The sequence below is a fragment of the Cellulomonas sp. EB106-03-03-XG116 genome (assembly GCF_058792015.1).
Genome location: NZ_JBYTEP010000020.1, coordinates 1 through 55,405 on the forward strand (window position 1 = coordinate 1; position 55,405 = coordinate 55,405).

A 55,405-nucleotide genomic window follows, 5' to 3' on the forward strand; every position below is an offset into this window, starting at 1 on the left:
CCGCCGCGCCCGCCCGCCCGCCGCGCCCGCCCGCCGCGGCCGCCCGCCGCGCCCGAGGTCGAGGGCTTGCCCCGCCGACCCCCCCCCGGAAGCCCTCGACCTCGCCGAAAACGCTCGACCTCGCGGAGATCGCTCGACCTCGCGGGCCGAGCCTCCCCGCGGACAGCAGAAAGGCCGGCCGCCTGCTGGCGACCGGCCTTTCCTGATGTACCCCCAAGGGGATTCGAACCCCTGTTACCGCCGTGAGAGGGCGGCGTCCTAGGCCACTAGACGATGGGGGCCTAGTTGATCTCACCGCCGGGGCGGCTTGACCGGGTCTTACTGTACTGCATCCTGCTCGGCCTCTTCAAATCGGCCTTTCCGGGCCGTTCTGCGAAACCTTGCTGGGGTACCAGGACTCGAACCTAGACTAAGTGAACCAGAATCACTCGTGCTGCCAATTACACCATACCCCAATGGCACTTCCGGCCATTCCTCCGGCCTCGCAGCCAGCGCCGACCGGCGCACGGGGCGCCTGAGGGAGCGGGTTGGAGGACCGGCGTTCTGGACGCCGTGCCGACCGAGAACATTACCGGAGGAACGGGCCTGCTCCAAACCGGCCGCTCGCGACGCGCGTCACAGGCGTCGCGAGCGGGTCCGGTCAGAGCCCCAGGACCCCCGGCAGCTCCGCGAGCGACGTGATCACGACGTCCGTCGGCAGCGCCTCGGTGTCGTTGGCGTGCTTCGCCCCGAGCTGCGGCCGCGCGAGCCACACGCCGCGCAGCCCGGCCGCCACCGCGGCGCGCGCGTCGACGTCGAGCTCGTCCCCGACGTAGGCCGTCCGCCCCGGCGAGGTCCCCAGCCGGCGGCACGCCTCGGCGAACACCCGCGGGTCGGGCTTGCCGAACCCGAGGGTGTCGACGCCGACCAGCAGCGGCACGTCGTCGGCGAGGCCCGCGCGGGTGAGCTTGCGCACCTGGTACTCGGTCGCGGCGTTGGTCAGCGCGCCGACCTTGATCCCCGCGTCGAGCAGCCCGCGCACCACGTCGGCGGCGTCGTCGTGCGCGGCCCACGAGCCGGTGAACCGGTCCTCGAACAGCGTGTTCCACCGGTCGTACGCGGCGTCGTCCAGGACGGGCCCGCCGAAGGCCGCGTGCAGGTCGTTGGCCCGGCCCATCCGCTGCTCGCGGTAGGACACCTCGCCGCGGGTGTACCGGCGGTACCGGCCGTGCGCGTCGGCCCGCCAGTGGTCGAGCACCTCTGCGTCCCGCGCCGGGTCGAGCCCCGGCAGCCACTCCCGGGACACGGCGGCCAGGGCCGCGGCGAACGCCCCGTGCGTGTCGACCAGCGTGTCGTCGACGTCGAACAGCACCCCGTCGACGGCGCGCTCCCCCGCCGGCCCCGCAGCCGCGGCCGTCACAGCGACGCGCGCAGCGCGGCGATCCGGGCGAGCGTCGAGTCCCGCCCCAGGATCTCCAGCGACTCGAACAGCGGCGGCGACACCCGGCGCCCGGACACGGCCACGCGCAGCGGCGTGAACGCGAACCGCGGCTTGATCCCGAGCCCGTCGACCAGCGCGGCCTGCAGGGCGTCCTGGACGGCGTCGGTGGTGAACCCGTCCTCGGGCAGCGCCGACAGCGCCTCGGTGGCCGCGTCGAGCACCTGGGCGGCGGTGTCCTTGAGCGCGCCGCGGGCGTCGTCCTCGACCACGAGCGCGTCGTCGGCCGTGAACAGGAACCCGAGCATCCCGACGGCCTCGCCGAGCAGGGTGACGCGCGTCTGGATCAGCGGAGCCCCCGCGTCGAGCAGCGCACGGTGCTCCGGCGACAGATCCGCGTAGGAGTCGGCGGGCACCAGGCCGGCGCGGTGCAGGTACGGCACCAGGCGGTCGCGGAAGTCGTCGGGGGCGAGCAGCCGGACGTGCTCGGCGTTGATGGCCTCGGCCTTCTTGAGGTCGAACCGCGCGGGGTTCGGGTTCACGTCGGCGACGTCGAACGCCTCGACCAGCTCGGCGACCGAGAAGATGTCCCGGTCCGGGCCGATCGACCAGCCGAGCAGCGACAGGTAGTTCAGCAGCCCCTCGGGCGTGAAGCCGCGCTCCCGGTGCAGGAACAGGTTCGACTCGGGGTCGCGCTTGGAGAGCTTCTTGTTGCCCTCGCCCATGACGTACGGCAGGTGGCCGAACGCCGGCAGGACGGTGGCGACGCCGATCTCGAGCAGCGCGCGGTACAGCACCACCTGGCGCGGGGTGGACGACAGCAGGTCCTCGCCGCGCAGGACGTGCGTGATGCCCATGAGCGCGTCGTCGACCGGGTTCACCAGCGTGTAGAGCGGGTGCCCGTTGCCGCGGACGATCACGAAGTCCGGGACCGAGCCGGCCTTGAACGTGACGTCGCCGCGGACGAGGTCGGTGAACGTGACGTCCTCGTCCGGCATCCGCAGGCGCAGCACGGGCTCGCGGCCCTCGGCGCGGTACGCGGCCTTCTGCTGGTCGGTGAGGTCCCGGTCGAAGCCGTCGTAGCCGAGCTTGGGGTCGCGGCCGGCGGCGCGGTGCCGGGCCTCGACCTCCTCCGGCGTCGTGAACGACTCGTAGGCGTAGCCGCCCTCGACGAGCCGGCGCGCGACGTCGGCGTACAGGTCCATGCGCTGCGACTGCCGGTACGGCTCGTGCGGGCCGCCGACCTCGACGCCCTCGTCCCAGTCCAGGCCGAGCCAGCGCAGCGCGTCGAGCAGCTGCTGGTACGACTCCTCGGAGTCGCGCGCCGGGTCGGTGTCCTCGATCCGGAACACGAACGTGCCGCCGACGTGCCGCGCGTACGCCCAGTTGAACAGGGCGGTGCGGATCAGGCCGACGTGCGGCGTACCGGTCGGGGACGGGCAGAAGCGGACGCGCACCGGCGTCGCGGGGGCAGCAGCACTCACGCGCTCCACCCTAGCGAGCGCGGCGGGCCTCCCCCGCCGCGCTCGGGCCCCGCGACGTCAGGACCGACGCAGCACCGGGTTGCGCAGGGTGCCGATCTCCTCGACCTCGACCTCGACGACGTCCCGCTCGGCCAGCAGGCCGACGCCCGCCGGGGTGCCGGTGAGGATGATGTCGCCCGGCAGCAGCGTGAACACCTCGGAGATGTACGAGATCAGGTACGCGACGTCGAACACCATCTGCGACGTCCGGCCGTCCTGCTTCGCCTCGCCGTTGACCCGGGACCGCACGGCCAGGTCGTCGACCTCCAGCCCCGGCACGACCCAGGGGCCGATCGGGCAGGACGAGTCGAACCCCTTGGCGCGGGTCCACTGCGAGTCGGACCGCTGGGCGTCGCGGGCGGTGACGTCGTTGGCGACGGTGTAGCCGAACACCTTGCTCAGGGCGTGCTCGGGCGAGACGTCCTTGGTGACCTTGCCGATGACCACGGCGAGCTCGGCCTCGTAGGAGACCTCCTCGGTCCAGTCCGGCAGCACGATCGGGTCGTCCGGGCCGACCACGGCGGTGTTGGGCTTGAGGAACAGCAGCGGCGACGCCGGGACCTCGTTGCCCATCTCGGCGGCGTGGTCGACGTAGTTCCGGCCGACGCCGATGATCTTGGACCGCGGGATCACCGGGGCGAGCAGCCGGACGCCGTCGCCGAGCGGGATCCGCTCGCCGGTGGGCTGCACCGGGGTGTAGATCGGGTCGCCGCTGATGACGACGAGCTGCTCCTGACCCGGCTCCCCCTCCACGAGGGCGTAGCGGGGGTCGTCTCCGGTGGTGAACCTGGCGATGCGCACGGCCCCACCCTAGGTCAGACCCGGGCGAGCACCTCGCCGTGCAGCACCGCGAACCAGCCGTCCGGGTGGGTACCCCACTCGCGCCAGCCGGCGGCGAGCTGCTCGAGCCCCACCTCGTCGGCGAGCCCGTGCTCGACGGCCTGCCGGGCGAAGTCCGACGCGACGCAGCGCTCGGCCCACAGGTCGGCCCACCAGGTGCGGTCCTCGTCCGAGGCGTAGCTCCACACCCCGGCGGTCGGGACGAGGCCGTCCGGGTCGAACCCGGCCGCGAGCGCCCAGGAGTGCAGCCGGCGGCCGGCGTCGGCCTCGGCGCCGTTGGCCTGGGTGACCTCGTGGTAGAGCGCGGACCACTCGTCGAGCACCGGCGACGCGGGGAACCAGGTCATCCCGGCGTAGTCCGCGTCCCGCACGGCGACGACGCCGCCGGGCCGGGTCACGCGGCGCAGCTCGCGCAGCGCGGCGACCGGGTCGGTGAGGTGCTGCAGCACCTGGTGCGCGTGCACGACGTCGAAGGACGCGTCCGGGAACGGCAGCGCGTAGGCGTCGCCGACCTGGAAGGTCACGTTGTCCGCGCCGGCCTTCGCCGCCTCCTCGCGGGCGATCTCGAGCACCCGCTCCGAGCGGTCGAGGCCGACGACGGCGCCGGGCGCGACCCGCGACGCGAGGTCGACGGTCACCGTGCCGGGGCCGCAGCCCACGTCGAGCAGGGACTGGCCGGGCTGCAGGGCCGGCAGCAGGTAGGCCGCCGAGTTCTCCGCGGTGCGCCACCGGTGGGAGCGCAGCACGCTGTCGTGGTGGCCGTGGGTGTAGACGTCGGCCTGGTGCGTGTCGGTCACGCTCCGACGGTAGCCCGGTCACCGGACTGCGTTCCAGTGGGCGGTACGCGGCATCCCGGTGGGCGAGACGATGCGGCGGAGGTCACGCCCCGGCGGCGCCCGGCGCCCCGCTAGCGTGACGCCATGCAGCGGATCACCGGGGTGGACGTCGCCCGCGGCCTGGCGGTGCTGGGCATGCTCACCGCGCACGTCGGCCCCGGCGGGCCCGGCGACCCGTGGCCGTGGTCGCTCGCGCAGGTCGTCGACGGCCGGTCCGCCGCGCTGTTCGTGCTGCTGTCCGGGATCTCCGTCGCGCTGATCTCCGGCGGTTCGTCGCCCGTGTCCGGCGTCCGGCGGGTCCAGGCGCGCGCGAAGATCCTGGTCCGGGCGTTCGCGGTGCTCGGCATCGGGGTGGCGGTGATCCTGCTCGGCACGCCGATCGCGGTGATCCTGCCGACGTACGCCGTGCTGTTCGCGTGCGCGACGCCGCTGCTGGGCGCGTCCCCGCGGCGGCTGCTCGGCGGGGCGGTCGCCGTGGCGGCGTTCGGGCCGCTGCTGCACCTCGCCCTCCAGCCCGTGTTCCTGCGGCTCCCGGGGCGCGAGCTCACCGACCTGCTGGTCGGCGACTACTACCCGGCGGTCGTGTGGTTCGCGTACGTCCTGGTGGGGCTGGCCGTCGGGCGGATGGACCTCCGGGACCGCGGCGTGCGGCTCCGGCTGCTGGGCGCCGGGGTGGCGCTCGCCGTCGTGGCGCACGCGGCGTCGGCGCTGCTGACCCGGGTGGTCGCGGCGGACGAGACCCTGGTCGCGCTCGTCACCACCGAGCCGCACTCCTCCTCCGGCCTCGAGGTCGTCGCGAACACCGGGGTCGGCCTCGCGGTGCTCGCGCTGTGCCTGATCGTGGCCGACGCGGTCCCGGCGCTGGTGGCCCCGCTGGCCGCGACCGGTGCGCTCGCGCTGACGGCCTACACGGCGCAGCTGGTGGCGATCGCCGCGCTCGGCGACGCCGTGGTGTGGGAGCCGGACGCCGGGACCTGGGTCGCGTTCCTCGTCGTGACGGTGCTGGCGTGCTGGCTCTGGCGCGCGGCGCTGGGCCGGGGCCCGCTGGAGCGGCTGCTGCACACGCTGGCGGCGCGCGCGGCGGACGTGTCCCCGGACGTCCTCCCGCCCCGGGACGCGGTGCCGGCCGCGCGGGACTGAGGCTCGCGCGCGGCGGGGCCGCTCACGGCCAGTCGAGGTGCCGGTCCCACCGGTCCTCGGCGCGGGTGTACCGGACCCGCAGGTGCGCCCGGTCCGAGTCGCCCTGCCACAGCTCGACCTCGTCGGGCTCGACCGCCCACAGCTGCCAGGTCGGCAGCACCAGCCCCGGCTCCCGGTCGACCCGCGCGCGGGCCTGCTGCACAGCGGCGTGCAGCTCCCCCGCGGACAGCAGCCGCTCCCCCGGCCGGGACGCGAGCGCCGCGGCGCGGCTGCTCGGCGAGCGGCGCAGGAAGTCGGCCGCGCACGTGGCCGCGTCCAGCGCCCGGGCCCGCCCGACGACCCGCACCTGCCGGCCCAGCGGCTGCCAGTAGAACGTCAGCGCCGCCCGCGGCTCGGCCGCGAGGTCCTGCGCCTTGCCGGCCCGGGCGTCGCTCGCGAACACCCACGCCCCGTCCGCGACGTCGGCGAGCAGCACGACGCGCGCGTGCGGCGCTCCGTCGGGCCCGACCGTCGACAGGCACAGCGCGTGCGGCTCGGGCACGCCGGCGGCGACGGCGGCGGCGAACCAGTCCTGGAACGCGTCGACCGGGTCCGCCGGGAGGGCGTACGGGTCGACCTCGGGCAGGTCGCCGGTGAGCGCGGGCAGCGACCGGAGCAGGTCGCGGGTGCTCGGGCGGGGCAGCATGCCGTTCAGTATCCGGCCGGGTCTCGCGCCGCGTCCGGGACACCGGCCGGGACCTCGGCGGGTCCCGGCCGGCGCCTCAGCCCAGCGCGAGCAGCGGGTCGCCCGCCGCGACGCGGGTGCCCGGCTCCGCGAGCCGGGTGAGCGAGTCCGGCTGCGCCTCGAGCCCGACGACGGGGCAGATCGCCGACCGCCCGCCGGCCTCGACCGCGGCCGGGTCCCACTCGACCAGCAGCTGGCCCTGCTCGACCGCGTCGCCCTCGGCGACGTGCAGCGTGAAGCCCTCGCCGCCGAGCTGGACGGTGTTGATGCCGAGGTGCACCAGCACGCCGCGGCCGCCCTCGGCGAGCAGCACGAACGCGTGCGGGTGCAGCTTGGCGACCGTGCCGGCGACCGGGGCGACGACCGAGCGGCCGGCGCCGGACTCGGCGTCCGGCTGCACGGCCAGGCCCGGGCCGACGATCTCCTGGGCGAACACCGGGTCGTCCACGTCCGCGAGCGCGTGCACGACTCCGGCGACCGGCGCGAGGACGGTCAGCGCCATCAGCGCAGGTCCTCGATGTCCGAGGCCAGCGTGTCCGCCTCGGGCCCGACGATGACCTGCACGACCGTGCCGGACTGCATCACCGCGATGGCCCCGGCGGCCTTGAGGACGGACTCGGTCACCTTCGACGGGTCCTCGACCTCGACGCGCAGCCGGGTGATGCAGGGCTCGAGGTCGACGATGTTCGCGTCGCCGCCGAGTCCGGCCAGGATCTGCTCTGCCTTGCTCATGGTTCTTCTCCTTCGTGGCTCCCGCCGGTGCGGTGCGGCGGGTCGGTGGTGGCGGGCGGCGGCCCGGGCGGGCCGCCGCTGTCACATGAGGTCCTCCAGGTCGGAGGCGAGGGTGTCGACGCTCGGGCCGATCACGACCTGCACCACCCGCCCGGACACCATCACGCCGAACGCGCCGGCGGCGCGCAGGGCAGCGGCGTCCACCCGGGACGGCTCCTTCACGAGCGACCGCAGCCGCGTCGTGCACGGCTCGATCTCGTCGATGTTCCCCACCCCGCCCAGGCCGGCGAGGATCGCCTCGGCCTGGCCGGTGCCCCGCGCGCTCATCCGGTCCTCCCGTCCTCGAGGGTCGCGCCCACGGCCGCCCGCTCGTCGAGCCGCTCGTCGCCGTCACGCAGCCGCGGCACCAGGGCCGGCGCCGGTGCGCTGAGCGGCACCCACACGCTGTACCGGTCGCCGCGGTAGCAGGCGTTCGAGTACATCGCGGGCGTGTCCGCGCTGAACGTGCGCCGGGTCGCGCGCAGCACCGCCCGCGTCCCGCGCAGGTCGAGCAGCGCCGCCTCCTCGTCGGTCGCCTCCGCGGCGGTCAGCGTCTCCTCGCCCCAGGACGGGTCGAGGCCGACGGCGCGCAGGGCGTCGTGCATGCTCGGCGGCGGGCCGTCGGCCAGCAGCCCGGGGACCAGGCCGACCGACACCCAGTGCTGCTCGATGCTCATCGGCGACCCGTCCGCGTACCGGACGCGGCGCAGGTGGTGCAGCGGGGCGCCCGGCTCGGTGCCGAGCGCGTCGGCGGCGTCCGCGGTGGCGGGCACCGTCCCCATGCCGAGCACCCGCGTCTCGGGCCGCATCCCGCGGCGGCGCATCTCCTCGCCGAACGTGGTCAGCCGCATCTCGAAGTCCATGCGCTGCGGCGCGACGAACGTGCCGCGGCCCTGCTCGCGCACCAGCACGCCCTCGCCGACGAGCGCGTCGACGGCCTGGCGCACGGTCATCCGGGAGACGCCGAACCGCTCGCACAGCGCCCGCTCGGACGGGATCGCGTCGCCGACGTGCAGCTCGCGCTCGACCAGGCCGACCAGGTAGGCGCGGACCGCCTGGTACTTGTGGGCGCCGGGCGCGGCGGACTGCTTCGCGTGCACGCGCTCACCCTCCCACCTCGGTCGCCCTCGTCCGCACCACCGGGTGGCCGTCCGGGCGGTGCACGGGCGGTCGTGTGGTCCTTGACACATACTCCGGTCTAGACCACTCTGACCGCAACTGGTCCAGACAACTTGCCGAACTCGACGGCGACCACGCAAGTTCCGCACCAAGCGCACCGCGTGCCCACACCTCCCCCCGACCCGTGGGCGCCCCCGTCCGGCGGCGCCCACGACCCGAACTCACGAGGAGTGACCATGACCGCCACCACGGTCGATACCCCCAAGCGGGGCATCCCCGGACTCGCGCAGCTGCAGCGCGTGGGTCGATCCCTCATGCTCCCGATCGCCTCCCTGCCCGCCGCCGCGCTGCTCCTGCGGCTCGGCCAGGCGGACATGCTCGGCGCCGACGGCCTGGGCGCCCGCGCCGACTGGCTGCTGCCGGTGGCCGACGTGCTCGCCGCCGCGGGCAACGCGCTGCTCGGCAACCTGCCGCTGCTGTTCGCGCTCGGCGTCGCCATCGGGTACGCCCGCAAGGCCGACGGGTCGACGGGCCTCGCGGCCCTCGTGGGCTACCTCGTGTTCAAGGGCGTCACGGACGCGCTCTCCCCGTACATCCTGGGCGAGGCGGCCGAGGGCGAGACGCAGGAGCTCATCAACTACGGCGTGCTGGGCGGCATCGTCATCGGCCTGACCGCCGCGCTGCTCTACCAGCGGTTCTACCGGATCAAGCTGCCCCCGTACCTGGCGTTCTTCGGCGGCCGCCGGTTCGTGCCGATCGTCACCGCGGGCGCCGCGGTCCTGATCGCCGTCGTCGCGGCCCTCATCTACCCGGCGTTCGACGCGGGCTTCACCGCGGTGGGCGAGTGGGTCACCGGCTCGACCATCATCGGCGGCTTCGTCTTCGGCACCCTGAACCGGCTGCTGCTGCCGTTCGGCCTGCACCACCTGCTGAACTCGCTGCCGTGGTTCCAGTTCGGCTCCTACGAGGCCGACGGCCAGGTGTGGAACGGCGACATCGCCCGGTTCCTGCACGGCGACCCGACCGCCGGCACCTTCATGACCGGCTTCTTCCCGATCATGATGTTCGCGCTGCCCGCCGCCGCCCTGGCCATCGTGCACACCGCGAAGAAGAAGAACCGCAAGGTCATCGCGGGCATCATGGGCTCGGCCGCGCTGGTCGCGTTCGTCACCGGCGTCACCGAGCCGCTCGAGTTCGCGTTCGTGTACGTGGCGTACCCGCTGTACGCGATCCACGCCGTGCTCACCGGCACCTCGCTCGCGCTGGTCAACGCCCTCGACATCCGCAGCGGGTTCGGGTTCTCCGCGGGCGGCATCGACTACCTGCTGAACTTCCGGATCGCCGAGCAGCCGCTGCTGCTCATCGTGATCGGCCTGGTCTACGCGGTCATCTACTACTTCCTGTTCCGGTTCATGATCCTGAAGTTCAACTTCAAGACCCCGGGCCGGGAGGACGACCCCGTCGCCGAGGGCGCGGGCGACGAGGCCACCCGTGCCGCGGACACCGCCCCGGCCGAGGCCCCGCGGGCGACGGTCCCCGCCGCGGCGGTCGAGTCCCGCGCGGACGACCCGGGCCGTCGCCGCGAGTAGTCCGACCGGAAACGAGTGGAGCGTTCTGCCCGACACGCGCGGCGTGTCTCGGCAGAACGCTCCACTCGTGCGTTCCGGGGGTACGTCAGGCGATCTCCACCTGGCTCAGGAACTTCTCCAGCGCGTCGAGGCTGGCCTCGGCGTCCGGGCCGTCGGCCTCGGTCGTGAGCACGAGCGTCTCGCCCGCGGCCGCGCCGAGGGTCATGATCCCGAGGATGCTCGCGGCCTGGACCGGGGCGGCGTCGCCCTTGCGGACAGTGACCGGCACCGGCTGCTTGCCGGCCTCCGCGACGAACAGGGCGGCGGGGCGGGCGTGCAGACCCTCCGCGATGGCGACGACGACGGACCGTTCCATGCCTGACCTCCGGTGCGAGCGGGAGCGTGCCCGGCGGTGGGCACGATCCCGACTGTAACTGGTCTGGACCAGCCGCGGGGAGCCGCGCGCCGCGCGGGTCCGCTCCGCGCGCCCGCCGCGCGGGTCAGCCCGCGCGCACTTCGTCGACGCCCTTGTTCGCCAGCTGGTCGGCGCGCTCGTTGCCCGGGTCGCCGGCGTGGCCCTTGACCCAGTGCCAGGAGATCGCGTGCCGGGCGACCTGCTCGTCGAGCGCCTGCCACAGGTCCTGGTTCTTCACCGGCTTCTTGTCGGCCGTCCGCCAGCCGTTGCGCTTCCAGCCGGCGATCCACTTGGTCACGCCCTGCATCACGTACTGCGAGTCGACGTGCAGGTCGACCCGGCACGGCTGGTTGAGCGCCTTCAGCCCCTCGATGACGGCCCTGAGCTCCATGCGGTTGTTCGTCGTCACGGCCTCGCCGCCGAACAGCTCGCGCTCGTGCCCGTTCGAGCGCAGCAGCGCGCCCCAGCCGCCGACGCCGGGGTTGCCCTTGCAGGCGCCGTCCGTCCACATCTCGACGGCGGGCGGGGTCGTGCCGGGGGCGTCGCTCATGGTCGCCCACTGTAGGGCCGCCGAACCGTGGAAGGATCGGCCGGTGCCCCTCACCGACCGCCGGACCCTCGCCGACCGCGTCCCCGCGAACCCCCAGGACGCCGACGCGCTCTACGAGGCGTTCACCGGCTGGGCGGCCGACCAGGGCCTCGCGCTCTACCCGCACCAGGACGAGGCGCTGCTGGAGCTGGTGACCGGCTCGCACGTCATCCTGTCGACGCCCACGGGCTCCGGGAAGTCGCTGGTCGCCACCGCCGCGCACTTCGTCGCGCTCGCGCAGGGCCGGCGCACGTACTACACCGCCCCGCTCAAGGCGCTGGTGAGCGAGAAGTTCTTCGCCCTGGTCGAGGCGTTCGGGTCGGCCAACGTCGGCATGATGACTGGCGACTCCGCCGTGAACCCGGACGCCCCGATCATCTGCTGCACCGCGGAGATCCTGGCCAACCAGGCGCTCCGCCAGGGCCCGGGCGCGGACATCGGCCAGGTCGTCATGGACGAGTTCCACTTCTACGCCGACCCGCAGCGCGGCTGGGCGTGGCAGGTGCCGCTGCTGGAGCTGCCGCGCGCCCAGTTCCTGCTCATGTCGGCGACGCTCGGCGACGTGTCGTTCTTCGTCGACGACCTCGAGCGGCGCACCGACGTCCCCGTGGCCGTCGTCGCGGGCGCCGAGCGGCCGGTGCCGCTGACGTTCTCCTACGAGATCGAGCCGCTGCACGAGCTGCTGGAGATGCTCGTGCAGACCGGCCGCTCCCCCGTGTACGTCGTGCACTTCACGCAGAAGGAGGCCGTCGAGCGGGCGCAGGCGCTGCTGTCGATGACCCTCGCCTCCCGGGAGCAGCGCGACCGGATCGCCGACGAGCTGGGCGACTTCCGGTTCGGCCCGGGCTTCGGCAAGACGCTGTCCCGGCTGCTGCGGCACGGCGTCGGCGTGCACCACGCGGGCATGCTGCCCAAGTACCGTCGGGTCGTCGAGCGGCTGACCCAGAAGGGCCTGCTCCGGGTCGTCTGCGGCACCGACACCCTCGGCGTCGGCATCAACGTGCCGATCCGCACGGTGCTGCTCACCTCGCTGGTGAAGTACGACGGCACCCGGATGCGGCACCTGTCCGCCCGCGAGTTCCACCAGATCGCCGGGCGCGCCGGCCGGGCCGGGTTCGACACCACGGGCGAGGTGTACGTGCTCGCACCCGAGCACGTGATCGAGAACCGCAAGGCGCTGCAGAAGGCCGGCGACGACCCGAAGAAGCTCAAGAAGATCGTCCGCAAGCAGGCGCCGTCCGGGATGGTGAACTGGACGGACAAGACGTTCGAGCGCCTGCGGGACGCCGAGCCCGAGCCCCTGACCTCGTCGTTCGGCGTGTCGCACGCGATGGTGCTCAACGTGCTGGCCCGCCCGACCGGCGACCCGGTCGAGACCATGAAGCACCTGCTGCTCGACAACCACGAGCCCGAGGCGTCGCGGGGCCGGCTGGTCCGGCAGGCGATCGCGATCTACCGGTCGCTGCGCACGGCCGGCGTGGTCGAGCGGGTCGTCGAGGACGGCCCCGGCCCGGAGCGGCTGCGCCGCACGGTGCGGCTGACGCTCGACGTACCCCCGACGTTCGCGCTGAACCAGCCGCTGTCCCCGTTCGCGTACGCCGCGCTCGACCTGCTCGACCTCGAGGACCCCGGCTACGCGCACGACGTGGTGTCGGTCATCGAGGCGACGCTGGACGACCCGCGCCAGGTGCTCGCGGCGCAGGAGAACCGTGCCCGCGGCGAGGCCGTCGCGGCGATGAAGGCCGACGGCATCGAGTACGAGGAGCGGATGGCGCTGCTCGAGGACGTGTCGTACCCGAAGCCGCTCGCCGAGCTGCTGGGCGCGTCGTTCCAGATCTACAAGCAGACCAACCCGTGGGTCGCCGACCACGAGCTGTCCCCGAAGTCGGTCGTCCGCGACATGCACGAGCGAGCCGCGACGTTCGCCGAGCACGTGTCGCTCTACCAGCTCGACCGCACCGAGGGCGTACTGCTGCGCTACCTCGCGGACGCGTTCCGGGCGCTGCGGCAGACCGTCCCCGACGACCTGCGGACCGAGGAGCTGCACGAGATCGTCGAGTGGCTGGGCGACCTGGTGCGGCGCACCGACTCCAGCCTGCTCGACGAGTGGGAGCGGCTCGCGCACCCGGAGGACCTGGACGACGCCACGGTCACCGAGTCCCGGCCGGAGGACGACGCTCCCCCGCCGATCACCGTCAACAAGCGGGTGTTCCGGGCGCTGGTGCGGGGCGCGCTGTTCCGCCGGGTCGACCTGGCCGCGCGCGAGGCGTACCCGGCGCTGGCGGCGCTCGGCGACCAGGACGCCGCGGACCAGCCGTGGACCGCCGACCGGTGGGGCGACGCGCTCGACCCGTTCTACGACGACCACGACGAGATCCTGACGGGCCCGGCGGCCCGCGGACCTGCGCTGTTCCAGGTCGACGAGCGGCCGGCCGGGCACGGCGAGGCGGGCGCGCGCGGCGACCTGTGGTTCGTGCGCCAGCTGCTCGACGACCCGGCCGGCGACCACGACTGGCGCATCGACGCCCTGGTCGACCTGCCCGCCTCGGACGCCGCCGGCGAGGTCGTGCTGCGGGTGCTCGCGGTGGGGCCGCTCTGACCTGCGGGAACGGCTTGATCGATTCCAGATGAGGACAGGCAAACCTGCGTTTCCGCAGGTCAGGGCAGCCTTTCCTGTGATGACAGGACGTCATCTCCGGCCTACCGTGGCTGCCATGAGCGCCCTGTCGACCCACTTCCTGGACCGTGACCGCACCGCCGACCAGGCGCCCCGGCGCGCCCCCGAGCCGGGCGCTCCGGGCTCCGTCGACGCCGGCCCCGGCGCGCCGTCCGCGGTCGTCCTGCCGACCGCGGAGCGGCTGAACTGGCTGCGCGCCGGCGTGCTCGGCGCGAACGACGGCATCGTCTCCGTCGCCGCCACCGTGGTGGGCGTCGCGGGCGCGGCGACCGGGCTCGCGACCCTCGCGGTCGCCGGCGTCGCCGCCCTCGTCGCGGGCGCGCTGTCGATGGCGGCCGGCGAGTACGTCTCGGTCAGCAGCCAGCGCGACGCCGAGAAGGTCCTCCGCGCGCACGGCGTCCGGGACGCCGAGGAGTCGTTGACCAACCCGTGGCACGCGGCGCTGGCGTCGCTCGTGGCGTTCGTGGTCGGCGGCGTCGTGCCGCTGCTCGCGATGCTCGGCCCCTGGGGCGGCGAGGCGCGCGTGGTGGCGACGTTCGCGGCGGTCGTGGTCGCGCTGGTCGTGACCGGCACGGTGAGCGCCCGCCTCGGCGGCGCCCCGGCCGGCCGCGCGGTGCTGCGCAACGTCGTGGGCGGCAGCCTCGCGATGGCGATCACGTACGGCGTCGGCTCCCTGGTCGGCCTGGCGCTCTGACCCGCCGGGCCCCCGCCCCCGAGGTCGACGGTTCCGCCCCAGGTCGTCGGTTGCGCCCGGGCCTCGGTGGCCGGAACCGGCGACCTCGGCCGCGGGCGGGCGCCGTCAGAGGCGGGCGGCCAGCAGGAGGACGAGCGCCAGGGCGCCGAGCACGCCGGACGCGAGGGCGGCGTCTCCCGCGCCCAGCGGGACCGGGCGCCAGATCGTGCGCGGGCCGGCGGCCAGGCCGCGCGACTCCAGCGCCAGCGCGACCCGCTCGGACGCGCGGATCGACGCGACCAGCAGCGCGAACGCCGACCGGGCGAGCCCGCGCCACCCCTCGCGCGGCCGGCCGTCCCGGCCGAGCGGGGCGCGGACCAGCTGCGCCGCCCGGATCGTCGCCCACTGCCGCGGCAGCCCCGCGAGCATCCGGTGGCCCGCCAGCAGCGCGTACGCGTACCGCGGGCTCAGCCGCGCGTGCCGGACGAGGCTCACCATCAGGTCCCGCGGCGGCGTGCTCGCGAGGAACGCGACGGTCGCGACCCCGATCACGCACCCGCGCAGGGCGAGCGCCGCGCCGACCACCAGGCCCTCGTGCGTCACCCGGAACGGCCCGCCGGCGACCAGGACGGCGCCGGGCCGGCTCATCGCGTTGACCAGCAGCACCCCGACGCCGAACGTCCAGAACGGCACCTGGGCGAGCAGCAGCCGCCGGCCGCCCACGCCGGCGCCCCACCGGGCCGACATGAGCCCGAGCAGGTACAGCGCCGCGAGCGCGGCCGGCTCCAGCAGGGCGAGGGTCGCGAGCGACACCGTGACGACCAGCAGCAGCTTGACGGTCGGGTTCCGGGCACCGAGCGCCGTCACCGGACCGGCACCCCCGCCGGGTCGGGCGCGCCGGCCGGGTCGGGCGCGCCGGTCGCGCGCAGGGCGCGGGCGTCCAGCGCGGCGAGCGCGCCGCGCAGCCGGCCCGCGTCGCCGACCAGGTCCGCAAGCCGGCGCAGGAGCCGCGACGGCCGCAGCCGGGCGGCGGCGAGGAGGCGCGGCTCGCGCAGCAGCGCGAGCGGGTCGACGTCCGCGACCAGCCCGCCGTCGGCGACGACCAGCACCCGGTCCGCGACCGACGCCACCGCCCGCAGGTCGTGGCAGGTGAGCAGCACGGCCCGACCCGCGCGGGCCGAGTCCGCGAGCGCCCGCAGCACGTCCGCGGTCCCGTGCCGGTCGAGCCCGAACGTCGGTTCGTCCGCCAGCAGGACCGGGCGGTCGTGGACGAGCATCGCGGCCAGGCTCAGCCGGCGCTGCTCGCCGCCGGACAGCCGGTGCGGGTCCCGGTCGGCGAGCGCGGCGAGGCCGAAGCGCGCGAGCGCCGCGGTCACCCGGTCGTCCGTCGCGGGGCCGGGCGGCAGCCCGACGGCGACCTCCGCCGCCACCGTGCGCCCCGCGAGCTGGTGCTCGGGGTTCTGCACGACCAGCGCGGGGCGCGCGCCCTCGACGACGCCCGCGAGCGGGGGCAGCACGCCCGCGAGGGTGGCGACGAGCGTGGACTTGCCCGAGCCGTTGGCCCCGACGACCGCCACGACCTCGCCGGCCCGCAGCCGCAGGTCGACGTCGCGGAGCACGGGCTGCGCGGCGGGCCGGCGGCGGGCCGCTCGACCCGCGGGCCGCCGTCCGACCGCGAGCCCCCGGGCGGAGAGCAGCACCTCCCCCCGCCCGGCGGCCGCCGGGGCGCGCGACGGCGGCGCCCCCGCGACCAGCGCCGGCAGCAGGTCGAACACCCCCGGCTCCCCGCCCGCGTCCCCGAGCGCCACCGCGAGCTCGACGTCCTCGGGCAGCCAGCAGCCGCGGGCGAGCAGCTCGCGCCCCGCGTCCCGGGCCACCTCGGCCGCGGGACCGTCGTGGGTGACCCGGCCGTCGGCGGACAGCACCAGCCACCGGCCCGGCAGCCCGGCCACGCCCGCGTCCCCGGCGAGCGCGTCCAGCCGGTGCTCGACCAGCACGCACGCCGCGCCCGTCGACGCCCGCGCCGCTGCCAGCGCCCCCCGCACCGCCGCGACGCCGTCGGCGTCCAGCATCGACGTCGGCTCGTCGAGCAGCAGGAGCCGCGGCCGGGTCACCGCCGCGGCCGCGAGCGCGACCCGCTGCAGCTCGCCGCCGGACAGCGCGTCCGTGCGCCGGCCGGCCAGGTGCGCGGCGCCCGCGGCACCGAGCGCGGCCGCCACCGCCGGCCCGATCGCGGCGGGCGGCGTCCCGAGGTTCTCCAGCGGGAAGGCGACCTCGTCCGCGACGTCCGCCAGGCAGACCCCGGTCTCGGGGTCCTGCGCGAGCACCCCGACCACGTCCGCGAGCGCCGCGACGCCGTGCTCCGCGACGGACCGGCCCGCGACCGCGACCCGCCCCGAGACCCGCGCGGGCACCGCGTGCGGGACGGCGCCGTGCAGGCAGCGCAGCAGCGTCGACTTGCCCGCGCCGGACGGGCCGAGCACGAGCACCTGCTCCCCCGGCGCGAGCCGCAGGTCGAGCGGGCCGACGCCCGCGCCGCCGTCCAGCACCGCCTCGAGCCCGGCGACGTCGAGGACGGCCGCCGGGTCGGCCGCCGGGTCGGCGCCCGGGTGCGCCGCCGGCTCAGGCACGGCGCGCCACGGGCTCACGCGCCGCGGCCGCCGCGCGCCCGATCGCGAACCCGTCCAGCACCCCGGTGCGGTGCAGGGCGTCCACGATCACCTTCGCCAGCAGCCCGCCGAGGACGACGCCCGACGCGGCCTGGAGCACGAGCCGCAGGACGAGCACGTCCTGCCCGTACCAGCCGAACCGGAACGCCGACCACCCGAACACCAGGGTCGCGCCGAGCAGCCCCGAGGCGGCGAACCGGGCCCAGCCGAACCGCCGGTACCGCCCGAGCGCGAACGGGATCTCGCTGCCGAGGCCCTGGAGCAGCGCGGCGACGACCAGCAGCGGCCCGACCGGCGACCCGAGGAACACCACCTCGACCACGGAGGCCAGCACCTCGGCGAGCACCCCGACGCCGGGCCGCCGGATGATCGCGACCGCGATCGGCGCCACGAGCAGCCAGCCGCCGAGCAGCACGTGCTGCGCGAGGTCGCCCGCCGGCCCCATCAGCACCGCGAGGCCGTTCCACGCCTGGACCAGCGCCCAGTAGAGGAACCCGAACACCACCCCGAGGACGACCATGAGCACGATGTCCTTCATCGCGAGCGGCCGCCGCCCGCCCGGGAGGCGCTCAGCCACGGGACCGGGTCGGGCTGTTGAGCGAGAAGGTCACGTGGCTGGTCACGTGCTGGACACCGCGGCCGACCCGCGCCCACGCGCCGACGACGGTCTCCACGAGCGCCCCCACGTCGCCCTCCAGCCGCGTGACGAAGTGCTCGGAGCCCCGGAACGTCCCGTTGTCCCGCGCCAGGGCGATCGCCGCCTCGATGTCCCGCATGTGGTCGGGCTCCACCCCGGCCCGGACGTCGTCGGCGAGGGGGTACAGCGCCCACTCGGCCGCGCCGGACCGGCCGGTGCGCCGGCCCGGCGGCAGCGCGACCGCGCGCGGGCCCGCGCCCCCGGGCAGGTCGCACCGCACCTCACCCGGGCAGCCGCGGGACAGGTGCAGCGTGACCGCCGCGTGCTCCCCGGTGGCGGCCACCGCGTCGACCAGGTCCGTGAGGTACCGCTGCAGGTCCGCCTCGTCGCCGCCGACGTAGGTGCTCACGTCGCCGGTCTGCACGACCAGGCCGTCCGTGGCCACGGAGCCGAGCACGCCGAGGATCGTCTCGGCGTACCGGTCGGACATCACCGCGACGGTGACGCGGGCGCCGACCCCGAACCGGAGCGGGTCGGCCACCAGGTCGGCGGCCTCCGCGGGCCGGGCGGGCGTCGACGGCGGTGTCGGGATCATGCGTCCTCCTGTGCTGGTCGGATCAGCACGGGAGGACGGCGGACGGGTGCCCGGCATCCTGCGAGATGTCGCTCCCTGCGCTGGCATGATCCAGATCAGGTTCTACGGTCGGAGTTCGAGTACTCCCTCTCAGCCCGGCTCACCGGACTCCCGTGCTCACCCGCACGCTAGCAGCACCGCACCGCGGGGGTCGCGCCCTAGGCTGGCCCCGTGAGCAGGTCCAAGAACGCGCGGTCCGGGACGCCCGCGCTGGTCGCGCTGGCCGCCGCCGGGGTCCCGCACACCGCGCACGCGTACGACCACGACCCCCGGAGCACGGTCGGCTACGGCCTGGAGGCCGCCGAGGTGCTGGGCATCGACCCCGAGCAGGTCTACAAGACCCTCATGGCGTCGGTCGACGGGACGCTCACGGTCGCGGTGGTGCCCGTCGCGGGGAAGCTCGACCTCAAGGCGCTGGCCCACGCGGTCGGCGGCAAGAAGGCCGTGATGGCCGACCCCGCCGCGGCGGAGCGCGCCACGGGGTACGTGGTCGGCGGCATCTCCCCGCTCGGCCAGAAGACCGCGCACCCGACCGTCGTCGACGAGACCGTGCAGCTGTTCGACACGGTGTTCGTGTCCGGCGGCCGCCGGGGCCTCGACGTCGAGCTGGCCCCGGACGACCTGATCCGGCTCACCTCCGCGACGGTGGCGGACATCGCGCGCGGCTGACCGCCCGCGCCGTCCGCCACCGCGCCGTCGCTACCGCGCGCTCCGCGCCAGCGTCCGCACCCCGACCAGCAGCCCGAGGCCCGCGGTCAGCACCGCCGCCACCGCGCCCCACGCCACCGTCGAGGACGCCAGGTCACCGGCGAACAGCGCGCGCTCGGCGTCCACCACGTACCGCAGCGGGTTCACGTCCGCCGCGACCTGCATCCACCGCGGCCCGGTCTCCAGCGGCAGCAGCATCCCGGACAGGATGAGCAGCGGGAACAGCAGCGTCTGCTGCACGGCCCAGAACATCCAGTCCTGCTTCCGGACGGCGATCGCGAGCGCGTAGGACAGCGACCCGATCCCGACGCCGAACACCGCGAGCAGCACCAGCCCCAGCAGCGCGCCGGCCGGGCTGAACGAGAACCCGAACGGCAGCATCACCGCCACGACGACCACCGACTGCGCGACGATCGGCACCATCTCCTTCCACGACCGGCCGACCAGCTGAGCCGACCGGGCCAGCGGGGTGACGAGCAGCCGCTCGTGCGCGCCGGTCTGCATCTCGAACAGCAGGTTCGCGCCGGTCGTCGACGTGCCGAACAGGGTCGTCATCACGAGGATCCCGGGCACGAACCAGGCCCAGACGTCCCCGCCGGGCAGCCCGTCCCCGACGGACCCGGCCAGCAGCGGCCCGAACAGCGCGAGGAACACCACCGGCTGGATCAGCCCGAACACGACGGAGAACGGGTCGCGCAGGGTCGGCAGGAGCTCGCGGGTCATCACGAGCCAGGCGTCGCCCCACCACGAGCGGGTCGCGTCGCGCGCGGGCAGGGTCTCGGCGGTCGGGGCCGGGGTCGTCGTCGCGGTCATGCCGCCACCTCCACGGGGTCGGTCGAGCGCGCGGCCCCCTCCTCGCGGAGGCTGCGGCCGGTGAGGGTCAGGAAGACGTCGTCGAGCGTGGGCTGCTGGCCCTCGGCCCGGGCGACGGCGAGCCCGCGGGCGCCCGCGGCGGCGAGCACGGCGGGCAGCGCGGTGGGGGCGTCGGCGACGCGGGCGCGGACCTCGGCCCCGTCGACCTCGACGTCGCGGGCGCCGGGCGCCCGGGCGGCGACCTCCGCGAGCGCCGGCGCGTCCGCGGGGTCGGCGGCCGCGAGCACCAGCCGGTCCCCCGCGAGCGTGTGCTTGAGCGCCGCGGCGGTGTCGTCCGCGATCACCCGGCCCTCGTCCACGACCACCACCCGCTCGGCCATCTGGTCGGCCTCGTCCAGGTAGTGCGTGGTGAGCACGACGGTCATCGCGTGCCGCTCCCGCAGCCGGAGGATGTGCTCCCACAGGTTCGCGCGGTTGTGCGGGTCGAGCCCGGTCGACGGCTCGTCCAGGAACAGCAGCCGCGGGGCGTGCACCAGCCCGAGCGCGACGTCGAGCCGGCGGCGCTGCCCGCCGGACAGGTCGGACACCTTGCGGCGGGCGAGCGGCTCGAGGTCCAGCTGGTCCATGAGCTCGGCGGCCCGGAGCCGCGCGTCCCGGCGGTCGAGGCCGTAGATCGTGCCCTGCACGACGAGCTCGTCGGCGGCGCGCTGCGCGTGCCCCGCGCCGTTGCCCTGGCCGACGTAGCCGATCCGGCGGCGCACGGTGCCCGGCTCGCGGGCGACGTCCGCCCCGGCGACCTCGGCGGTCCCGGCAGTCGGCGCGATCAGCGTGGTGAGCATCCGGATCGTGGTGGTCTTGCCGGCGCCGTTCGGGCCGAGCACGGCCACGAGCTCGCCCGGCGCGATGTCGAGGTCCAGGCCGCGCACGGCGTGCACCGTCGGCCCCTTGCCCCCGGCGAAGTCCTTGGTCAGTCCCCTGGTGCGGATCATGGCGGGTTCCCCTCTGCTGGTCATGCCCCCACGGTGGCGGGGGTAGCGGTCAGTTCCTGTCCGCTACCGGGAGCAGACTGGCCCCATGACCGCGATCCCCGACCTGGCCGACGCCCCGGCGACGCCGTCGTCGCGGCTGCTCGCCCTGCTGTCCCTGCTGCAGACCCGGCGCGACTGGCCGGGCGACGTGCTCGCGGGCCGGCTGGGCGTCAGCCCGCGCACGGTCCGCCGGGACGTCGACCGGCTGCGCGCGCTCGGCTACCCGGTGCACGCCACCAAGGGCCCCGACGGCGGGTACCGGCTCGCGGCCGGCACCGCGATGCCGCCGCTGATGCTCGACGACGAGCAGGTGGTGGCGCTGACCGTCGCGCTGCAGACCGCCACCACGGGCGTCGACGGGCTGGACGAGGCCGCAGCCCGGGCGCTGGCCACGCTGCGCCAGGTGCTGCCCGCGCGGCTGCGGGCCCGGGTCGAGGGGCTCGACCTGACCGCCGTGCGCCGGCCGGCCGACCCCGCCGAGGAGCACGTGGACACCGAGCGGCTGATGGCGGTCGGCGCCGCGATCCGGGCGCGGGAGGTGCTGCGGTTCGACTACGCGGCCCCCGCGGCCGACGGGACCGCTGCCCGCGACGCGCCCGCCGGCCCGCCGCGTCGGGTCGAGCCGCACCACCTCGCGACCCGCGGCCGCCGCTGGTACCTCGTGGCCTGGGACCTGGACCGCCGCGACTGGCGGACGTTCCGCGTGGACCGGCTGCACCCGCGCACCCCGACGGGGCCGCGGTTCGAGCGCCGGGACCTGCCCGCCCCCGACGTGGCGGCGTACCTGCAGCAGCAGTTCGCCGGCGTGACGCAGCCGTGCCGCGGCGAGGCGGTGCTCGACGCGCCGGCGTCGCTCGTCGCGCGCTGGTCCGGGCCGGCGGACGTGGTCGAGCCCCTCGCCGCCGAGCGGTGCCGGGTCGTCGCCGGCTCGTGGTCCTGGGTCGGGCTGGCGGCGTGGCTCGGGATGTTCGGCGCGCCGCTGCGCGTCGTGGGGCCGCCGGAGCTGCGGGCGGCGGCGCGGGAGCTCGCCGGGCGGTACGCGGCCGGCGCGGGCGAGCCGGGGCCGGGCCCGGCCTGACCGCCGGGCGCCGCCGTCCGCCGGGGCGCGAGCGATTAGGGTCGGGCACATGACGACCGGGGCGACCGAGCTGGCGGAGCGGCTGGCGCGCGTCCGGGCCCGGATCGCGGCCGCCGAGTCCGCCGCGGGGCGCCCGGCCGGCTCGGTCCGGCTGCTGCTCGCCACCAAGACCCAGGACGCCGTGACGGTGCGCGCGGCCGTGCTCGCCGACATCGCCGGCGCCGCCACCACCGCGGGCGCGGCCCGCCGGGCGCTGCTGGGCGAGAACCGGGTGCAGGAGCTGGTCGCCAAGGGCCCGGAGCTCGCCGACCTCGCGCCCGAGGTGCACCTCATCGGGCCGCTGCAGTCCAACAAGGTGAACGCCGCGCTGCGCTGGGCCACCTGCGTGCAGAGCGTCGACTCCGCGGGCCTGGCCGACCGGCTCGCGCGCCGGTGCGCCGACGACGACCGGACGCTCGACGTGCTGGTGCAGGTCAACGTCTCCGGCGAACCGACCAAGCACGGCGCCGCGCCGCAGGACGCCCTCGACGTCGTCCGGGCCGTCGCGGCCCACGACCGGCTGCGGCTGCGCGGCTTCATGACCGTCGGCGCCAACACCCCCGACGAGCGGGCCGTGCGCGCCGGGTACGCCGCGCTGCGCGACCTGCGGGACAAGGTCGCGGGCAGCGGCGAGCCGGGGACCTGCGACGCCGTCGAGCTCTCCATGGGGATGAGCCGCGACCTGGAGGCCGCCGTCGCCGAGGGCGCGACGATCGTCCGGGTCGGGACGGCCGTGTTCGGGGCCCGCCCGGCCCCCGCGGCGCCCGCGGGCCCGGACGCGTGAGCGCCCCCGACCGCCGGTTCCCCCGGCGCGTCTACGCCCGCGGCACCGAGCCGGACGGCCGGTTCTCGCTCGCCAACGAGCGCACGTTCCTCGCCTGGGTCCGCACGGCGCTCGCGCTGCTGGCGGGCGGCGTCGCGCTGGAGGCGCTGGACCTGCCGGTCGAGCCGCGCCTGCGCCTCGCCGCCGCGGTGCTGCTGATCGCCCTGGGCATCGCCGCACCCGTGCAGGCGTGGGTCGGCTGGGCGCGGGCCGAGCGGGCGCTGCGGGAGCGGCGTCCTCTGCCGGCGCCGGCGTTCAGCGGGCCGCTCGCGGTGGGCGTGGCCCTGGCGGGGGTGCTGGTGCTCCTCGGGCTGCTGCTCCGGTGAGCGCAGCGGCCGCCGCCCCGCCCGGCGCGCAGCCCGAGCGCACCGCGCTCGCCTGGCGGCGCACCGCGCTGTCGGTGGCCGTGGGCTCGCTGGTGGCCGGCCGGGTGCTGGAGCCGTGGGCCGGGCCGGGCGTGTGGGCGCTCACGGTGCTGGGGCTGGCCGGAGCGCTGGCGCTGGACCGGGCAGGCGCGCGCCGCGCCGTCGCCTGGGCCGGGGTCGTGGACGACGCGCACCCGGACCGCGGGCCCGGCGCCGCGCCGCCGCCGGGCGCCCGCACCCCGGGCGGCGGGGCGCTCGTGGCGACCGCGCTGGCGGCGGCGGCGCTGGGCGTGGCGGCGCTGGTCGCGGTGCTGCGGCACGCCGCGGGCTGAGCCGCGGCGCGGGCCGGGCTCAGTGCCCGTACGCCACGAACGCCCGGTCGGTCGGCACGATCTCCTTGCCGAGCGGCACCAGCGACACCGGGATCATCTTGAGGTTCGCGATCGCCAGCGGGATGCCGACGATCGTGATCGCCTGCGCGAGCGCCGTGGTGAGGTGCCCGATCACGAGCCACCAGCCGGCGACCAGGATCCAGATGACGTTGCCGATCGTCGACATCGCGCCGGCGGTCGGCCGGTCCACGATCGTGCGGCCGAACGGCCACAGCGCGTACGACGCCATCCGGAACGACGCGATGCCGAACGGGATGGTCACGATCAGCACGCAGCAGACGATGCCGCCCACGACGTAGCCGAGCGCGAGCCAGATGCCGCCGAACAGCAGCCAGATGATGTTGAGGAGCGCCTTCACCCGTCCAGCGTGGCAGGTCGCGGCCCGCCGGCGCATCCGGGGTTCCCCCGACGCGACCCTGGTCCTGGGGCGGGCCGGGCCCGGATCGGGGCCGGGCGCGTCACGGCACGCGCGCGGTCCACTCCGGGTTGCCGAACTTCTCCTCGACGAGCTGCTGCGCCCGCTCCAGCTCCTCCGGGCGCAGGTCGCCGTCGACGGTCCGGTACCGCGACCGGAAGTGCGCGATGAACGCGTCGATGACCTGCTCGCGCGGCAGGCCGGTCTGCGACCGCACGGGGTCGACCCGCTTGTTCGCGCTGGTCGTGCCCTTGTCGGACAGCTTCTCGCGGCCGATCCGCAGCACCTCGAGCATCTTGTCCGCGTCAATGTCGTAGGCCATCGTCATGTGGTGCAGCACGGCCCCACCGGCCAGCCGCTTCTGCGCCGAGCCCGCGATCTTGCCCGCCGGGGAGGCGATGTCGTTCAGGCCGGAGAAGGTCGCCGTCACGCCCACGTCGGCGAGCGCGCCGATCACCCAGTCGTCGAGGAACCGGTACGACTGCTCGAACGACAGCCCGTCGACCAGCGACGCCGGCACCACGAGCGAGAACGTGATGCAGTTGCCGGCCTCCATGAACATGGCGCCGCCGCCGGAGATCCGCCGGACCACGGTCACGTCGTGCTTCGCCACGCCCTCGGGGTCGACCTCGTTGCGCAGCGACTGGAACGAGCCGATGAACACCGCGCGCTCGTCCCACTCCCAGAACCGCAGCGTCGGCCCGCGCCGGCCCGCGGCCAGCTCCTCGGTGAGCACCTGATCCAGCGCGCCGAGCACGGCGGGCGGCAGCGGCCCGGGGTGGATGAGCTCGAACGTGTGGTCCTGCCAGGACGTCGCGTGGCCGAGCGCGCGACGCACGGCGATCGCCACGGCCTCGGGCGTGAACCCGACCATGTGCACCGGGGCGTCGAACCGGCCGTCGGCCTCGGCACGGCGCAGGCCGTCCTCGATCGCCGTCGTCAGGTCGGCGACCCGCGCGTCGGCGGGCCGGCCGCGCAGGGACTCGTCGATGACCGCCAGGGCGGCGTCGGGCTCGAGGAAGAAGTCGCCGCTGACGCTCACCTCGGTGAGCGCCCCGCCTGCCACCTCCACGTCCGCTGCCACGAGCTTGCCACCGGGGACCTTGTACTCGCCACGCACGGTCCCGATCCTAGGCCCCTGACCGGCGTGGTCGCCGGTGGACGGAGGTCCCGGCCCTGCGCCGGGCACCGAGCGCCCGCCACAGCGCCGCCCACTGCGCCGGGCCCAGGTCCCGCGGCAGCGCGCGCTCAGGCACCCCCGCGTCCGCGAGCGCCCGCCGGGCGGCGCGCGCCGGAACGCCCGCCGCCCGCGCGAGCACCTGGTCGAGCCCCCGGCCCGCCCCGGTGAACACGGCGCTCACGAACCGCTGGTAGCCGTCGCGCTCCGGCGGGTCGACCAGCGGCTGCTCCCGCCGGACGACGGTCAGCAGCCCGCCGTCGACGGACGGCCGCGGCCGGAACGCCTCGGCGGGCACCCGCCCGTGCAGCGCGACCTCGAACCACGGGTCGGTCTGCGCGGTCAGCAGCGTCCGCCCGCCGACGCCGGCGCGCTTGCGGGCCACCTCCCACTGCGTGAGCAGCACCGCGTGCCGCCACCGGCCGTGGTGCAGCAGCCGGCGCAGCAGCGGCGTCGTCAGGTGGAACGGGATGTTCCCGACCACCACCGGCCGGTCGAGCGGCACGCGCAGGGCGTCCGCGCACAGCACGGTGGCGCCGGGCACGCGGGCGCGCAGCCGGTCGGCGCGGCGCGGGTCGACCTCGACCGCGAGCACGTCGCGGCCGAGGCCGGCGAGCGGCCGCGTCAGCGCGCCGTCCCCGGCGCCGATCTCGAGGACGGGACCGTCGGTGGCGCCGACCAGGCGGACGACGGCGTCGACGGTCGGACGGTGGTGCAGGAAGTTCTGGCCGAGCTCGTGCCGGCCGCCGTGGGGGTGTCGCACGGGAGGTGCTCCAGTCGCAGGCAGGACGGAGCACCCGGAGGGGCGGAAGCGACGGTTCGGCCCGGCCCCGGGTGCTCGGGGCATCCGGAGGCGGCGGCCGGTGTGACGTCCGGCCGCGCTCAGGCGGACCGGGGGCGTGCGACGGCCGCGGCGGCCGTGCTGTTCAGCGTTCCCATGCGGGCGACGGTACGGCGCGCCCGGGCGGGGGCGCACGGTGTTTTCAGCGGTAGACGTCCGCGCGGGCCCCGGGGTCAGTCCGCCGCGGAGGTGTAGTACGTCGCCGCCATGTCCTCGTCGGTGCGGCCCTGCGCGGCGGCGCGGTCGAGGCGGGCCGAGAACGCCTCGGCGCCGTCCAGGTGCAGCCCGCGCTCGCGCGCCGCCGCGGCGATCAGGCGGGCGTCCTTGCCGGACGTGCCGACGGCGAACGCCGCTGGGCTGAGGCGGTCCTCGCGGATCAGGTCGGTCTTGACCCGGAGGAACGGGGTGTCGAGCGGACCGCCGTCGAGCACCTCGAAGAACCGGTCGGGCTCCACGCCCAGCGCCTCGGCGAGCGCGAGCACCTCTCCCGCGGCGTTGGCCACGGTGATGACCCAGCTGTTCACGACGAGCTTGAGCCGGGTCGCCGAGCCCGCGGCGGCGTCCTCCCCGGTCCACACGGTCCGCGCGCCGACCGCGTCGAGCACCGGGGCCACGACCTCCCGCGCGGCGGGCGGCCCGGCCGCGATCACCACGAGCGTGCCCGCCTCGGCCGGCTGCCGGGTGCCGGACACGGGCGCCTCGACGAACGTCACGCCGAGCTCGGCGGCGAGGTCCGCCAGCACCGGGGTGTCGTCGACGCCGACCGTGGTGGACTGCAGCCACACGGCGCCCGGACGCAGGCCGGACGCCGCCTGCCGGACCACCTCGGCCACCGCGGCACCGTCGTGCAGCATCGTCAGCACGACGTCGGCGCCGTCGACGGCCTCGGCCGGCGTGCCCGCCACCGTGGCGCCGTCCGCGGCCAGCGGCTCGGCCTTCGCCGCGCTCCGGTTCCACACCCGGACGGTGTGCCCCGCCCGCAGCAGGTTGCGCGCCATCGCCGCGCCCATGATCCCGGTGCCCAGCACCGCCACCGTCCGTGCGTCGCTCATGGGGCCATCCTCGCCCCGGTGGGCGCGGCGGCCCAGCGGGGGCGGCGGCCCAGCGGGGCGGCGGCCGGGTCAGCCGAGGCCGGCGAGTGCCCGCTCGGCGCTGCTCCGGGCGACGCCCGCGAGCGTGGCCGGGTCCGCGGGCTCGGCCTCCGGGTCCACGCCCGAGGCCGTCGTCGTCACGAGCGCGTTGCCGGCGAGGGCGGTCACCTCGACCTCGGGGCTGGTCGCGCCCTCGGCCGACAGCGTCAGGGTGCGCAGCACCGTCGGCACGGCGCCGCGGTCGGTCGTCGGCGGGTCCGCGGTCCACGCGCCGCCGTCGGTGCCGGGGTTGGTCTGCTGGTAGGCGTCGCAGTCCTCGAGCGTGCCGACCAGCGCGTCGAACGCGGCCTGCGCGGCCGCCGCGTCGGGCAGCACCAGGACGGACTGGATCACGGTCACCGCGTCGTCGCTGGCGAACCGGCGCAGGAACACGTCCGGCTCCCGCTCGGTGGTCGTCACCGCCGGCGTGCAGGCGGCCGGGTCGACCGCCGAGCGCTCGGGCAGGCCCCACTGCGCCTCCGCGGCGTCCGCGAGCGACTGGCCCGCGGCCATCGGCACGGCCTCGGCGAGCTCGGCGTCGGTGAGGAACAGCGCGGGGGCGGAGTCGGCGTCGAAGGCGGCGGCGCCGGACGCGGGGCCGGACGTGGCCGTCGGCGACGTCTGCCCGGTCGAGGTCGGCGAGGCCGAGGCCGTCGAGTCGGGGGCCGCCGCACCGGGCGCGGGCGCGGGCACCCACGGCCGCCAGGCGAGCAGCACGCCCGCGGCGAGCGCCAGGACGAGGGTCAGCAGCCAGGGCCAGGCCCGGTCGCGACGCGGCGGCGTCGCCACCGGCGCGGGGTCGGGGGCGGCTGCGGGCGGGCGCGCGGGCTCCGTCATCGGGTTCTCCCAGGGCCGGGGGCGCTGTCCCGCGCCACGCTATTGCGAGCCGCCACCCGGCGCGAGGGGGCGGCGTGCCGCGGCGACGAGGCGCGTGACCTGCGCGGCCGTCGCGGTGAGGTGCGCCGCGGTGGTCGCGGGGTCGAGCGCCTCGGCGAGCGGGAGCGGCCGCGGGTGCACCGGCAGCACGGCGTCGAACGGGCCGCCCGGGTCGCCCGGGTCGAGGACGACCGCGCCCGCGAGCGCCACGACCGCCGCCCCCGCCGCGCGCCCGAGCGCCGCCACGCCCGCCGGGGTCTTGCCGCGCGCGGTCTGGGCGTCGAGCCGCCCCTCGCCGGTCAGCACGAGGTCCGCACCGGCGACCGCCTCCGCCAGCCCGACGGCCCGCGCCAGGTACCCGAACCCGGGCTGCCGCGCGGCGCCGAGCGCCAGCAGCGCCGCACCCAGCCCGCCCGCGGCCCCGGCGCCCGGCCGGTCCGCCACGGGGTGCCCGTGCGCCGCGAGCGCCGCGCCCCACGCGGCCAGCCGGTCGTCGAGGTGCGCCACTTGCTCCGGCGTCGCGCCCTTCTGCGGCCCGAACACGTGCGCCGCGCCGTCGGGGCCGTGCAGCGGGCTGTCGACGTCGGTCAGCACGACCAGGTTGACGCCGCCGAGGTCCGGCAGCGCGTCGAGCGCGCCGAACCGCCACAGCGGGTTGCCCCCGGCCCCGGACGCCGGCACCGGGTCGCCGGCGTCGTCGCGCACCCGGGCCCCGAGGGCGATCAGCAGCCCCAGCCCGCCGTCGGTGCAGGCCGTGCCGCCGAGCGCGACGACCACCCGGCGCGCGCCGCGGTCCACCGCGTGCCGGACCAGCAGGCCCAGCCCCGCCGAGCCCGCACGCGGCGGGAGGTCGGCGCCGACGTCGACCTGGGCGAGGCCGACGCACGAGGCCGCCTCGACGACCGCGGTCGGCCCCGGCGCCTCGTCCAGCAGTGCGTACACCGCGTCCACCGGCCGCCCGACCGCGTCCACGACCCGCGCGACCACCCGGGTCGCGCCGGCGCCGGCGCCGGCCAGCAGCGCGTCCACGGTGCCCTCGCCCCCGTCGGCGACCGGCAGGACCCGCACCGCCCCGCCGGGATCCGCGGCACGCACCCCGGCGGCGACCGCCTCCCCGGCGTCCGCGCTGGAGAGGCACCCCTTGAACGCGTCCACCGCGACGACGACCCTCACGGACACCAGCATGCCGAACACCGAGCCTGCACGTCCGGCCTCTGCGGGCGCCCTGGCGCGCAGACCAGGGACGGAGACTCGGCGATGAGTCAGCGCGGGGTGATGCCCCGGTTGCGCAGGCCCCAGATCGCCGAGTCCGTCAGCGCCTCCCAGGACGCCTCGATCAGGTTCGGCCCCACGCCCACGGTGCTCCAGGCCGTCTGCCCGTCCGTGGTCTCGATGAGCACCCGGGTCACCGCGTCGGTGCCGTGCATGGCGTCGAGGATGCGCACCTTGAAGTCGATCAGCTCGAACGCCGCCAGCTCCGGGTACACCCGCTGCAGCGCGAGCCGCAGCGCGTGGTCCAGGGCGTTGACGGGGCCGTTGCCCTCGCCGGTCGCGACGATGCGCTCGCCGCCGGCGTGCAGCTTGACGGTGGCCTCGGCCGTGGCGGGGGTGCCGCGGGAGCCGGCGCGCTCGACGATCGCCCGCCAGGACTCGACGCGGAAGTACGCCGGCCGCGCGCCGTCGACCTCCTCGGCGAGCAGCAGCTCGAACGACGCGTCCGCGGCGTCGTAGGTGTAGCCCTGCGCCTCGGCGTCCTTGACCCGGTTGGTGACGCGGGTGAGCACCTCGTCCTGCCCGGCGAGGTCGAAGCCGAGCTCGCGGCCCTTGAGCTCGATCGAGGCGCGGCCGGCCATCTCGGACACCAGCATCCGCATGTCGTTGCCGACGGCCTGCGGGTCGATGTGCTGGTAGAGGTCGGGGTCGACGCGAATCGCCGAGGCGTGCAGGCCGGCCTTGTGCGCGAACGCGCTCGCGCCGACGTACGGCTGGCGGGCGAACGGCGCGATGTTCGTGATCTCGCTGATCTGGTGCGCGATCCGGGTCATCTCGCCCAGGCCGCCGGGGCGGTCGGCGGGCGGGACCAGGACGCTGCGGCCGGTCTTGAGCTCGAGGTTGGCGACGGTCGCGAGCAGGTCGGCGTTGCCGGTGCGCTCGCCGTAGCCGTTGACGGTGCCCTGCAGGTGCACGGCGCCGGCCTCGACCGCCGCGAGCGAGTTGGCGACCGCACAACCCGAGTCGTTGTGGGCGTGCACGCCGAGCCGGGTCAGGGCGTCCGCGGTGCCGAGCGCGGCGCGCAGGTCGCGGACCACCTCGGTCACCTGGAACGGCAGCATCCCGCCGTTGGTGTCGCACAGCACGACGGTCTCGGCGCCCGCCTCGACGGCCGCGAGCACGACGTCGCGCGCGTACGCCGGGTCGAACCGGAAGCCGTCGAAGAAGTGCTCGGCGTCGACGACGACCCGGCGCCCCTCCTGCACGAGCAGCCGCACGGAGTCGGCGACCATCGCCAGGTTCTCCGCGCCCGTGGTGCGCAGCGCGCGCTCGACGTGCCGGGAGTCCGACTTGGCGACGAGCGTGACGACCGGCGCCTCGGAGTCGAGCAGCGCGCGCAGCTGGGGGTCGTCCCACGCCCGCACGCCGGGCTTGCGGGTCGCGCCGAACGCGGCGAGCACCGCGTGCCGGAGGTCGAGCTCCTTGGCGGCCCGGGCGAAGAACTCGGTGTCCTTCGGGATCGCGCCCGGCCAGCCGCCCTCGATGTAGCCCACGCCCAGGTCGTCGAGCAGCGGCGCGATGGCCAGCTTGTCGGCGACCGAGAGGTTCATGCCCTCCTGCTGGGCGCCGTCGCGCAGCGTGGTGTCGTACACGTCGAACGCCGCGGGCCCGCCGGGGGCGGGGTGGGCCGCGCCGCCGCGGGGCAGGGTGGCGGGGGCGTCGGAGGCGGTGGGCTCGGTCACGGGAAGTGCTTCTCTCGGCGAGGGGACGAGGCGAGCTGCCGGGGTGCGCGCCGGGTCGGCGTGCGGGTCGAGCAACAAAAAGACCCCCCGGGTTCGGGAGGTCGGCGCGTCCGCGGGGGTGGGGCGGACGCGCTAGGCGATGACGATCGGGAGGGCCATGCGCTCATCGTGGCACACGTCACGCCCGGCGTCAGCCCCGTCCACCTCGCGGGACGGGGCCGCCGCGCGCCTCAGACCAGGCGGTGCATCCAGCCGTGCGGGTCGGCCGCGCGGCCGTACTGGATGTCCGTCAGCCGCTGGCGGATGCTCTGCATGACCGGGCCGGCCTCGCCGTCGCCCACGGTGACGTCGAAGTCGCCGCCGGCGAGCCGGCCGATCGGGGTCACGACCGCGGCGGTGCCGCAGGCGAACACCTCGGCGACGCTGCCGTCGCGCAGGCCGTCGAGCAGCTCGGCCAGCGGGATGTCCCGCTCCGTGACCTCGCGGCCGTCCTCGGCGAGCAGCTGCAGGATCGAGGAGCGGGTCACGCCCTCGAGGATCGAGCCGGTGAGCCGCGGGGTGGACACCGAGCCGTCGGCGCCGACCACGAACACGTTCATGCCGCCGAGCTCCTCGAGCAGCGTGCCGGTGGCGGCGTCCAGGAAGCACACCTGCTCGCAGCCGCGGGCGTACGCCTCCTGCTGCGGGAGCAGGCTCGCGGCGTAGTTGCCGCCGCACTTGGCCGCGCCGGTGCCGCCGGCCGCCGCGCGGGAGTAGTCCTCGGACACCCAGATCGACACCGGCTTCACGCCGCCCGCGAAGTACGAGCCGACCGGCGACGCGATGACGAGGTACTCGGCCTGCATCGACGGCCGCACGCCCAGGAACGCCTCGGAGGCGTACATGAACGGCCGCAGGTAGAGGCTGGTCTCCTCCCCCGACGGGACCCAGTCGACGTCGGTGCGCACCAGGGCGGTGACCGACGCGAGGAAGTCCTCGGTGGACAGCTCGGGCAGCGCGAGCCGCCGGGCGGAGCGCTGCAGCCGCTCGGCGTTGGCCTGCGGGCGGAACGTCCACACGGAGCCGTCGGCGTGCCGGTACGCCTTGAGGCCCTCGAAGATCTCCTGGGCGTAGTGCAGCACCGCGGTGGCGGGGTCGAGCAGCAGCGGGCCGTACTTCTCGACCCGGCGGTCGTGCCAGCCCAGGCCCTGCGTCCAGGAGACGCGCGCCATGTGGTCGGTGAACACGGTGCCGAACTTCGGCGTGGCGAGCAGCGACTCCCGCTCGGCGTCGGGCGTCGGGGTGTCGGTGGGACGGACCTCGAAGGTGGAACCGAGGTCGGTCGTGTCGGAGATGCTCATGTGTCTGCGGCCTTTCACCAGGAGTCTGATCTGACGGTACCTGGGCGACGGCCGGGGTGGGACGGGCGCGGGGCGCGACGCTGCGCCCCGAGCGGGCGGCGACTAGCCGGCGATGCGCGCGGCGAGGTCCTTGCCCACCTCGGCCGTCGACCGTACTCGGCCCCCGCGCTCCGCCACGTCGGCCGCGACGGCGGCCTCGACGCGGGCCGCGGCCTCGCGCTCGCCCAGGTGCTCGAGCAGCAGGGCGACGGACAGCACCGTCGCGGTGGGGTCGGCCTTGCCCTGCCCGGCGATGTCCGGGGCGGAGCCGTGCACCGGCTCGAACATGCTCGGGGCGGTGCGGTCCGGGTTGATGTTGGCGGACGCGGCCAGGCCGATGCCGCCGACGATCGCGCCGGCGAGGTCGGTGAGGATGTCGCCGAACAGGTTGTCCGTCACGATGACGTCGAACCGGGCCGGGTCGGTGACCAGGAAGATCGTCGCCGCGTCCACGTGCAGGTAGTCGACCGTCACGTCCGGGAACTCGGCGTTCACGGCCTCGACGGTGCGCCGCCACAGGTGGCCCGCGTGCACGAGGACGTTGTGCTTGTGCACCAGCGTGAGCTTGCGGCGGGGCCGGGCGTTCGCGCGGGCGAACGCGTCGCGCACCACCCGCTCGACGCCAAACGCGGTGTTGACGCTGACCTCGTTGGCGATCTCGTGCGGGGTGCCCACGCGGATCGCGCCGCCGTTGCCGACGTACGGGCCCTCGGTGCCCTCGCGGACGACCACGAAGTCGACCTCGCCCGGGTCCGCCAGCGGCGAGGCCACGCCGGGGTACAGCCTGGCCGGGCGCAGGTTCACGTAGTGGTCCAGGGCGAACCGCAGCTTGAGCAGCAGCCCGCGCTCCAGCACGCCGGACGGCACGCTCGGGTCGCCGATGGCGCCGAGCAGGATCGCGTCGTGCGAGCGGATCGCCTCGAGGTCCGCGTCGGTCAGCGTCTCGCCGGTCGCGTGCCAGCGGCGCGCGCCCAGGTCGAAGTCGGTCGTCGTGACCGTGCTGCCCGAGCCGGACAGGGCCGCCTCCAGGGCGAGGAGACCCTGCTCCACGACCTCGGTGCCGATGCCGTCACCCGCGACGACGGCCAGGTTGATGCGCTGCGCCATGCTTGCCACCCTAGTGAGTCGTCTTACGAATCGGGACGACCGTCTCAGGCCTCGGACGGCGTCGTAGGGGCGGCCCGGTCGCCGGGCCGCGGGTACAGCAGCTCGAACCGCTCGACGACGACCGGAGTCGCGTCGGAGAGCTCCGCGCCCAGCGCCGCGAGCACCGGGCCCCACGCCTCCTCGCGCTCCGCGCGCCAGGACGCGAGCGTCCGGTCGCCCTCCCCCTCGGCCGCCGCGACGTCCTCGCCCACCCCGCCGAACGGCACCGTCTCCACCCGCGTGGTGCGGATCAGCGCGCCGGGACGGCCGGCGGCGTCGGTGACGATCGAGAGGTCGCCCTTCACCGGCAGCGGCTCGTCGGCGTGCTCGAACTCGGGCAGGGCCGTCGACGTGGCGGTCTTGGTGCCGTCGAGCACCAGGGCGAGGGCCGCGTCCGCGAGGGCGGGGGTGTCCCCGAACGCCCAGGACGGCGGCACCAGCGACCCGGCGATCCCCGGCCCGGTGACCGCGGCGACCCGCATCACCCCGGCGCGCACCCGGGCGACCTCCCAGAACCGGAGGACCTCGTCGGGGTGCGTGCTGTCGGCGGCGGGCGTGGCGGCGTCGTCGGTCATGCGGCCCATCCTCCCGGACGCGAACAGAAACCACGACGCCGAGATAGGACCGTCCCGCCGAGGTAGGACCGTGGACGGCCCTACCTCGGCGCGGAGGTCCTACCTCGGCGCGCGAGCGTCGAGCAGTCGGCGGGTCAGCGCGCGGCGGAGCCCTCGACGTAGTCCGTGTCGGACGGCTTCACCCAGGCGAACAGCTTGCGCAGCTCGCGGCCCACGGGCTCGATCGGGTGGTTCTGGCCCTTCTCGCGGAGCTCCTTGAACTCCGGCGCGCCCGCGTCCTGGTCCGTGATGAACCGCTCGGCGAAGGCGCCGTTCTGGATGTCCGCGAGGACGGCCTTCATGTTCTCCTTCACGTCGGGCGTGATGACCCGCGGGCCGGAGACGTAGTCGCCGTACTCGGCCGTGTCGGAGACGGACCAGCGCTGCTTGGTGATGCCGCCCTCGAAGATGAGGTCGACGATCAGCTTCAGCTCGTGCAGCACCTCGAAGTACGCGACCTCGGGCTGGTAGCCGGCCTCGGTCAGCGTCTCGAAGCCGTACTGGATCAGCTGGGACACGCCGCCGCAGAGGACGGCCTGCTCGCCGAACAGGTCGGTCTCGGTCTCCTCGGTGAAGGTGGTCTTGATGCCGGCCGCGCGCAGGCCGCCGATGCCCTTGGCGTAGGACAGCGCGAGGTCCCAGGCGGAGCCCGACGCGTCCTGCTCGACGGCGACGATCACCGGCACGCCGCGGCCGTCGACGTACTCGCGGCGCACGAGGTGGCCCGGGCCCTTGGGGGCGACCATGACGATGTCGTGGCCGGCCTCGGGCTTGATGTAGCCGAACCGGATGTTGAAGCCGTGGCCGAAGACGAGCGCGGCGCCCTCGGTCAGGTTCGGGGCGATCTCGTCGCGGTAGATGTGCCGCTGCACCTGGTCCGGCGCGAGGATGACGACGACGTCCGCGCCCCGGACGGCCTCGGCCACCGTGGCGACCTTGAGGCCCTCGTTCTCCGCCTTGGCGCGGGAGGCCGAGCCCTCGCGGAGGCCGACGGTCACGTCGACGCCCGAGTCGCGCAGGTTCAGCGCGTGCGCGTGCCCCTGGCTGCCGTAGCCGATGACGGCGACCTTCTTGCTCTGGATGATCGACAGGTCGGCGTCGTCGTCGTAGAACAGCTCAGCCACGATGGTTCTCCTTGTGTGTGCGGGATCGTGCGGACGGACGGATCAGGCGGACCGGCTGACGCGCTCGAGCGCGCGGTCCGTGATGGAGCGGGGCCCGCGGCCGATGGCCACGATGCCGGACTGGACGATCTCGCGGACGCCGAACGGCTCGAGCGCCGCGAGCAGCGCGGTGAGCTTGCCCGGGCTGCCGGTGGCCTCGATGGTCACGGTGTCCGGGACGACGTCGACGACGTGCGCCCGGAACAGCTCGACGACCTCGAGCACCTGGGTGCGGACGGCGCCCTCGGCGCGCACCTTCACCAGCAGGAGCTCGCGCTGCACGGAGGCGGCGTCCTCGAGCTCGACGATCTTGATCACGTTGATCAGCTTGTTCAGCTGCTTGGTGACCTGCTCCAGGGGCAGGGCGTCGACGTCGACCACGACGGTGATCCGGGAGATCTCGTCGTGCTCGGTCGGGCCCACCGCGAGCGAGTGGATGTTGAACGACCGGCGGGCGAACAGGCCCGCGACGCGGGTCAGCACGCCGGGCTTGTTCTCCACGAGGACGGAGAGGGTGTGACGGCTCATGATCTCTTCCTCAGTCCTCGCGGTCCCACGCCGGGGAGATGCCCCGGGCGTACTGGATGTCGTCGTTGCTCACGCCGGCGGCGACCATCGGCCACACCATCGAGTCGCGCGACACCGTGAAGTCCACGACGACGGGCTGGTCGTCGATCTCCATCGCGCGCTTGATCGTGGCGTCCACGTCGGCCGTGGTCTCGCAGCGCAGGCCGACCGCGCCGTAGGCGTCGGCGAGCTTCACGAAGTCGGGGACGTGGATGGTGCCGTGGCCGGTGTGCAGGTCGGTGTTCGAGTACCGGGACTCGTAGAACAGCGTCTGCCACTGCCGGACCATGCCGAGCGAGGAGTTGTTGATCACCGCGACCTTGATCGGGATCTCGTTGATCGTGCAGGTGGCGAGCTCCTGGTTGGTCATCTGGAAGCAGCCGTCGCCGTCGATCGCCCACACGGTGCGGTCGGGCTGGCCGACCTTCGCGCCCATCGCCGCGGGAACCGAGAAGCCCATGGTCCCGAGGCCGCCGGAGTTCAGCCACGAGTTCGGCCGCTGGTACTTGATGAACTGCGCGGCCCACATCTGGTGCTGGCCCACGCCGGACACGAAGATCGACTCCGGCCCGGACAGCTCGCCGATCCGGGAGATGACGTGCTGCGGCGCCAGGTGGCCGTCGGTCGGCTCGTCGTAGCCCAGCGGGAAGGTCTCGCGCCAGGAGTCGATCTGCTGCCACCAGGCCTCGAGGTCCGGCTTGCCGTGCTGCACCTGCTCGCGGGCGAGCTCGGGCAGCAGGTCCGTGATGACCTCGCGCAGGTCGCCGACGATCGGCACGTCCGCGGCGCGGTTCTTGCCGATCTCGGCCGGGTCGATGTCGGCGTGCACGATCGTGGCGTTGGGCGCGAACGACGACAGCTTGCCGGTCACCCGGTCGTCGAACCGGGCGCCGAGCGCCACGACCAGGTCGGCCTTCTGCAGCGCGGCGACCGCGGCCACCGTGCCGTGCATGCCCGGCATGCCGAGGTGCTGCGGGTGCGTGTCGGGCAGCGCGCCGCGGGCCATCAGCGTGGTCACCACGGCGGCGCCGGACTCGTCGACCAGGCGGCGCAGCTCGGCGGACGCGCCGGAGCGGATCACGCCGCCGCCGACCATCAGCACCGGGCGGCGAGCCGTCGCCAGCAGCCGGGCGGCCTCGCGGATCTGCTTGCCGTGCGGCTTGGTCACCGGGTGGTAGCCCGGCAGGTCCAGCTGCTGCGGCCAGGTGAACGTGGTGTCGGTCTGCATCGCCGACTTGGCGATGTCCACGAGCACCGGGCCCGGGCGGCCGGTCGACGCGATGTGGAACGCCTCGGCGATCGTCCGCGGGATGTCGTCCGGGTCGGTCACCAGGAAGTTGTGCTTGGTGATCGGCAGCGTGATGCCGACGATGTCGGCCTCCTGGAACGCGTCCGTGCCGATCAGCGACGCGCCGACCTGGCCCGTGATCGCGACCAGCGGGATCGAGTCCATGTTCGCGTCGGCGATCGGCGTCACCAGGTTCGTCGCGCCGGGGCCGGACGTCGCCATCGTGACGCCGACCTTGCCCGTGGCCTGCGCGTACCCCGTGGCCGCGTGGCCGCCGCCCTGCTCGTGCCGCACGAGGATGTGCCGGAGCCGGGTGGAGTCCATCAGCGGGTCGTACGTCGGCAGGATCGCGCCGCCGGGGATGCCGAAGACGACCTCGGCGCCGGCCTCCTCGAGCGAGCGGACGATCGACTTCGCGCCGGTGACCTGCTCCGTGACGACGGGGCGCGGCCGGGCGGTGGGAGCGGCGTCGCGGGGTGCCGCGGGCTCGACGAGGCGCGCGGGCTCGCGCGCCTCGGGCGAGCCGGCGGGCGCGGCCGGCCGGCGGGGCGGTGCCGGGTGGGGGCCCTGGACCATCGGTGTCTCCTGCGTCTGTGCGGGTGGAGCGGGTGCTGCTGCGGCCGGGGCCGCGTGGGTGCCGCGCGAGTCCTCGCCGGCACGAAAAAACCCCTCGGGCCCGAGGAGCCGGGCCGGTCGAGGGGTGCGCGCGCTGACGAAGCCTTCCGTGCGTGGCGTCAGCCGGCGCGCCCGGGAAGTACTACGAGGAGGAGGTTCGTCCGCATGTCACGTGACACTACGCCGCGGTCGGTGCGGTGTCACGCCCGGGCTCGTCCGTCTCACATCGTGGTGCACGAGTCCACGAAGTGATCGATACCGAGTCGTGACCGGTCACGCCGCGCGCGTCCCGGTCCGCCGGGGTTCCCGCTCCTAGCCTCGTGCCCATGACGCGAACCCGCACGCGACCCCGCACCGCCCGCCGCCCCGTGCTCGCCGGCGCCGCCGTCCTGGCGCTCGCCCTGGTCGCCGCGTGCGGTGGTGGTGGCACCGCGTCGGACGAGCCGTCGACCGCGGCCCCGGCGTCGACGGCGAGCCCCACCGCGACGCCCTCCCCCACGCCCAGCCCGTCCGCCACCGCGTCCGTCGACGACGCGGAGGCGGACGCCGCCGCGCCGGACTGGGGCACCACGGGCGACGGCGAGGCGTCCGCCGACGCGCTGCTCACCGTCACCGGGGTCCGCCTCGGCACCCACCTCGGGTACGACCGCGTGGTCGTCGACCTGGGCGGCACGGGCACCCCGGGCTGGCACGTCGAGCGCGCGGCCACGGCCGCGGAGGACCCCACCGGCGACGCGGTCGACCTCGGCGGGGAGGCGGTGCTGACCCTGTACGTGACCGGGCTCGGCTACCCGTTCGACACCGGGGTCGAGGAGCTCGCGCCCGGGACCCGGGGGCCGGGCGGGACGGTCGTCACCGGCACGGAGTACTCCGGCACGTTCGAGGCGCAGGCCCAGGTGTTCCTCGGGCTCACCGACCCCGAGGCGCCGTACCGGGTGTTCCTCCTGCAGGACCCGCTGCGCCTCGTGGTCGACGTGCAGCGCTCGATGGCCTGACCGGGTGCGGCGGGTTCACGCCCGCCGCACCACCCGCGCCTCCCACGGCCGCAGCGTCGTCGGCTCCCCGGCGTCGGCGTGCGTGCCGAGCACCAGCTCGCCCCAGCCGCCGTCCGCCGCGAGCGGCCACGCGTCCCCGAGGTCGACGACCCGCTCCTCCCCCGACACGTTGACGACGACCAGCAGGGCGTCGCCGTCGAGCTCGCGGGTGTACGCGTACACCTGCTCGTCCTCGGGCAGCAGCATCGTGAAGTCGCCGAGCGCCACGACCGGGTCGGCGTGCCGGAGCTCGATCAGCCGGCGGTGGTGGTGGAACACCGACTCCGGGTCGGCGCGCTCGGCGGCCGCGTTGATCTCGACGTGGTTCGGGTTCACCGCGAGCCACGGGGTCCCGGTGGTGAACCCCGCCTGCGGCGAGTCGTCCCACTGCACCGGCGTGCGCGCGTTGTCCCGGCTCATCGCCGCGAGGCCCGCGAGCAGCTGCTCGTCCGTCGCCGACGCGAGCGTGCGGGCCTGGGCGACGTGGTTGACCGACTCGATGTCCCGGTACTGGTCGAACCGCGTGAAGTGCGCGTTCGTCATCCCGAGCTCCTCGCCCTGGTAGACGTACGGCGTCCCGCGGTGCAGGTGCAGCAGCGTCGCGAGGGCCTTCGCCGACTCCCGGCGGTGCTTCCCGTCGTCGCCGAACCGGGACACCACGCGCGGCTGGTCGTGGTTGTCCCAGTAGAGGCTGTTCCAGCCCGCGTCCGCGAGCCCCGCCTGCCAGCGCCCGAACGTCGCCTTGAGGTCGGTCAGCCGCAGCGGCTTCGGGTCGAACTTGCCCCCGGGGCCGTGGTCCAGGCCGACGTGCTCGAACTGGAACACCATGTCCACCTCGCGCCGGGCCGGGTCGGTGTACCTCCGCGCCTCCTCCAGCGTGACGCCCGGGGTCTCTCCCACCGTCAGCAGCCGGTCGGCGCGCCCCTCGAACACCTCGCGGTGCATCTCCTGCAGGTACTCGTGCACCCGCGGGCCGTCCGTGTAGTGCGCGCTGCCGTCGCCCCACACCCCCGCGACCACCGGCCCGTCCGGCAGCGCGGTGTCCTTGGAGATGAGGTTGATGACGTCCATCCGGAAGCCGTCGACCCCGCGGTCCAGCCACCAGCGCATCATCGCGTAGACGGCCTGCCGGACCTCGGGGTTCTCCCAGTTGAGGTCGGGCTGCTTCCGGCTGAACAGGTGCAGGTAGTACTCGCCGGACGCCTCGTCGAGCTCCCAGGTCGACCCGGAGAAGAACGAGTGCCAGTTGGTCGGCTCCGCGCCGGGCTGCCCCGGCGCCATGCCGTCGCGCGGGGGCCGCCACCAGTACCAGTCGCGCTTCGGGCTGACCGGGCCGCTCCGGCTCTCCAGGAACCACGGGTGCTCGTCCGACGTGTGGTTCACCACCAGGTCCATGAGCAGCTTCATCCCGCGCTCGTGCAGCCCGGCGATCAGCTCGTCCAGGTCGGCGAGCGTGCCGAACGACGGGTCGACGTCCTGGTAGTCGCTGATGTCGTAGCCGTTGTCGTCCTGCGGCGAGCGGTAGATCGGCGACAGCCACACCACGTCGACGCCCAGGGCGCTGAGGTGGTCGAGCCGGGAGATGATCCCGCGCAGGTCGCCGACGCCGTCGCCGTCGGAGTCCTGGAACGACCTCGGGTAGATCTGGTAGACGACGGCTCGGGTCCACCACGGTGCGTTGTCGACGGTCCATGCCATGCGTCCACCCTGGCATGCGGCGCGGTGGGGCGCAGCCGACGTCAGTCGACGTCGCGGTGCCGGAACATCAGGCCGCCGAGGACCACCAGGACGACCGTCACCACCCCGAGCAGCACCCCGCCGTGCAGCATCGACACGCTCCGCTCGGCCGTGCACATCCCGGCCTGCGGGACGCCGTCGAGCGGCGCGCACGGCACCGTGACCCAGTACGTCAGGCCGCCCTCCAGCCAGGCGAGCAGCGACGACCGCACGGTCCAGGGGGACAGCGCCGGGAGCAGGCCGGCCAGCACGCCGTCGACGAGCAGCAGCCAGCCGATGCCGACGCCGAGCGCCCCGGCCGCGCTGCGCAGCAGGAAGCCGAGCGCGGCACCGACCGCCCCGAGCGCCGCGGCGGCCGCCAGCGCCCGGAGCGCCTGCCACCCGAGGGCGGTCCACCACCCGGCGGTGAGCTCGCCGACCGCGTCGTGCACGCTCGCCGCGACCCACGCGCCGCCGACCGTGAGCGCGAGCGCGACCGCCGTCGGCACCAGCACGCCGGCCGCCGCGACCGTGACCTTGCTCGCGTAGACCCGGCCGCGCCGGGGGACGAACGTCAGCCAGGTCCCGAGCGCCCCGGAGCCGATCTCGGCCGTCACGAACGTGACCCCGGAGGCGAAGGCGAGCAGGAGCAGGAAGGTCGTCACCCCCGACACCCAGGTGGGGCCCGAGTCCGCGAGCGTCTGCTGGGGCGGCAGGTACGCCTCGAGGCGGGGCTCCAGGTCGTCGCACGCCCAGTCCGCGCCGGCGTCCGTCTCCTGCGCGACGGCCTCGCCCTCGCGGCAGTCGGCCACGTACTGCTCGCCGTTCTCCGCCCAGTCGTCCTGCGCGAACGCGAACTGCTGCTCCGCCTCCGCGATCGCGCGCTCCGACGGGGGTCGGGCCGCGGCGAACACGCTCGCGACGACCACGAGCGCCGCGACGACCGCGAGCAGCGCCAGCCACCGGACGGCCGCGCGGTAGCGGAACCGGCGGGCCTCGACGCGCACCAGGCCGCCGCGGGCCGGGCCGGAGGCGGCCGACCCGGTGCCGTCCGGCCGGGCGCCGGCGGGGCGCGCGTCCACGGCGCGCACGGCGCCCTGCGGGGCGCTCATGCGCGAACCCGCCGTCCGTGCGGCGCCGGCCGGCCCTGGTGCGCGGCGGCGGTGCCGTCCGTGCCCGTGCCAGTCAGGGCGAGGAACACCTGCTCCAGGTCGGCGCGACCCGGCGCGAGCTCGTGGAGGTACAGCCCGCGGTCGGCCAGCGCCCGCGTGATCTCCGCCGGCGCGGCGCCGGCGACGAGCAGCCCGCCCGCGCCGTCGGGCCGCACCGCCCAGCCGCGCTCGCCGAGCACCGCCGCGGCCTCGGCGGGACGCTCCACGCCCACGCGGGTCTCCCCCGCGCCTGCCGCGGCCAGCAGGTCCTCGACCCGGCCGCCCGCGACGAGGCGGCCCTGCGTCACGATCGACACCGTGTCGGCCACCTGCTGCACCTCGGCGAGGATGTGGCTGGACACGAGGACCGTCTTCCCGGCCGCGGCGAGGTCGCGCATCGTCTGCCGCACCTCGTGGATGCCGGCGGGGTCCAGGCCGTTGGTGGGCTCATCGAAGATGACCAGCTCGGGGTCCTTGAGCAGCGTGGACGCGATCGCCAGCCGCTGCTTCATGCCGAGCGAGTAGGTGCGGAACGCGCTCGACGCCCGGTCCGCGAGACCGACGTCGGCGAGCACCCGGTCGACCTGAGCCGTCGGCGCCCCGATCGCCGCGGCGAGCAGCTCGAGGTTCCGTCGCCCGGAGAAGGCGGGGAAGAACTTCGGCGACTCGACGATCGCTCCGACCCGGGCGACGACCTCGGGCAGCGCCGCGGGGACGGGGCGGTCGAGCACGCGCACAACGCCCGAGTCCGGCCGGATGAGCCCGAGCAGCATCCGGATCGTCGTCGTCTTGCCCGCCCCGTTCGGGCCCAGGAACCCGTGCACGCCGCCGAGGGGGACGTCCAGGTCGAGCCCGCCCACGGCGACGACCTGCCGGCCGCGGTGCCGGTAGGTCTTCCGCATGCCGCGGGTGCTCACGGCGGTGGTCCCCGCCGGCGCCGGCTCCGTCGTCACGCTCGCCCCCCGTCGCGTCGGGGCACCCGTCCGGCGCCCCGACGCGACCCTAGCGGGCCGGACGGGTCGAGCGCGGGCGTTCGCGCAGATCAGCGCTCGCGTCCCCGTCGGGCCTCAGATCAGCACCGCCCCCGTCGACGCCGACTGCACGAGCTTCGCGTACTTCGCCAGCACGCCCCGGGTGTACCGCGGGGGCAGCGGGGCCCAGCCGACCCGGCGGGCGGCGAGCTCCTCCTCCGGCACCAGCAGGTCGAGCGTCGCGTTGGCGACGTCGAGCCGGATCCGGTCGCCGTCCCGCACGAACGCGATCGGGCCCGCGTCGACCGCCTCGGGCGCGACGTGCCCGACGCACAGGCCGGTGGTGCCCCCGGAGAACCGGCCGTCGGTGAGCAGCAGCACGTCCTTGCCGAGCCCGGCGCCCTTGATCGCGCCGGTGATCGCGAGCATCTCGCGCATGCCCGGCCCGCCCTTCGGGCCCTCGTACCGGATGACCACGACGTCGCCGGCCTGGATGGTGCCGTCCTCCAGCGCGTCCAGGGCGGCGCGCTCGCGCTCGAACACCCGGGCCGTGCCCTCGAACACGTCCGTGTCGAAGCCGGCCGACTTCACGACGGCGCCCTCGGGGGCCAGCGAGCCGTCGAGGATCGTGATGCCGCCGGTGTGGTGGATCGGGTTGTCCAGCGCGCGCAGGATCTTGCCGTCCGGGTCGGGCGGGGCGACGTCCGCGAGGTTCTCCGCGACGGTCTTGCCGGTGACCGTGAGGCAGTCGCCGTGGATCAGGCCCGCGTCGAGCAGCGCCTTCATGATCACCGGGACGCCGCCGATGCGGTCGACGTCGGCCATGACGTACCGGCCGAACGGCTTGAGGTCGCCCAGGTGCGGGACCTTGGCGGCCACGCGCTTGAAGTCGTCCAGGGTCAGGTCGACCTCGGCCTCGTGCGCGATCGCCAGCAGGTGCAGCACCGCGTTGGTCGAGCCGCCGAACGCCATGACCACCGCGATGGCGTTCTCGAACGCCTCCTTGGTCATGATCTGCCGCGCGGTGATGCCCTTGCGCAGCAGCTCGACGACGGCCTCGCCGGAGCGCATCGCGAAGTTGTCCCGGCGGCGGTCGGCGCTCGGCGGGGCGGCGGAGCCCGGCAGCGACATGCCCATCGCCTCGGCCACCGACGCCATCGTGTTCGCGGTGTACATGCCGCCGCAGGCGCCCTCGCCCGGGCAGATGGCACGCTCGATGCGGTCCAGGTCGCCCTTGCTCATCAGGCCGCGGGCGCACGCGCCGACCGCCTCGAACGCGTCGATCAGCGTGACGTCCTTCTCGGTGCCGTCCTCGAGCTTCACCCAGCCGGGCATGATCGAGCCGGCGTACAGGAACACGCTCGACAGGTCGAGGCGCGCCGCCGCCATGAGCATGCCCGGGAGCGACTTGTCGCAGCCCGCCAGCAGCACGGAGCCGTCCAGGCGCTCGGCCTGCATCACGGTCTCGACGCTGTCCGCGATGATGTCGCGGCTCACCAGCGAGAAGTGCATCCCCTCGTGGCCCATCGAGATGCCGTCCGACACCGAGATGGTGCCGAACTCCAGCGGGTAGCCGCCGCCGGCGTGCACGCCGCTCTTGACGGCCTGCGCCAGCCGCTGGAGCGACAGGTTGCAGGGGGTGATCTCGTTCCAGGAGCTCGCGACGCCGATCTGGGGCTTCACCCAGTCGTCGTCGCCGAGCCCGACGGCGCGGAGCATGCCGCGCGACGCCGTGGCCTCGATGCCGTCGGTCACCTGCCGGGAGCGCGGCTTGATGTCGATGTCCGGGGTGTTCCCGCCCGTGGTCGTCATGAGCAGACTGTAGGCGCCGAGCGCGCGACGCGCCCCTGACGTGCCGGGGCGCGCCGCGCGGCGCTCGGGTCGTGCCGCGTCAGCCGCGGCGGAGGCGGCTCACGTCGCGGACGGCGCCGCGGTCGGCGCTGGTCGCCATCGCGGCGTACGCCTGGAGGGCCGGCGACACGTAGCGGTCGCGGTCGACCGGCTGCCACGGGTTCTCCCGCGCCTCCATCTTGGCGCGGCGGTCCGCCAGCACCTCGTCGGGCACGTTGACCCGGATGAGGCGGGTCTCCACGTCGATCTCGATCTCGTCGCCGTCCTCGATGAGGCCGATCGTGCCGCCCGCGGCCGCCTCGGGGCTGATGTGGCCGACCGAGATGCCGCTCGACCCGCCGGAGAACCGGCCGTCGGTGATGAGCGCGCACACCTTGCCGAGCCCGCGGCCCTTGATGAACGACGTCGGGTAGAGCATCTCCTGCATGCCGGGGCCGCCGGACGGGCCCTCGTAGCGCACGACGACCACGTGGCCCGGCTCGACCTCCTTGCGCAGGATCTTGTCGACGGCCTCGTCCTGGGACTCGCACACCAGCGCGCGCCCGACGAAGTGGAACACGTCCGGGTCGATGCCGGCGGTCTTGATGATCGCGCCGTCCTCGGCGAGGTTGCCGCGCAGCACGGCCAGGCCGCCCTCGACCGTGTAGGCGTGCGCGACGTCGCGGATGCACCCCGACCCGCCGTCGGTGTCGAGCGACTCCCACACGTTCGACGTGGAGAACGCCTGCGTGGTGCGCACGCCGCCCGGCGCCGCGTGGAACAGGGCGGTGGCGCGCTCGGTGGCCTTGCCGCCGCGCACGTCCCAGTCGTCGAGCCAGGCGCGGAGCGTCGGGGTGTGCACGCTGGTCACGTCGTGGTCGAGCAGGCCGCCGCGGTCGAGCTCGCCGAGCAGCGCGGGGATGCCGCCCGCCCGGTGCACGTCCTCCATGTGGTAGTCCGGGTGGTTCGGCGCGACCTTGGCCAGGCACGGCACCCGGCGGCTGATCGCGTCGATGTCCTCGAGCGTGAAGTCGACCTCGGCCTCCTGCGCCGCGGCGAGCACGTGCAGCACGGTGTTGGTCGAGCCGCCCATCGCGACGTCGAGCGCCATGGCGTTGGCGAACGCGGCGCGGGTCGCGATGCCGCGGGGCGCCGCGGTGTCGTCCTCGTCGTCGTAGTACCGACGAGCCAGGTCGACGATCGTGCGGCCGGCCTCGAGGAACAGCTCGCGGCGGGCGCTGTGCGTGGCGAGCGTCGAGCCGTTGCCGGGCAGCGACAGGCCGAGCGCCTCGGTGAGGCAGTTCATCGAGTTGGCGGTGAACATGCCGGAGCAGGAGCCGCAGGTCGGGCAGGCGTTCTCCTCGACCGTGGCCAGCGCCTGGTCGGAGACGTTGTCGTCCGCCGAGTAGTTGATCGCGTTGATCAGGTTGAGGTGCGTCTTGGCCACGCCGTCGGCGATCACGGCCTTGCCGGCCTCCATCGGGCCGCCCGACACGAAGATCACCGGGATGTTCAGCCGGAGCGCCGCGTTGAGCATGCCCGGCGTGATCTTGTCGCAGTTGGAGATGCACACCAGGGCGTCGGCGCAGTGCGCCTGGACCATGTACTCGACCGAGTCGGCGATCAGGTCGCGGCTGGGCAGCGAGTAGAGCATGCCCGCGTGGCCCATCGCGATGCCGTCGTCGACGGCGATGGTGTTGAACTCCTTGGCGACGCCGCCGGCCTCCTGGATCGCCGACGCGACCAGGTCGCCCATGTCCTTGAGGTGCACGTGGCCCGGGACGAACTGCGTGTACGAGTTGGCGATCGCGATGATCGGCTTGCCGAAGTCCTCGGAGCCCATGCCGGTGGCGCGCCACAGGGCGCGGGCGCCGGCCATGTTGCGGCCGTGGGTCGAGGTACGAGAGCGCAGAGGACGACTCACGCTGGGGCTCCTTCGGACGAGCAGGGCGCCACCGCGGCGGCGGCGTGGCCGTCACGGTACGTCCGCGCACGTCACGGTGCGTGCGGCGTCCGTCCTGTGATCGACCGAGGGGCGAGACGCCTCAGCCCTTCCCGCGCGCCTGCCAGGTGCACACGCAGGCCTCGTTGCCCTCGGGGTCGGCCAGCACCCAGAACGCGGGCGCGCGCCGGTCGGACAGCAACGTGCCGCCGGCCGCGAGCGCCGCCGCGACCCGGGCCTCGGCCTGGTCGTGCGGCACCGTCACGTCGACGTGGATCCGGTTGCGCTGCGGGCGCGGGGCGTCCATCTGCTGGAACCAGTACCCCGGCCCGAGGGCTCCGGGGTCGGCGAGCGCCGGGTCGTCCGGGTCGGTCCCGGGCTCCGGCTCGTACCCCAGCACCGCACGCCAGAACGGGGCGACGCGCGGGATGTCGAGCGCGTCGATCGCGATCTCCTGCGAGGTGAGCGAGGCGGGGTCGCCGCTGACCCCGAGCTCGTCCGCCGCCGCCGAGACGGCGTCCGCGAGCGCCAGGTCCGCCTCGGTGAGCCCGTGCACCGGCCACGTGGTCGTGCGCACCTGGACCACACCGGGCCGCAGCGTCACGTCCGGGGCGGCGCCGACCCGCTCCGCCGCGGCGGCCACCCGGGCGACGAGCGCCGCGCCGGTCGCGAGGTCAGGGACCCGGAAGGCGGCCTGCAGCCACAGCAGCAGCACCCGCCAGTGCCGGGCGTCGACCCGCTCGGTGGCGGCCCCGGGACCGATGACTCGCTGCATCGCGCTGTCCATGCCCCGACCCTCCCACTCCCCACCGACACGCCCCACCCCGCCCCCGGTCGCCCGCCGACCCCGGTCGCCGCCCTCGCCCGCCGACCCCGGTCGCCGAGATAGGACCTCCGCGCCGAGATAGGGCCCTGCCGCGTCCTATCTCGGCGGGACGGTCCTTTCTCGGCGGGAGAGGGCGGGTCGGGCGGGTCGGGCGACTCGTGCGGCCCGGGTCGGCGGGCGCGGGGCGAGAGGGGTTGCGATTGACGCTGCGTCAACGCCTACCGTCGAGCAGCGACGGCGGAACGACCGCCGTCGGCGACAGGACGGGGCGGACGGGATGACGGGCACCACGGGCACGGAGCGGTGGACCACCGCCGAGGTGGTGCGGCTGTCCGGGGTGACGTCCCGGGCGCTGCGGCACTACGACGCGATCGGGCTGCTGCGCCCGGCCGGCACGACGCCGGGCGGGCAGCGGGAGTACGGCCGCGCCGAGCTGCTGCGGCTGCAGCAGGTGCTCGTGCTCCGGGAGCTCGGCGTCGGGCTGGCGGCGATCGGGGACCTCCTCGACGCCGCCGCACCCGGCCAGGCCGCCCCAGGCGCCGACCCGGCGCGCGTCCGGGCCGACCGGCTGCGCGAGCACCACGCCGCGCTGCTCGCCGAGCGGGACCGGCTCGACCGGCTCGCCCGCACCGTCGCCGCCACCATCGAGTCCCTGGAAGGGGGCACCGACATGCCAGCCGAGGAGATGTACGAGGGCTTCGACCACCGCCGGTACGAGGCCGAGGCGCGCGAGCGCTGGGGCGACGAGGCGGTGGACCGCAGCACCCGCGCGTGGGAGGACCTGACCGTGGACGAGCGCGAGGCGCACCGCCGGGAGGGCGAGGCCGTGAGCGCGGGGCTGGCCGCGCTGCTGGCCGCCGGCACCCCGGTCGGCGACCCGGCCGTCCGGGACCTCGTCGCCCTGCACCACGCCTGGGTGGCGCTGTTCTGGACCCCGGACGCCGAGGCGTATCGGAACCTGGCGGCGATGTACGTCGACGACCCGCGGTTCGCGGCCACGTACGACGCGGTCGCTCCCGGGCTCGCGGTCTACCTGCGGGACGCCGTCGACGCGCACGCCGACGCGGTCGCCGGCGGCTGACCGGGCGCGGGAAGGTCGGGACCAACGGCCCACCTGCGGGCCGGGCTGCGGGGGCAGGCTGGTGCGCACGGACCACCGGTCGTCTCTCCCCCGGGGCGACCACCGGGCTTCTGCCCGCGGTCCGCTCCGGTCACCTGAGGACGACGACCCGTCAGCAGGTACCCCCAGTCGAGGCACCATCGGCTCATCGCCCGGGCCGGTGGTGCCTCGACGTGCGTCCCGGCCCGGTCGCACGTCGGGGCCCGGCACCTGCGACGGGCGCCGGGCGCCCGCACCGGCGTCCCTGCCCGGGTCGCGACGCCCGACGCCGCTGGCTACCGTCGCCGGGTGACCGCCCTCCACTGGTTCCGCCGCGACCTGCGGCTCGGCGACAACCCCGCGCTGCACGCGGCGGCCGCGCAGGGCGACGTGCTCGCGCTGTACGTGCTCGACCCGCGCCTGTGGGCGTCGTCGGGCGCGCCCCGCCGCGCCTACCTGGCCCGGAGCCTCGCGGCGCTCGACGAGCAGACCGGCGGCCGGCTGCTGGTCCGCCGCGGCGACCCGCGCGAGGTGGTCCCCGCGGTGGCCCGCGAGGTCGGCGCCGAGGCCGTGCACGTCGCGGCGTCGACCGAGCCGTTCGGCCGGCGGCGGGACGACCACGTGGAGTGGACGCTCGAGGAGGACGGCCGCGCGCTCGTCCGGACCGGGTCGCCCTACGCGGTGACGCCGGGTCGGGTCCGCAACGGCTCGGGCACGCCGTACAAGGTGTTCACGCCGTTCCGCCGGGCGTGGGCCGAGCACGGCTGGCACTCCCCCGCGCCGGACGCCGCCGCGACGGCCCGCGCGGTGACGTTCCTGGACGGCGGCCCGTCCGACGCGGTGCCGGACGCCCCGGTCCCCGACGGGCTCACGCTGCCCGAGGCGGGCGAGGCGGCCGCGCTCGCGCGCTGGGCGGACATGCTCGACGGCCCGCTGTCGCACTACAAGGCGGAGCGCGACCGGCCCGACCTCGACAGCACCTCGCGCCTGTCCGTGCCGCTCAAGTGGGGCGAGATCCACCCGCGCACGATCCTCGCGGACCTCGCCCACCGCCGGGGCGAGGGTGCCGACACGTTCCGCGGGCAGATCGCGTGGCGCGACTTCCACGCGGACGTGCTGTTCCACCAGCCGAGCGCCGCCCACGAGTCGCTGACGCCCGTGATCCCGGAGAGCGCCTGGGTGAACGGCCGCGCCGAGGAGGACGCCCTCGCCGCCTGGGCCGAGGGCCGCACCGGCTACCCGCTCGTCGACGCCGGGATGCGGCAGCTGCGCGGCGAGGGCTGGATGCACAACCGGGTGCGGATGGCCGTGGCCTCGTTCCTGGTCAAGGACCTGCACGTCCGCTGGCAGCGCGGCGCGGACCACTTCATGGCGTGGCTGGTGGACGGCGACATCCCGCAGAACCAGATGAACTGGCAGTGGGTCGCCGGCACCGGCCGGGACGCCGCGCCGTACTTCCGGGTGTTCAACCCGGTGACCCAGGGCCTGAAGTTCGACCCGCACGGGCACTACGTCCGGCGCTGGGTGCCCGAGCTCCGCGACATCCCCGGCAAGGCGGTGCACGAGCCGTGGAAGCTCCCCCGGTCGGCCGCGCCGGACTACCCCGAGCGGATCGTCGACCACGCCCACGAGCGCGCGGTCTCGCTCGGCGCCTACCAGTCGATGCGCTGACGCCGGCCGGCACCGCCCCGGGACCGAGGTCCCGACGCGCGGGCCTGCGGGGTCCGATCACGCACGAAGTCGGGGAAGTCGGGACCTTCGACCCCTCCGCCCAGGGGGACATAGCGGGACATTGAGCGCGTCGTCACAACGCCGTGATCCCGACCGGAGGCAGCCGCCATGTCCGCACCCACCGTCTCGCGCTCGTCCACCGCACCGGCCCCGCTGCCGGCCCAAGAGGACGTCGTCACCTCCCTGAACGCGCGCCGCGCGCTCGCCGCGACCCGGCTCGCCACCGGGTTCATCTTCCTGTGGGCCTTCGTCGACAAGACGTTCGGCCTCGGCTACTCGACCCCGTCCGAGCGCGCCTGGATCAACGGCGGCACGCCGAGCCAGGGCTTCTTGAACAGCGAGGCGGTGGTCGGCCCGTTCAAGGACCTGTTCCAGTCGATCGCCAGCCCCGCCACCGACGTGCTGTTCATGCTCGGCATGCTCGGCGTCGGGCTCGCGGTGGTGCTCGGCATCGGCCTGCGGGTCTCCGCCTGGTCCGGCTCGCTCATCATGGTCCTGATGTGGGCCGCCGAGTGGCCGCTCACCGCCGGGTCGACGAACCCGCTGGTGGACTACCACATCATCTACGCCCTGGCCCTGATCGCCTGCGCGACCTGCCTGGCCGGCGACACCTGGGGGCTCGGCCGCATGTGGCGCGAGCTGCCGGTGGTGCGGTCGCAGCGCTGGCTGCGCTGAGGACGCGGCCGCGGCGGACGGAGACCGCCGCGGCCGGCACCACGACGAGGCGCCCGTCCCGGACCCGGGGCGGGCGCCTCGTCGTGCGCACCGGCGGGGCCGCGGCGCGCCTCCGCGCGATCCGGGACCGAGGTCCCGAGTGGGGCCCGCCTCGCCCCGGGACCCAGGTCCCGGGTGACCGGCATCCGGGTGACGCGGAGCGCTTTCCAGCAGCCGCACGCAGGGAGTTTGGGACTTCCGTCCGGGGTGCGGGGCCTCGGACGGGAGGACATTGGGAAAGTCATCACAAGGTGAACCCACAACACGAAGGCACGGATCATGACCACGATCACCACCCCCCGCACCGAGGCGGCCCCCGCGACCTCGCGGACCCAGGAGGACGTCGTCACCTCGGTGGCCGCCCGCCGCGTGCTCGCCGCTCTCCGCCTGTCGACGGGGTTCATCTTCCTCTGGGCGTTCCTCGACAAGACGTTCGGGTTCGGCTACTCGACCGCCTCGGACGCGGCCTGGATCCACGGCGGCGCGCCGAGCCAGGGCTTCCTGCAGTTCGCGGCCCAGGGCCCGCTGACCGGCTTCTTCAACGGCATCGCCAGCCCGGTCTCGGACGTGCTGTTCATGCTCGGCATGCTGGGCGTCGGCCTGGCGGTCATGCTCGGCATCGGCACCCGGGTCGCGGCGGGCGCCGGCTCGCTGATCATGGCGATGATGTGGCTGGCCGAGTGGCCGCTCATCTCGGGCTCGACCAACCCGGTCATGGACTACCACATCATCTACGCGCTGGTGCTGGTCCTCGTGGCCCTCACCGCGGGCGGCGACACCTGGGGCCTCGGCCGCTGGTGGAAGAGCCTGCCGGTCGTGCAGAAGAACCGCTGGCTCATCTGATCGACCCGCACCCCTGAGCGGCCCGGCCGCTCACCGCAGGCGCGAGGCGCCGGTCCCCACCCTCCCGGGGACCGGCGCCTCGTTCGCGCGCGCGGGCGCCGCGGACGACGTCAGGCCGCGCGCAGCGCCCGGTACTCGTCCTCGAGCATCCCCATGTCGATGCCGTCGCACCAGCCGTCGCCGTCCCGGTACGCGTCCCGGCGGCGCCCCTCCACCCGGAACCCGATGTTCTCGTACAGCGAGCGCGCCCGGGCGTTGATGCTCAGCACGTCCAGCCCGATCCGGTGCAGACCGATCCCGTCGAACGCCAGGCCCAGCACCAGCTCGATCGCCTCGGTGCCGTAGCCGCGGCCGCGGTACGCCGGCCGCATGACCAGGCGCATGTTCGCGGAGCCGACCACCTCGTCGATGTCGTTCAGCACGATCTCGCCGAGGTACTCGTCGGACCCGTTCGCGGTGATGGCCAGGTCGATCCGCCCGTCCATGCCGGAGACCGTCGCGCACCACGCGTCGATCTGGGCGCGGGTGAACACCGTCGTGGTGCCGGTGGTCCGCATCCCCTCGGGGTCGTTGACCATGTCCCACATCGCCGGCGCGTCGTCGGCGCGGATGGGGCGCAGGTGGATCATCTCGCCCTCGAGCGTGGGCTTCTCCATGGGACTGCCTCCTCGTCGACCCGAGCCTAGGCACTGCGGGTGACCGTCGTGTTTCGCCGCGCGGTCCGGCGGGTTCCGGGGCGGGTCCCGGTCGCGTGCCGGCCCCGCACGCGACGGCGGCGCGGCCCCGGTCCCGCCGGGTGCCGCGCCGCCGTCGTGCTGCTCAGGCCTGGACGCGCTCCAGGACCAGCTCGCGCACGCGGCCGGCGTCCGCCTGGCCACGGGTCGCCTTCATGACCGAGCCGATGATCGCGCCGACCGGGCCGAGGTTGCCGGACCGGATCTTCTCCGCGATGTCGGGCTGCGCGGCCAGGGCCGCGTCGATCGCCTCGAGCAGGGGGCCGTCGTCCGAGACGACCTCCAGGCCGCGCGCGACGACGACCGCCTCCGGGTCGCCCTCGCCGGCCAGCACGCCCTCGAGGACCTGCCGCGCGAGCTTGTCGTTGATCCGCCCCGCGTCGACGAGCTGCTGCAGCTGGCCGATCTGCGCCGGGGTGATCGGCAGCTCGGCGAGCTCGACCTCCTGGGTCTTCGCGGTGCGGGCCAGCTCGCCCATCCACCACTTGCGCGCGGCGGCCGGGCTCGCGCCCGCGGCCACGGTCGCCTCGATCAGCTCGACCGCGCCCGCGTTGACCACGTCGCGCATCTCGGCGTCGGCGTAGCCCCACTCCCCCTGCAGCCGGCGCCGGCGGGCGGCGGGCAGCTCGGGCAGCGCGGCGCGGATCTCCTCGACCCACTCCCGCGACGGGGCGACGGGCACCAGGTCGGGCTCCGGGAAGTACCGGTAGTCCTCGGCGTCCGACTTCACGCGGCCGGCCGTGGTGATGCCGGTGTCCTCGTGCCAGTGCCGGGTCTCCTGGGTGACCGTGCCCTGCGCGTCGAGGATCGCGGCCTGGCGGCTGATCTCGTACCGGACGGAGCGCTCGACCGAGCGGAACGAGTTCACGTTCTTGGTCTCGGTGCGGGTGCCCAGCGGCGCGGTCGGCGTCGGGCGCAGCGAGACGTTGACGTCGGCGCGGACGTTGCCGCGCTCCATCCGCGCCTCGGACACGCCCAGCGCCCGGAAGATGTCGCGCAGCGTCTGCACGTACGCCCGCGCGACCTCGGGAGCGCGCTCGCCGGCGCCGGTGATCGGCTTGGTGACGATCTCGACCAGCGGGATGCCGGCGCGGTTGTAGTCGACCAGCGAGTACTCCGCGCCCTGGATGCGGCCGGTGGCGCCGCCGACGTGGGTGTTCTTGCCGGCGTCCTCCTCCATGTGCGCGCGCTCGATCTCGACGCGGAACGCGGTGCCGTCCTCGAGCTCGACGTCCAGGTAGCCGTCGTGCGCGATCGGCTCGTCGTACTGCGAGGTCTGGAAGTTCTTCGGCACGTCCGGGTAGAAGTAGTTCTTCCGGGCGAACCGGCAGGTCTCCGCGATCTCGCAGTTCAGCGCGAGGCCGATCCGGATCGCGTACTCGACCGCGGTGCCGTTGACGGCGGGCAGCGCGCCCGGCAGGCCCAGCGAGACCGGCGTGACCGCCGTGTTCGGCTCGGCGCCGAAGGTCTGCGGGGCGCCGTCGAACATCTTGGTCGCGGTGCCGAGCTCGACGTGCACCTCGATGCCGATGACCGGGTCGAACCGGGCCACGGCCTCGTCGTAGTCGACCAGGTCGACGGTCTGGGTGCTCACTCGCCCACCTCCAGCTCGGGAGCCTTGGCCAGCAGCGGGCCGCCCCAGTTCTTCTCCAGCAGCGCCTCGAGCGCGGCGCCCACGCGGTACAGCCGGTCGTCGGCCTTGGCCGGGGCCAGCACCTGGAAGCCGACGGGCAGGCCGTCGTCCGACAGGCCGTTCGGTAGCGACATGCCGGGCACGCCGGCGAGGTTCGCCGGGATCGTGGCGACGTCGTTGAGGTACATCGCCAGCGGGTCGTCCAGCTTCTCGCCGAGCTTGAACGCCGTGGTCGGCGCCGTCGGGGAGACCAGCACGTCCGCCTGCTCGAACGCGTTCGCGAAGTCGCGCTGGATGAGCGTGCGGACCTTCTGCGCCGAGCCGTAGTAGGCGTCGTAGTAACCCGCCGACAGGGCGTAGGTGCCGAGGATGATCCGGCGCTTGACCTCGTCGCCGAAGCCGGCGCCGCGGGTCGCGGCCATGACGCGCTCGGCGGTCACGGGGCCCTCGGAGGGCTCGACCCGGAGGCCGAACCGCATGCCGTCGAACTTCGCCAGGTTGCTGGACGCCTCGGACGGCAGGATCAGGTAGTAGGCGCCGAGCGCGTACTCGAAGTGCGGGCAGGAGACCTCGACGATCTCGGCGCCCGCGCCGCGGAGCAGCTCCAGCGACTCCTCGAACCGGGCGAGCACGCCGGGCTGGTAGCCCTCGCCCTGCAGCTCGCGGACCACGCCGACGCGCACGCCGGTGAGGTCGCCGGACGCGCCCTCGCGGGCCGCGGCGACCAGGCCGGGCAGCGGCTCCGGGATGGACGTCGAGTCGCGCGGGTCGTGCCCGCCGATGAGCTCGTGCAGCAACGCCGAGTCGAGCACGGTGCGCGTGACGGGGCCGGCCTGGTCGAGCGACGAGGCGAGCGCGATGAGGCCGTAGCGGGACACCGAGCCGTAGGTCGGCTTCACGCCGACGGTGCCGGTGACGGCGCCGGGCTGGCGGATCGAGCCGCCGGTGTCGGTGCCGATGGCCAGCGGGGCCTCGTACGCCGCGACCGCCGCGGCCGAGCCGCCGCCGGAGCCGCCGGGGATCCGGTCCAGGTCCCACGGGTTGTGGGTGTTGCCGTAGGCCGAGTGCTCGGTCGACGACCCCATGGCGAACTCGTCCATGTTGGTCTTGCCGAGGATCGGCAGGCCCGCGGCCTTGATCCGCTCGACCAGGGTCGCGTCGTACGGCGGCACCCAGCCCTCGAGGATCTTCGAGCCGGCCGTGGTCGGCAGGCCCTGCGTGACGACGACGTCCTTGACGGCGATCGGCACGCCGGCGAGCGGGTGCAGCTCCTCGCCCGCGGCGCGGCGCGCGTCGACGTCGGCGGCCGTGGCCAGCGCCTCGGTGGCCGAGACGTGCAGGTACGCGTGCACGGCGGGCTCGACGGCGGCGATGCGGTCCAGGTGCGCCTGCGTCACCTCGACGCTGGTCACCTCGCGGGCGACGAGCTTGTCGGCCAGCTCCGCGGCCGAGAGACGGGTCAGGTCGGTCATCTCACTCCTCCCCGAGGATCTGCGGGACGAGGAACTTGCCGTCCTCGGACGCGGGGGCGCCGGACA

At 75.2% G+C, this 55,405-nt stretch carries 54 protein-coding genes, 2 tRNA genes and 1 riboswitch (1 of these 57 cut by a window edge); of the genes, 14 read left to right on the top strand and 42 right to left on the bottom strand.

The annotated features are described in order from the left end of the window. Positions 1–208: 208 nt before the first annotated feature. The 6 genes from AC3WUG_RS09560 to AC3WUG_RS09585 form a co-directional block, all read right to left on the bottom strand. Positions 209–281, bottom strand: a tRNA-Glu gene (locus AC3WUG_RS09560). A gap of 102 nt (positions 282–383) precedes the next feature. Further along, positions 384–455, bottom strand: a tRNA-Gln gene (locus AC3WUG_RS09565). 185 nt (positions 456–640) lie between these two features. Beyond that, entirely contained in the window at positions 641–1,399 is a 759-nt protein-coding gene (locus tag AC3WUG_RS09570) for an HAD family hydrolase (RefSeq protein WP_492327432.1), read from the bottom strand. Then, entirely contained in the window at positions 1,396–2,901 is a 1,506-nt protein-coding gene (gene gltX / locus AC3WUG_RS09575) for a glutamate--tRNA ligase (RefSeq protein ID WP_492327433.1), read from the bottom strand. The genes AC3WUG_RS09570 and gltX overlap by 4 nt, the downstream gene beginning before the upstream one ends. 57 nt (positions 2,902–2,958) lie before the next feature. Further along, positions 2,959–3,741: a fumarylacetoacetate hydrolase family protein gene (locus AC3WUG_RS09580; RefSeq protein ID WP_324844429.1), complete on the bottom strand. Its 783-nt coding sequence runs from the start codon at positions 3,739–3,741 to the stop codon at positions 2,959–2,961. A gap of 14 nt (positions 3,742–3,755) precedes the next feature. After that, positions 3,756–4,577 carry a methyltransferase domain-containing protein gene (locus AC3WUG_RS09585; protein WP_492327434.1) on the bottom strand — a complete coding sequence of 274 codons (822 nt, stop codon included), beginning with the start codon at positions 4,575–4,577 and terminating at the stop codon, positions 3,756–3,758. A gap of 123 nt (positions 4,578–4,700) precedes the next feature. On the opposite strand from AC3WUG_RS09585, the gene AC3WUG_RS09590 reads away from it, so the two are divergent. After that, a complete protein-coding gene (locus tag AC3WUG_RS09590; protein WP_492327435.1) occupies positions 4,701–5,756 on the top strand; it encodes an acyltransferase family protein in 1,056 nt (351 codons plus the stop codon). 22 nt (positions 5,757–5,778) lie between these two features. Here the strand turns inward: AC3WUG_RS09590 and AC3WUG_RS09595 are convergent, their stop codons facing one another. From AC3WUG_RS09595 to AC3WUG_RS09615, 5 genes are all read right to left on the bottom strand, one after another. Then, positions 5,779–6,441: a pyridoxine/pyridoxamine 5'-phosphate oxidase gene (locus AC3WUG_RS09595; protein ID WP_492327436.1), complete on the bottom strand. Its 663-nt coding sequence runs from the start codon at positions 6,439–6,441 to the stop codon at positions 5,779–5,781. A gap of 76 nt (positions 6,442–6,517) precedes the next feature. Further along, a complete protein-coding gene (locus tag AC3WUG_RS09600; RefSeq protein ID WP_166938756.1) occupies positions 6,518–6,982 on the bottom strand; it encodes a PTS sugar transporter subunit IIA in 465 nt (154 codons plus the stop codon). Next, positions 6,982–7,212, bottom strand: coding sequence for a PTS sugar transporter subunit IIB (locus AC3WUG_RS09605; protein ID WP_147796028.1), 231 nt, complete (start codon positions 7,210–7,212; stop codon positions 6,982–6,984). The genes AC3WUG_RS09600 and AC3WUG_RS09605 overlap by 1 nt, the downstream gene beginning before the upstream one ends. Before the next feature lie 81 nt (positions 7,213–7,293). Continuing rightward, positions 7,294–7,539, bottom strand: coding sequence for a PTS sugar transporter subunit IIB (locus tag AC3WUG_RS09610; protein ID WP_147796027.1), 246 nt, complete (start codon positions 7,537–7,539; stop codon positions 7,294–7,296). After that, on the bottom strand, positions 7,536–8,351 hold the full coding sequence (locus tag AC3WUG_RS09615) for a GntR family transcriptional regulator (RefSeq protein WP_492327437.1): 816 nt from the start codon (positions 8,349–8,351) through the stop codon (positions 7,536–7,538). Before AC3WUG_RS09615 ends, AC3WUG_RS09610 begins: the two co-directional genes overlap by 4 nt. A 255-nt stretch (positions 8,352–8,606) precedes the next feature. Here AC3WUG_RS09615 and AC3WUG_RS09620 point away from each other — a divergent pair, with 255 nt between their 5' ends. Beyond that, entirely contained in the window at positions 8,607–9,959 is a 1,353-nt protein-coding gene (locus AC3WUG_RS09620; RefSeq protein WP_492327438.1) for a PTS transporter subunit EIIC, read from the top strand. Between the two features lie 85 nt (positions 9,960–10,044). Here AC3WUG_RS09620 and AC3WUG_RS09625 read toward each other — a convergent pair whose 3' ends face one another. Together AC3WUG_RS09625 and rnhA are read right to left on the bottom strand one after the other, a co-directional pair. Then, entirely contained in the window at positions 10,045–10,314 is a 270-nt protein-coding gene (locus AC3WUG_RS09625; protein ID WP_492327439.1) for an HPr family phosphocarrier protein, read from the bottom strand. A gap of 124 nt (positions 10,315–10,438) precedes the next feature. Next, on the bottom strand, positions 10,439–10,903 hold the full coding sequence (rnhA, locus tag AC3WUG_RS09630; RefSeq protein WP_492327440.1) for a ribonuclease HI: 465 nt from the start codon (positions 10,901–10,903) through the stop codon (positions 10,439–10,441). On the opposite strand from rnhA, the gene AC3WUG_RS09635 reads away from it, so the two are divergent. Beyond that, complete coding sequence (locus AC3WUG_RS09635) at positions 10,902–13,541, top strand: DEAD/DEAH box helicase (protein ID WP_492327441.1); 2,640 nt, start codon at positions 10,902–10,904, stop codon at positions 13,539–13,541. The genes rnhA and AC3WUG_RS09635 overlap by 2 nt on opposite strands. 115 nt (positions 13,542–13,656) lie before the next feature. Further along, a complete protein-coding gene (locus tag AC3WUG_RS09640) occupies positions 13,657–14,313 on the top strand; it encodes a VIT1/CCC1 transporter family protein (protein ID WP_492327442.1) in 657 nt (218 codons plus the stop codon). A 105-nt stretch (positions 14,314–14,418) separates the two neighbouring features. Here the strand turns inward: AC3WUG_RS09640 and AC3WUG_RS09645 are convergent, their stop codons facing one another. Genes AC3WUG_RS09645 through AC3WUG_RS09660 form a run of 4 tightly spaced genes read right to left on the bottom strand, consistent with a single transcriptional unit; the run spans position 14,419 to position 18,193 of the window. Beyond that, the gene (locus AC3WUG_RS09645) at positions 14,419–15,159 is read right to left on the bottom strand and encodes an energy-coupling factor transporter transmembrane component T family protein (RefSeq protein WP_492327443.1); all 741 of its coding nucleotides are present in this window, start codon (positions 15,157–15,159) and stop codon (positions 14,419–14,421) included. Beyond that, complete coding sequence (locus AC3WUG_RS09650; RefSeq protein WP_492327444.1) at positions 15,156–16,922, bottom strand: ABC transporter ATP-binding protein; 1,767 nt, start codon at positions 16,920–16,922, stop codon at positions 15,156–15,158. The genes AC3WUG_RS09645 and AC3WUG_RS09650 overlap by 4 nt, the downstream gene beginning before the upstream one ends. Next, positions 16,915–17,538 (bottom strand): ECF transporter S component, encoded by a 624-nt coding sequence (locus tag AC3WUG_RS09655; protein WP_492327445.1) that lies wholly within the window; start codon positions 17,536–17,538, stop codon positions 16,915–16,917. The genes AC3WUG_RS09650 and AC3WUG_RS09655 overlap by 8 nt, the downstream gene beginning before the upstream one ends. Beyond that, positions 17,531–18,193, bottom strand: coding sequence for a YkoF family thiamine/hydroxymethylpyrimidine-binding protein (locus AC3WUG_RS09660; RefSeq protein WP_492327446.1), 663 nt, complete (start codon positions 18,191–18,193; stop codon positions 17,531–17,533). Before AC3WUG_RS09660 ends, AC3WUG_RS09655 begins: the two co-directional genes overlap by 8 nt. A gap of 55 nt (positions 18,194–18,248) precedes the next feature. Then, positions 18,249–18,357: riboswitch (TPP riboswitch) on the bottom strand. 46 nt (positions 18,358–18,403) lie between these two features. Here AC3WUG_RS09660 and ybaK point away from each other — a divergent pair. Next, positions 18,404–18,901, top strand: coding sequence for a Cys-tRNA(Pro) deacylase (gene ybaK / locus AC3WUG_RS09665; protein ID WP_492327447.1), 498 nt, complete (start codon positions 18,404–18,406; stop codon positions 18,899–18,901). A 30-nt stretch (positions 18,902–18,931) separates the two neighbouring features. On the opposite strand, the gene AC3WUG_RS09670 is transcribed toward ybaK, so the two are convergent. Beyond that, the gene (locus AC3WUG_RS09670) at positions 18,932–19,753 is read right to left on the bottom strand and encodes an ABC transporter permease (RefSeq protein WP_492327448.1); all 822 of its coding nucleotides are present in this window, start codon (positions 19,751–19,753) and stop codon (positions 18,932–18,934) included. Continuing rightward, complete coding sequence (locus AC3WUG_RS09675) at positions 19,750–20,742, bottom strand: ABC transporter ATP-binding protein (RefSeq protein WP_492327482.1); 993 nt, start codon at positions 20,740–20,742, stop codon at positions 19,750–19,752. The genes AC3WUG_RS09670 and AC3WUG_RS09675 overlap by 4 nt, the downstream gene beginning before the upstream one ends. Before the next feature lie 85 nt (positions 20,743–20,827). Here AC3WUG_RS09675 and AC3WUG_RS09680 point away from each other — a divergent pair, with 85 nt between their 5' ends. Genes AC3WUG_RS09680 through AC3WUG_RS09695 form a run of 4 tightly spaced genes read left to right on the top strand, consistent with a single transcriptional unit; the run spans position 20,828 to position 23,418 of the window. Next, positions 20,828–21,859 carry a helix-turn-helix transcriptional regulator gene (locus tag AC3WUG_RS09680; RefSeq protein ID WP_492327449.1) on the top strand — a complete coding sequence of 344 codons (1,032 nt, stop codon included), beginning with the start codon at positions 20,828–20,830 and terminating at the stop codon, positions 21,857–21,859. Between the two features lie 49 nt (positions 21,860–21,908). Next, positions 21,909–22,682, top strand: coding sequence for a YggS family pyridoxal phosphate-dependent enzyme (locus AC3WUG_RS09685; protein ID WP_492327450.1), 774 nt, complete (start codon positions 21,909–21,911; stop codon positions 22,680–22,682). Further along, positions 22,679–23,047, top strand: a complete 369-nt coding sequence (locus AC3WUG_RS09690; RefSeq protein WP_492327451.1) for a YidH family protein — start codon at positions 22,679–22,681, stop codon at positions 23,045–23,047. The genes AC3WUG_RS09685 and AC3WUG_RS09690 overlap by 4 nt, the downstream gene beginning before the upstream one ends. After that, positions 23,044–23,418 (top strand): DUF202 domain-containing protein, encoded by a 375-nt coding sequence (locus AC3WUG_RS09695; protein WP_492327452.1) that lies wholly within the window; start codon positions 23,044–23,046, stop codon positions 23,416–23,418. Before AC3WUG_RS09690 ends, AC3WUG_RS09695 begins: the two co-directional genes overlap by 4 nt. Before the next feature lie 19 nt (positions 23,419–23,437). On the opposite strand, the gene AC3WUG_RS09700 is transcribed toward AC3WUG_RS09695, so the two are convergent. From AC3WUG_RS09700 to AC3WUG_RS09760, 13 genes are all read right to left on the bottom strand, one after another. Continuing rightward, positions 23,438–23,836 carry a YccF domain-containing protein gene (locus AC3WUG_RS09700; RefSeq protein ID WP_492327453.1) on the bottom strand — a complete coding sequence of 133 codons (399 nt, stop codon included), beginning with the start codon at positions 23,834–23,836 and terminating at the stop codon, positions 23,438–23,440. A 100-nt stretch (positions 23,837–23,936) separates the two neighbouring features. Continuing rightward, positions 23,937–25,013 carry a lipoate-protein ligase LplAB gene (gene lplAB, locus AC3WUG_RS09705; protein WP_492327454.1) on the bottom strand — a complete coding sequence of 359 codons (1,077 nt, stop codon included), beginning with the start codon at positions 25,011–25,013 and terminating at the stop codon, positions 23,937–23,939. A 10-nt stretch (positions 25,014–25,023) separates the two neighbouring features. Next, positions 25,024–25,833 (bottom strand): 23S ribosomal RNA methyltransferase Erm, encoded by an 810-nt coding sequence (gene erm / locus AC3WUG_RS09710; protein WP_492327455.1) that lies wholly within the window; start codon positions 25,831–25,833, stop codon positions 25,024–25,026. A 251-nt stretch (positions 25,834–26,084) separates the two neighbouring features. Next, positions 26,085–26,963, bottom strand: a complete 879-nt coding sequence (locus AC3WUG_RS09715) for an NAD(P)-dependent oxidoreductase (protein WP_492327456.1) — start codon at positions 26,961–26,963, stop codon at positions 26,085–26,087. Positions 26,964–27,032: 69 nt separating this feature from the next. Next, positions 27,033–27,878 carry a sensor domain-containing protein gene (locus tag AC3WUG_RS09720; protein WP_492327457.1) on the bottom strand — a complete coding sequence of 282 codons (846 nt, stop codon included), beginning with the start codon at positions 27,876–27,878 and terminating at the stop codon, positions 27,033–27,035. Positions 27,879–27,917: 39 nt separating this feature from the next. Further along, complete coding sequence (locus tag AC3WUG_RS09725) at positions 27,918–29,090, bottom strand: glycerate kinase (protein WP_492327458.1); 1,173 nt, start codon at positions 29,088–29,090, stop codon at positions 27,918–27,920. Between the two features lie 89 nt (positions 29,091–29,179). Further along, the gene (cimA, locus tag AC3WUG_RS09730; protein WP_492327483.1) at positions 29,180–30,835 is read right to left on the bottom strand and encodes a citramalate synthase; all 1,656 of its coding nucleotides are present in this window, start codon (positions 30,833–30,835) and stop codon (positions 29,180–29,182) included. 266 nt (positions 30,836–31,101) lie between these two features. Further along, entirely contained in the window at positions 31,102–32,211 is a 1,110-nt protein-coding gene (locus AC3WUG_RS09735; RefSeq protein WP_492327459.1) for a branched-chain amino acid aminotransferase, read from the bottom strand. A gap of 102 nt (positions 32,212–32,313) precedes the next feature. Further along, on the bottom strand, positions 32,314–33,357 hold the full coding sequence (locus AC3WUG_RS09740) for a 3-isopropylmalate dehydrogenase (RefSeq protein WP_492327460.1): 1,044 nt from the start codon (positions 33,355–33,357) through the stop codon (positions 32,314–32,316). 44 nt (positions 33,358–33,401) lie between these two features. Beyond that, positions 33,402–33,971 (bottom strand): ASCH domain-containing protein, encoded by a 570-nt coding sequence (locus tag AC3WUG_RS09745; protein WP_492327461.1) that lies wholly within the window; start codon positions 33,969–33,971, stop codon positions 33,402–33,404. 134 nt (positions 33,972–34,105) lie between these two features. Next, the gene (gene ilvC / locus AC3WUG_RS09750; protein ID WP_492327462.1) at positions 34,106–35,134 is read right to left on the bottom strand and encodes a ketol-acid reductoisomerase; all 1,029 of its coding nucleotides are present in this window, start codon (positions 35,132–35,134) and stop codon (positions 34,106–34,108) included. Positions 35,135–35,176: 42 nt separating this feature from the next. Then, positions 35,177–35,701 carry an acetolactate synthase small subunit gene (ilvN, locus tag AC3WUG_RS09755; RefSeq protein ID WP_158374595.1) on the bottom strand — a complete coding sequence of 175 codons (525 nt, stop codon included), beginning with the start codon at positions 35,699–35,701 and terminating at the stop codon, positions 35,177–35,179. Between the two features lie 10 nt (positions 35,702–35,711). Then, positions 35,712–37,604, bottom strand: a complete 1,893-nt coding sequence (locus AC3WUG_RS09760; RefSeq protein ID WP_492327463.1) for an acetolactate synthase large subunit — start codon at positions 37,602–37,604, stop codon at positions 35,712–35,714. A gap of 365 nt (positions 37,605–37,969) precedes the next feature. Here AC3WUG_RS09760 and AC3WUG_RS09765 point away from each other — a divergent pair, with 365 nt between their 5' ends. Beyond that, entirely contained in the window at positions 37,970–38,638 is a 669-nt protein-coding gene (locus tag AC3WUG_RS09765; RefSeq protein WP_492327464.1) for an AMIN-like domain-containing (lipo)protein, read from the top strand. A gap of 15 nt (positions 38,639–38,653) precedes the next feature. Here the strand turns inward: AC3WUG_RS09765 and AC3WUG_RS09770 are convergent, their stop codons facing one another. The 6 genes from AC3WUG_RS09770 to AC3WUG_RS09795 form a co-directional block, all read right to left on the bottom strand. Beyond that, a complete protein-coding gene (locus tag AC3WUG_RS09770; RefSeq protein WP_492327465.1) occupies positions 38,654–40,375 on the bottom strand; it encodes a glycoside hydrolase family 13 protein in 1,722 nt (573 codons plus the stop codon). A gap of 41 nt (positions 40,376–40,416) precedes the next feature. Further along, positions 40,417–41,505, bottom strand: coding sequence for a hypothetical protein (locus AC3WUG_RS09775; protein ID WP_492327466.1), 1,089 nt, complete (start codon positions 41,503–41,505; stop codon positions 40,417–40,419). Then, positions 41,502–42,446, bottom strand: a complete 945-nt coding sequence (locus AC3WUG_RS09780) for an ABC transporter ATP-binding protein (protein WP_492327484.1) — start codon at positions 42,444–42,446, stop codon at positions 41,502–41,504. Before AC3WUG_RS09780 ends, AC3WUG_RS09775 begins: the two co-directional genes overlap by 4 nt. A 165-nt stretch (positions 42,447–42,611) precedes the next feature. Beyond that, on the bottom strand, positions 42,612–44,327 hold the full coding sequence (ilvD, locus tag AC3WUG_RS09785) for a dihydroxy-acid dehydratase (RefSeq protein ID WP_239197976.1): 1,716 nt from the start codon (positions 44,325–44,327) through the stop codon (positions 42,612–42,614). Positions 44,328–44,406: 79 nt separating this feature from the next. Continuing rightward, positions 44,407–46,269 (bottom strand): dihydroxy-acid dehydratase, encoded by a 1,863-nt coding sequence (gene ilvD / locus AC3WUG_RS09790; protein ID WP_492327467.1) that lies wholly within the window; start codon positions 46,267–46,269, stop codon positions 44,407–44,409. 121 nt (positions 46,270–46,390) lie between these two features. After that, positions 46,391–47,074, bottom strand: a complete 684-nt coding sequence (locus AC3WUG_RS09795; protein WP_492327468.1) for a VOC family protein — start codon at positions 47,072–47,074, stop codon at positions 46,391–46,393. Positions 47,075–47,390: 316 nt separating this feature from the next. Here AC3WUG_RS09795 and AC3WUG_RS09800 point away from each other — a divergent pair, with 316 nt between their 5' ends. From AC3WUG_RS09800 to AC3WUG_RS09815, 4 genes are all read left to right on the top strand, one after another. Beyond that, on the top strand, positions 47,391–48,194 hold the full coding sequence (locus AC3WUG_RS09800; protein WP_492327469.1) for a MerR family transcriptional regulator: 804 nt from the start codon (positions 47,391–47,393) through the stop codon (positions 48,192–48,194). Positions 48,195–48,521: 327 nt separating this feature from the next. Further along, the gene (locus AC3WUG_RS09805) at positions 48,522–49,883 is read left to right on the top strand and encodes a cryptochrome/photolyase family protein (protein WP_492327470.1); all 1,362 of its coding nucleotides are present in this window, start codon (positions 48,522–48,524) and stop codon (positions 49,881–49,883) included. A gap of 168 nt (positions 49,884–50,051) precedes the next feature. Continuing rightward, complete coding sequence (locus AC3WUG_RS09810) at positions 50,052–50,618, top strand: DoxX family protein (RefSeq protein ID WP_492327471.1); 567 nt, start codon at positions 50,052–50,054, stop codon at positions 50,616–50,618. A 318-nt stretch (positions 50,619–50,936) separates the two neighbouring features. Further along, a complete protein-coding gene (locus AC3WUG_RS09815; RefSeq protein WP_154728818.1) occupies positions 50,937–51,500 on the top strand; it encodes a DoxX family protein in 564 nt (187 codons plus the stop codon). 110 nt (positions 51,501–51,610) lie between these two features. On the opposite strand, the gene AC3WUG_RS09820 is transcribed toward AC3WUG_RS09815, so the two are convergent. From AC3WUG_RS09820 to gatC, 4 genes are all read right to left on the bottom strand, one after another. Next, the gene (locus AC3WUG_RS09820) at positions 51,611–52,156 is read right to left on the bottom strand and encodes a GNAT family N-acetyltransferase (protein ID WP_492327472.1); all 546 of its coding nucleotides are present in this window, start codon (positions 52,154–52,156) and stop codon (positions 51,611–51,613) included. 163 nt (positions 52,157–52,319) lie between these two features. Continuing rightward, entirely contained in the window at positions 52,320–53,828 is a 1,509-nt protein-coding gene (gene gatB / locus AC3WUG_RS09825) for an Asp-tRNA(Asn)/Glu-tRNA(Gln) amidotransferase subunit GatB (RefSeq protein WP_492327473.1), read from the bottom strand. Next, positions 53,825–55,339, bottom strand: coding sequence for an Asp-tRNA(Asn)/Glu-tRNA(Gln) amidotransferase subunit GatA (gene gatA, locus AC3WUG_RS09830; protein WP_492327474.1), 1,515 nt, complete (start codon positions 55,337–55,339; stop codon positions 53,825–53,827). The genes gatB and gatA overlap by 4 nt, the downstream gene beginning before the upstream one ends. A gap of 1 nt (position 55,340) precedes the next feature. Beyond that, positions 55,341–55,405, bottom strand: partial view of an Asp-tRNA(Asn)/Glu-tRNA(Gln) amidotransferase subunit GatC gene (gatC, locus tag AC3WUG_RS09835; protein WP_147795987.1) — the end only. It continues 232 nt past the right edge of the window; the window shows 65 of its 297 coding nt (coding positions 233–297); its start codon lies beyond the right edge, outside the window — the gene reads right to left on this strand; its stop codon occupies positions 55,341–55,343.

What these genes read in the sequence shown, in the direction of transcription:
- AC3WUG_RS09685 (WP_492327450.1), top strand. Translation starts at nt 21,909, where the DNA reads ATGACGACCGGGGCGACCGAGCTGGCGGAGCGGCTGGCGCGCGTCCGG.
- AC3WUG_RS09605 (WP_147796028.1), bottom strand. Translation starts at nt 7,212, where the DNA reads ATGAGCAAGGCAGAGCAGATCCTGGCCGGACTCGGCGGCGACGCGAAC.
- AC3WUG_RS09720 (WP_492327457.1), bottom strand. Translation starts at nt 27,878, where the DNA reads ATGACGGAGCCCGCGCGCCCGCCCGCAGCCGCCCCCGACCCCGCGCCG.
- gatA (WP_492327474.1), bottom strand. Translation starts at nt 55,339, where the DNA reads ATGACCGACCTGACCCGTCTCTCGGCCGCGGAGCTGGCCGACAAGCTC.
- AC3WUG_RS09670 (WP_492327448.1), bottom strand. Translation starts at nt 19,753, where the DNA reads ATGACCGCGACGACGACCCCGGCCCCGACCGCCGAGACCCTGCCCGCG.
- ilvN (WP_158374595.1), bottom strand. Translation starts at nt 35,701, where the DNA reads ATGAGCCGTCACACCCTCTCCGTCCTCGTGGAGAACAAGCCCGGCGTG.
- AC3WUG_RS09745 (WP_492327461.1), bottom strand. Translation starts at nt 33,971, where the DNA reads ATGACCGACGACGCCGCCACGCCCGCCGCCGACAGCACGCACCCCGAC.
- rnhA (WP_492327440.1), bottom strand. Translation starts at nt 10,903, where the DNA reads ATGAGCGACGCCCCCGGCACGACCCCGCCCGCCGTCGAGATGTGGACG.
- AC3WUG_RS09735 (WP_492327459.1), bottom strand. Translation starts at nt 32,211, where the DNA reads ATGAGCATCTCCGACACGACCGACCTCGGTTCCACCTTCGAGGTCCGT.
- AC3WUG_RS09620 (WP_492327438.1), top strand. Translation starts at nt 8,607, where the DNA reads ATGACCGCCACCACGGTCGATACCCCCAAGCGGGGCATCCCCGGACTC.
- AC3WUG_RS09610 (WP_147796027.1), bottom strand. Translation starts at nt 7,539, where the DNA reads ATGAGCGCGCGGGGCACCGGCCAGGCCGAGGCGATCCTCGCCGGCCTG.
- AC3WUG_RS09800 (WP_492327469.1), top strand. Translation starts at nt 47,391, where the DNA reads ATGACGGGCACCACGGGCACGGAGCGGTGGACCACCGCCGAGGTGGTG.
- AC3WUG_RS09820 (WP_492327472.1), bottom strand. Translation starts at nt 52,156, where the DNA reads ATGGAGAAGCCCACGCTCGAGGGCGAGATGATCCACCTGCGCCCCATC.
- AC3WUG_RS09640 (WP_492327442.1), top strand. Translation starts at nt 13,657, where the DNA reads ATGAGCGCCCTGTCGACCCACTTCCTGGACCGTGACCGCACCGCCGAC.
- AC3WUG_RS09715 (WP_492327456.1), bottom strand. Translation starts at nt 26,963, where the DNA reads ATGAGCGACGCACGGACGGTGGCGGTGCTGGGCACCGGGATCATGGGC.
- AC3WUG_RS09740 (WP_492327460.1), bottom strand. Translation starts at nt 33,357, where the DNA reads ATGGCGCAGCGCATCAACCTGGCCGTCGTCGCGGGTGACGGCATCGGC.
- AC3WUG_RS09815 (WP_154728818.1), top strand. Translation starts at nt 50,937, where the DNA reads ATGACCACGATCACCACCCCCCGCACCGAGGCGGCCCCCGCGACCTCG.
- AC3WUG_RS09660 (WP_492327446.1), bottom strand. Translation starts at nt 18,193, where the DNA reads ATGATCCCGACACCGCCGTCGACGCCCGCCCGGCCCGCGGAGGCCGCC.
- AC3WUG_RS09765 (WP_492327464.1), top strand. Translation starts at nt 37,970, where the DNA reads ATGACGCGAACCCGCACGCGACCCCGCACCGCCCGCCGCCCCGTGCTC.
- ilvD (WP_239197976.1), bottom strand. Translation starts at nt 44,327, where the DNA reads ATGACGACCACGGGCGGGAACACCCCGGACATCGACATCAAGCCGCGC.
- AC3WUG_RS09600 (WP_166938756.1), bottom strand. Translation starts at nt 6,982, where the DNA reads ATGGCGCTGACCGTCCTCGCGCCGGTCGCCGGAGTCGTGCACGCGCTC.
- AC3WUG_RS09780 (WP_492327484.1), bottom strand. Translation starts at nt 42,446, where the DNA reads ATGCGGAAGACCTACCGGCACCGCGGCCGGCAGGTCGTCGCCGTGGGC.
- AC3WUG_RS09810 (WP_492327471.1), top strand. Translation starts at nt 50,052, where the DNA reads ATGTCCGCACCCACCGTCTCGCGCTCGTCCACCGCACCGGCCCCGCTG.
- AC3WUG_RS09635 (WP_492327441.1), top strand. Translation starts at nt 10,902, where the DNA reads ATGGTCGCCCACTGTAGGGCCGCCGAACCGTGGAAGGATCGGCCGGTG.
- AC3WUG_RS09625 (WP_492327439.1), bottom strand. Translation starts at nt 10,314, where the DNA reads ATGGAACGGTCCGTCGTCGTCGCCATCGCGGAGGGTCTGCACGCCCGC.
- AC3WUG_RS09795 (WP_492327468.1), bottom strand. Translation starts at nt 47,074, where the DNA reads ATGGACAGCGCGATGCAGCGAGTCATCGGTCCCGGGGCCGCCACCGAG.
- AC3WUG_RS09680 (WP_492327449.1), top strand. Translation starts at nt 20,828, where the DNA reads ATGACCGCGATCCCCGACCTGGCCGACGCCCCGGCGACGCCGTCGTCG.
- AC3WUG_RS09760 (WP_492327463.1), bottom strand. Translation starts at nt 37,604, where the DNA reads ATGGTCCAGGGCCCCCACCCGGCACCGCCCCGCCGGCCGGCCGCGCCC.
- AC3WUG_RS09775 (WP_492327466.1), bottom strand. Translation starts at nt 41,505, where the DNA reads ATGAGCGCCCCGCAGGGCGCCGTGCGCGCCGTGGACGCGCGCCCCGCC.
- AC3WUG_RS09590 (WP_492327435.1), top strand. Translation starts at nt 4,701, where the DNA reads ATGCAGCGGATCACCGGGGTGGACGTCGCCCGCGGCCTGGCGGTGCTG.
- AC3WUG_RS09595 (WP_492327436.1), bottom strand. Translation starts at nt 6,441, where the DNA reads ATGCTGCCCCGCCCGAGCACCCGCGACCTGCTCCGGTCGCTGCCCGCG.
- AC3WUG_RS09770 (WP_492327465.1), bottom strand. Translation starts at nt 40,375, where the DNA reads ATGGCATGGACCGTCGACAACGCACCGTGGTGGACCCGAGCCGTCGTC.
- AC3WUG_RS09675 (WP_492327482.1), bottom strand. Translation starts at nt 20,742, where the DNA reads ATGATCCGCACCAGGGGACTGACCAAGGACTTCGCCGGGGGCAAGGGG.